We start from the raw sequence: 57671 nt of genomic DNA on the forward strand, positions 1-57671 counted from the left end.
ATTATAGAAACAATGTTTTGCATAGGTTTTCCAACGGTTTAGGGAGAGAATGTTATTTTCCGCGAAAATCTTTTTGGGAGACAAAATAAAAAAATGCGTGTACCATGATGCTAATCTGAAATACATCTTGATATAGGAGGGAAACAAATGTTCCAAACTACTACTTACTCTGGCGACCTGGCCGCCGGCTATGACTTACTTAACAAACAACTCGCTGCCCTGCTCGAAGGAGAGACGAACCAAGTCGCTAACCTTTCGAACGCGAGCGCTCTGCTCAACCAGTTCCTTGACCGTATCAACTGGGTCGGCTTCTATTTGCTTGACGGTGACGACAGCCTCATCCTCGGACCGTTCCAAGGTCTTCCTGCTTGCGTCCATATCGCCTTCGGCAAAGGCGTCTGCGGTACGGCTGCTTCGACACAAGAGACGCAGTTGATCGCCGACGTCCACCAATTCCCGGGCCATATCGCCTGCGACGCGGCCTCGAACTCCGAAATCGTCGTCCCGCTCATCCGTGACGGCAAAACGATCGGCGTCCTCGATATCGACAGCCCCGAGTTCGATCGCTTCTCAGAAGTCGATCGCCAAGGCTTGGAGCAATTTTGCCAGACATTACTTCGCTTCATCTGATTGACAAGCTGCTCGATCCATCGTATACTGATTTTTGTGCATGAAATGACGATAGCAGTCCTAGACAGACGTATCCACCTTTCGGGCCTCGACTGAGTCGGAGGAGCATCTTGTAGCTTCGCTATCAAGTGAAGGTGCTTGAACCTAGAAAGGGGCGTCACCCGTCTTTGACACCGTTGTTCTTTTGTGCAAAATACATGAACAACAAGGAGGAGTCCAATCATGGCTCGTTACACAGGTCCAGCTTGGAAACTCTCGCGTCGCTTAGGCATCTCGCTTAGCGAAACGGGTAAAGAATTAGCAAAACGTCCTTACGCACCAGGCCAACACGGCAATGGTCGTCGTAAAATCTCTGAATACGGTCTTCAGCTTCAAGCGAAGCAAGCACTCCGTCACATGTACGGAATCAACGAGAAGCAATTCCGTCGCATCTTCAACGATGCTGGGAAAATGCAAGGTATCCACGGTGAGAACTTCATGTTCTTGCTCGAGTCACGCCTTGATAACCTCGTTTACCGTATGGGCCTCGCTCGCACACGTCGTGGAGCACGCCAACTCGTCAACCACGGTCACATCCAAGTTGACGGTTCACGTGTAGACATCGCGTCTTACCGTGTAAAACCAGGTCAAGTCATCTCGGTTCGCGAAAAATCGAAAACTTTCAAAGCGATTGCTGAAGCTCTTGAAGTAGCACCAGCTACAAAAGAATTCATCACGTTCGACGCTGAGAAACTCGAAGGTACGTACGTACGTATCCCTGAGCGCGCTGAATTGAACGACCAAATCAAAGAGCAACTCATCGTTGAGTACTACTCACGTTAATGCTTTTATCCCCTTCTCTCGAGAAGGGGATTTTTTTATATCAAGATCTGTTCGCGAATCCGGCCCATCTGCGTATCGAGCGCGTCCGCCATTCGGGCCGCCTCGATAAGCTCTTGCCGTGACGTCTCGGGGATTTGATGCTGATATTTATATTGAAGCTTATGTTCGGTCGCCGCCCAAAAGTCCATCGCGAGCGTCCGAATTTGAATCTCGGCCGGCACCCAGATGACACGTTCCGCCAAGTACACTTTCGTCCGCACGATCAGATGGAGACTGCGGTAACCGCTCGGCTTTGGATGTTCGATATAGTCTTTGATGACGTCGATCTGTAAGTCGTCCCGCTTTTTCAAGTGATCGAGAATCGCGTAGATGTCATCGCGGAAACTCGTGACGATCCGCACGCCGGCGACGTCATAAATATTGTCCCATAACGCTTCCACTTCGAGTGGGAGCTGTTTTTGATTCATCTTCCGAATGATCGACGGCAACGTCTTCATCCGCGTCTTCACGTGCTCGATCGGCGAATAGCCGAGTCGGGTCTGCCAATCGAGGTCGATGATGCCAAGGTCGCTCTCAAGCTCCGTGATCGCCATCTCGTAATAGCGGAACCGTTCCCGCCACTGATGAAACTGTTCGCCAAAAAACTCTTCGATATCCATTAGACGTCCTCCTCGTTCTCTATATTTGAAATGGTATCAGACCACACCTGATTTGACACAACAAAAAAAGTCCATGTCCGAAAAATTTGCGGACATGGACGGATCAGTTAGACGTGACGGATCACGAAGTATTTCTTTTTGCCTCGGCGGATGATTGTGAAGTCCCCGAGCGTGTCTTCACGCGTGACGAGCTTGTCGAGCGCTTGCTCGCGTTCGCCGTTCAAGTAAATCGCCCCGTTTTGAACGTCTTCGCGCGCTTGGCGTTTCGATGGAGCGATTTTCGCCTCGACGAGAAGATCGACGAGATTGCGTTCGCCGTCGAGTTCGAACTGCGGCATCCCTTTGAACGCGGCATCCATATCCTCGGGCTTGAGTGTCTTCAAATCGCCGCTGAAGAACGCTTTCGTGATGCGTTCCGCTTGGTCAAGACCCGCCTCACCGTGGACGAGCTTCGTCATCTCCTCGGCAAGACGGCGCTGTGCCGCACGTTTTTCAGGTGCTGCCGTCATTTCCGCTTCGAGCGCGTCGATCTCTTCATGCGTCATGAACGTGAAGTACTTGATGAACTTGATGACATCGGCATCGTCGACGTTGATCCAAAACTGGTAAAACTCGTACGGCGTCGTCTTGTCAGCGTCGAGCCATACCGCACCACCGGCCGTCTTCCCAAACTTCTGTCCGTCCGACTTCGTGACGAGCGGCACAGTCAGACCGAACGCCTTCTCCGAATGGCCGAAGCGACGGATCAATTCAAGCCCGGCCGTAATGTTGCCCCACTGATCGCTGCCTCCGACTTGGAGACGGCAATTCTCTGTCTCGTACAACTTCAAGAAATCAAACGATTGGAGCAACATGTATGAGAACTCCGTGTATGAAATCCCGGTTTCCATGCGCGAATCGACCGAGTCTTTCGCGAGCATGTAGCTGATCGGGAAGTGTTTGCCGATGTCACGTAAGAAATCGATGATCGACAGCTCTTCTGTCCATTCATAGTTGTTGCGGATCGTGATCGGGTTCTCCCCTTCGAGCGGGAGGAAGCGGCTCAACTGATCTTTGATCCGGTCCGAAAATTCTTTGACCGTATCGAGCGTGTTGAGCGATCGTTCGTCCGAACGTCCTGACGGGTCGCCAATCATCCCGGTCGCGCCACCGACAAGCGCGATGACATGGTGTCCCGCCTCTTGGAAACGCTTCAACGTCAAGATCGGTAGCAAGTGTCCGATATGGAGCGAGTCCGCCGTCGGGTCGAACCCGGTGTATAGTGTCGTCGGTTTGCTCAGTTGCTCTTTCAATCCTGCCTCATCCGTCATTTGGTTGACGAGCCCTCGAAATTCTAAATCTTTTAATAGTTCCATGTTTTCCACTCCTTCAATTGACATAAAAAAACGCCCCTTCTCAAATGAGAAGGGACGGAGATTCCGCGGTACCACCCTAATTGCCACAGCCGTGGCCACTTAAAACGAGAGATAACGGTCCCAACCCGGCCGAATGGCACGCTCCAAAAGTGTAATTCATCGTTGACATTGGCTAGTTCACAGCACCCACTAGCTTTCTGGACAAGCGGTCAACCGACTACTTCGTTTTTTTCATCGCGTCTATTATTATTGACTATGCTATTCATTTTATAAGTTACGTTTCCTCGTTGTCAACTGGAAGATTGAAACTTGCATTAGTCTGCTCATTCACGATAAGGTGGGCAAGGACTTGTGCTATAATCGTATATAATACTGTCTAAAATAGTTTTACACCATATTAAGGAGGCTGTCATGCTGCAGAAGATTCGAGACATATGGAACACACCAAAGTCGTTGAAAGCCCGCCGTTATGCCAATGTATTTTATGATGTGTCGTGGAACGTTTTGCTCCTCACCATCATCTCTGTCGTCCTCATCGGTTTCTTAGGTGCCGGGATCGGGGCCGGATATTTCGCATCACTCGTTAAAGATATGCCGACTCCAGCCTATAAAACGATGACGTCACAAATCAATACGTACTCATCGACGTCCGAGATTTACTTCGGAAGCGGTGAACGGATTGGGAACTATACGACCGATGAAGTTCGGGTACCGATCACGGTCGATAAAGTTTCACCTTTCGTCGTCGATGCCTTACTCGCCACCGAAGACGTCGAGTTTTACGAACACGACGGTGTCGTCCCGAAAGCGACGCTTCGGGCCATCCTGCAAGAAGCGACCGGTTCGGAAGAGCGGACAGGTGGTTCGACACTAACCCAACAGCTCATTAAAAACCAAATGCTGACGAACGAGGTCTCATTCGAACGGAAGGCAAAAGAAATCCTGCTTGCCCTCCGTTTAGAGAAAGCGATGGACAAAGATGAGATTTTAAACGCCTACTTGAACGTCGTCTCGTTCGGACGTAACTCGATGGGACGCAACATCTCAGGCATCGAGGCCGCCTCTCGCGGCGTCTTCAACACGTCGGCCGAGAAGCTGACATTGCCGCAAGCCGCATTCTTGTCCGGCATCCCGAAAAACCCGTTCCTTTATACACCTTACTATCAAGGCGGGGTCATTAAAGAAGACGTATCACCGGCGATCAACCGGATGAAGACGGTATTGAATCGGATGTACGTCGCAGGCAAGATTTCTAAAGAAGAATATGATGCCGCATATAATTACGACATCACGCAAGACTTCATGAAGACACAGTCGAAGCCGCGGGACCGTTATCCGTATGTTGTGGATGAAGCCGAGCTTCAAGCACGTGAACTCGTCACAAATTACTTGCTCGAACAAGATGGCATCGTATTATCAGATTTAAAGACCGAAGAACAAGATACGATTCGAACGACATATGCTAAACGAGCGCACAACATGTTACGTCAAGGTGGTTTCAAAATTCATTTGACGCTTGATAAAGAAATTCACGAAGCGATGCAACAACCGGCTAAAAATGCAAATAACTTCGCCCCTAATCAATATATCGCAGAAGAAGACCGCAATTTGCCAGAACAGACGGCAGCTGTCATGCTCGAAAACAAAACTGGACGAGTTCTTGGATTTGTCGGAGGCCGATACATTAACGGTAAAACTGACGAGGTGAACCGCGCCTTGCGTATGGAGCGTCAAATCGGATCGACAGCGAAACCAGTTCTTGTTTATGCAAATGCTATTGAAGCTGGAATGATTACACCTGAGACAACCATTCTGGATGAACAATACTTCTATAAATTCACCGGTCCAGGACAGCCGAAAAAAGAAGTAATGAACGAAAGTAGAACACATAACGGTGCAGTGACAGCGCGTGAAGCGTTGAAACGCTCCCTGAACGTACCAGCTGTTAAAATTTATGAAGAGCGCAACCAAAAACCAGCCGATACGCAAAAACTCGTTGATATGGGTATTCCGGTGTCTGAAGCAAACCGTACAGCTTCGGCAATGGCGCTAGGAACTGGTGAAGTTACTCCGGTCGACTTGGCATCGGCTTACGCGATGCTAGCTAACTACGGTGAACATGTTGAACCGTACTTCATCGAACGCATCGAGTACAATGGTGAAGTCATTTTTGAGAAACAAGCGAAGAAGACGCGTATCTATACAGATCGTACTTCGTACCTTGTTATTGATATGCTACGTGACGTTTACTCGTCGGGTACAGCGACATACGCTAACTCGCTCTTGAACGTCCCTGGCGACTGGATGGGTAAAACCGGTACAACCAATAATCGACGCGATTCGTACTTGGTCGGTTCAACGCCAAACGTCACGCTTGCTGTTTGGTCTGGATTCGACTCTCAGTTTGGTGAATTGGTCAACAGTGGTGAAGTAGGTCAGTATTACCAACGTACGCAACGGATCTGGTCACAGACTGCTAACCTCGTGTACGCTGATAAGCCTGAAATTTTCAACACAAACGCACGATTCAGCCAACCAGCTAGCGTCAAACCTAGCGACTTCAAAGACTCTGGAACGTTCTCTGAGAAGAAGAAACTCGAAGAGAAGAAGAAAGAAGAGGAAGCGAAGAAGCAAGCTGAAGAAGCAAAACAGCAAGCCGAAGAAGCAAAACAGCAAGCCGAAGAAGCCAAAGAAAAGGCTGAACAGGCACAGCAAGATGCCGAGGCACAACGCGACGCTGATGCAAAAGCTGAAGCGAAGAAACAAGCAGAGGCCGCACAGAAAGCCGAAGCTGAAGCCGAACAGAAAGCCGAAGCTGAAGCTGAAGCCGAGGCTAAGAAAAAAGCAGAAGACGAAGCAAAAGCAAAAGAAGACGCCGAGAACGAGGCGGACGCATCATAACGCAAAGAAAGGTCGACACATCGCGTGTCGACCTTTTCTTATGCTTAATCTTCCATCGTCGAGAGGTCACCGGCCTCGAGATTCAACTCCCACGCTTTGAGGACGCGACGCATGATCTTCCCGCTCCGCGTTTTCGGAAGCTTGTCTTTGAACTCGATCTCACGCGGTGCCGCATGGGCTGCCAAACCTTCTTTGACGAATTTTTGAATTTCCGCCTTCAATTCGTCCGATGGCTCATAGCCTTTTCGGAGCGCGATGAACGCCTTGATGATCTCACCGCGGACCGGATCCGGTTTCCCGATGACTCCGGCTTCGGCGACAGCCGGATGCTCGACGAGGCGGCTCTCGACTTCGAACGGTCCGACCCGCTCTCCTGCTGTCATGATGACGTCGTCCACTCTGCCTTGGAACCAGAAATAGCCGTCCTCGTCCATATAGGCCGAATCACCAGAAACGTACCAGTCACCCCAGAAGTAGCTCTCGTACTTCGCATCATTTTTCCAAATTTTACGCATCATCGACGGCCAAGGCGTCTTCAATGCCAAGTTGCCCATCCGATGCGGCGGCAGCGGTTGGCCACGGTCGTCTAAGATCGCCGCCTCACAGCCAGGAATCGCTTTCCCCATCGATCCCGGTTTAATGTCCATCGCCGGATAGTTACAGATCATCATCGCTCCTGTCTCCGTCATCCACCACGTGTCGTGAATGCGTAGCCCAAACGATTCGTTGCCCCAGCGAATGACTTCCGGGTTGAGCGGTTCACCGACCGATAGAATGTGGCGCAGTGACGACAAGTCGTATTTCTCGAACGCTTCTTCCCCCGCGCCCATCAACATCCGAAACGCTGTCGGCGCGCTATACCAGACAGTGACACCGAACCGCTCGATGACCGAGTACCAAAACTCAGGGTTGAACCGTCCACCGACAATCACGTTCGTCGCCCCGTTCAAGAAGGGCGCAAAAATCCCGTAACTCGTACCCGTCACCCAGCCTGGGTCGGCGGTGCACCAGTAAATATCGTCCGGTTGCAAATCGAGCACCCACTTCCCGGTCATCAAGTGCTGGATCATGGCGTTATGAACGTGCAAGACGCCTTTCGGTTTCCCGGTCGAGCCCGACGTATAATGCAAGATCATGCCGTCTTCCCTGTCGACCCACGTAATATCGAGATCGGTCGATGCATCGTTCGCTAGTTTCCGGTAATCGATGATTTTTCCTGATTCGTCGACGCCGTCGCCAACAAGCAAAATCGTCTCAAGATGTGGCAATTGATCGACGGGTATACGCGGCAACAGCGCCTCTGTCGTCACGATGACTTTCGCTTCCGCGTCGAGCAAACGGTCGTGTACCGCCTGTTCCATGAACGCCTCAAATAGCGGCCCGACAATCGCACCGAGCTTGAGCGTACCAAGTAAAATAAAATAAAGTTCTGGACTCCGCGGCATGAAGACAAAGACTCGATCGCCCTTCTCCACCCCAACCGATTTCAGAACATTTCCAGCGCGATTGCTTTCCTGTTTCATCTGCGCGTAAGTATACCGCTCTTCCCGATCCCCATCGAAATAGAGCAGTGCCAGTTTGTCCGCCAGCTCCCCTTCAGCGTGACGATCAATCGCCTCATACGCCATGTTGACATTTCCAGTCAAGTTCCAAGACAATAATGCCTCTGCTTGTGTCCACTCGAACGACTGACAAGCCTCTTCATACGACGTTAATTGATGCTCCCCTGATAACGCTTTCAATTTTTCCATCGTCAAAGATTCGCCTCCCCCTATAATGAATGGTGTATCCACTTTCAGTATAGTGTTAATATTATGACAAATCAATGAATTTCCAAAAACTCCAAAACAGTGTGAACGTTGTGCAATGAAAGCGCTATAATAGAACGTGAAGAAGGTGGTGACTCCATGGAAAAACAATATCATTCAAAAGTGTGGGAAACCTCACTCGGAGCCGTAATCATCGATGGACCAATCGAGAGCGACGTGCTCGCAACGTATCGGCTCGATGAAGGCTTGACCGCGTTTCGAGAGCCAGAAGACCAACATAAGGCGCTCGTTGAAATTGCCGGGTTGAAAGAAGGACGGATCATCGTGGCGCGCGTTGACGACCTCGTCATCGGTTACGTCACGTATTTATATCCGGACCCGTATGAACGTTGGAGTGAGGGCAATGATCCATATATTCTCGAGCTCGGCGCTATTGAGGTGAGTCCACGCTTTCGGGGACAACGGATCGGTAAACAGCTACTCGAAGTGTCGATGTTGGATCCACATATGGATGATTTCTTAATCTTGACGACGGAGTACTATTGGCACTGGGATCTAAAAGGAAGCGGTCTGTCGATTTGGGACTACCGCAAAGTGATGGAGAAAATGATGAACCACGGCGGTCTTGTCTTCTATCCGACGGACGACCCGGAAATCGCGTCCCACCCGGCCAACTGTCTGATGGCCCGCATCGGAAAAAACGTGCGGCAAGAATCGATTGATCACTTCGATTCACTCCGGCTTCGACGCCGGTTCATGTATGACTGAGGAGGGTTACGATGCTGATTGAGCAAATGATGAATCGCCACGTCGTGACGATTCAACCGACCAATACGATTGCGCATGCGGCAAAACTCATGCGCGACCATAAAGTACGCCACTTGATCGTCACCAATCCAGCTCGGCAAGTCGTCGGGATTGTCGGTCAGTTCGAGATGAGCGGTGCCACAAGTGTATTTCATCCAGAGAGTGAGCGCGCCGACTTCAAAAACCCGGTCTCGAGCATTATGCGTCAGGACGTGACGACAGCCCACCCGTACGATTTTTTTGAAGACGCGGCCGCCCTGTTCTATGAATATCGTTTGACGTGCCTGCCGATCGTCGAACAAGGAAAACTTGTCGGTGTGTTGACCGAAACCGATTTACTTCGTTATTTCGTCCAATTGACGGGCGCACTCGAACCGAGCTCGCAAATCGAGATCCTTGTCGAGAATACGACCGGGGCACTTGAAAAAGTGACGCGGCTCTTAGCAAAAACGAACGTGAATATTATCAACGTCTTCGTCCATCCGACACCCGATCCATATAAGCGAATCATCTCATTCCGTGTTCAAACGATGAACCCGCTACGCATCATCGATCGATTAAAGCGAGAAGGTTTTGACGTACTGGGTCCGGAGATGTTCCAATGAGACCCGCCTACATATTCGGGGAGAATGAGAACTCGTACCGCTTCCACGCGGATCATCCGTTCAATCCGATCCGTTTGGAGCTGACGACATCTCTTCTGGTCGATTCCGGAAAACTGTCAGCCTCTGAGTGGATCGCCTCACCGATCGCTTCAGTCGAGTCGCTCGCGCTTGTCCATGACGTCGACTACATCGAGGCCGTCCAAGCAGCTGCCGCGGGTAAACTGTCAGGGCTAAAAGCAAATAAATTCGGACTCGGGACGGAAGATACGCCCATCTTCCCAGCTATTCACGAAGGAGCTGCCCGGCTCGTCGGCGGAACGATGCATGCGCTTGAACTCGTCGCGAGCGGACAAGTCGAACGCGCTTTTCACATCGGTGGCGGGCTCCATCACGGGATGAGACGAAAAGCGTCCGGCTTTTGCGTCTATAACGACGCGGCCGTCGCCATCGCTCACGTCCGCAAGCAATACGGGACGCGGGTCCTCTACGTCGATACAGACGCTCATCACGGAGACGGTGTCCAATGGCTGTTCTATGATGACGCTGATGTGATGACGCTATCGATCCACGAGACAGGCCGCTACCTCTTCCCAGGCACAGGGGCGGTCACAGAGCGCGGCAACGGGAACGGCTACGGCTATAGTTGGAACGTCCCGATTGATGCTTTCACACAAGACGAATCGTTCCTACGCTGTTACGAGACCGTGTTCCGGGAAGCGTGTGAGTGGTTCAAACCAGATATCATCTTGACGCAGAACGGGGCTGATGCGCACGCGTTCGACCCGTTGACGCATCTCGCCTCGACAATTCATACGTTCGAACAAATCCCTCAAATCGCCTCTCGCCTCGCCGACGAATATACGGAAGGACGACTTGTCGCCCTAGGCGGCGGCGGGTACGACTGGTTTCGAACGGTCCCGCGCGCCTGGTCGCAAGTGTGGGCCGGATTGACACGCGAAGCTCCGTACGCAGGCGACATTCCGTCCGCCTGGATTGAACGGTGGCGAAACAAATCAGACCAGCCGTTGCCGACGAGATGGGATGACAATTCGTATACGTTCGACCATATTCCGCGACGGCAACAAATCGAAGAGAAGAACTGGGAAGTGACGAAACGCGCATTTTGGCCGTTCATCTCAAACGACCGCAAGTCACTTTACTTATGAAAAAACCGATGTGAATTGGCAATTGCCAACTCACATCGGTTTTTTTTGATTCAGTCTTTTCGTAACGAGTCACGACGCTCGATCCGGTGCGGCAAGACGACGTTCTTCTCTTCGATTTCTTCAGCATTCAAGATTTTCGTCAATAATCGCATAGCGACAGCTCCGATGTCATACATCGGTTGAACGACCGTCGTCAACTTCGGACGAATCATCGTAGCGAGACGCGTGTTATCGTGACCGACGACTTCAAAGTCGTTCGGCACAGAATACCCAGCGTCTTGAATCGCATGGATGACGCCGAGTGCCATTTCGTCCGTACCGGCGAAGATTGCTTTCGGGCAGTCATCGCGTCCGAGCATCTTTTGCATCGCTTCGAGGCCAGACGCATACGTATAGTTCCCAAGGATGACATCGTTCTCACGGAACGGAAGTCCTGCATCCTCAAGAGCACGGCGGTAGCCAGAGAACTTCTTCTCGCCATTGATTTGTTGCTCGAGCGGACCTGTGATGAAGCCGACTTGTTTATGGCCGTGGCCAATCAACATTTTGGTTGCGTCATAGGCAGCCTGTTCATAGTCGATATTGACCGCTGGGAGGTCGTACCCTTGGTTCAACGTCGCTGCAAGAACGATCGGGACCGGTGATTTTTTGAACTCATCGACGAGGTCTTCGTGAAGACGGCCGCCCATGAAGATGATCCCATCGACTTGTTTACCGAGCAACGTGTTCAACAAATGAATTTCCTTGTCGCGGTTCGAGTCCGAGTTGCCGAGGATGATGTTGTATTTATACATCGTCGCCACGTCCTCGATTCCACGTGCTAAATCAGCAAAGAAGATGTTTGAGATGTCTGGCACGATGACGCCGACTGTCGTCGTCTTTTTACTTGCGAGACCACGTGCGACGGCGTTCGGACGATAGCCGAGTCGATCGATTGCTTCCTGTACTTTTTTACGGGTTGTCGGTTTCACGTTCGGGTTTCCGTTGACGACACGTGAGACGGTCGCCATCGACACCCCGGCTTCGCGTGCGACGTCATAGATTGTGATATTGTTACTGTTCATTAAAACTCCTCCTACAAGCAATGATTTTCAAACGATTTTCAAAAAACGTATCAAAAAAGGAAGACAGGTATCTGTCATCATTTTACCCTGTCTTCACGCTATATAAAACGTTTCCAATTGGAAAGCTTATTTTTTCACCAAATCAAGTTGAGGGAACTGAGCTGTGAGCCCATCGATGAACTGATCGAATTGATCGAAATCAAGCTGCTGCTGGGCATCAGACAAGGCGATTGCCGGATTCGGATGCACTTCGACCATGACGCCGTCAGCCCCGACCGCGAGCGCTGCTTTCGCTGCCGGAAGCAACAAATCGCGTCGTCCCGTTGAATGGGTGACATCGACCATGACCGGTAAATGTGTCTCTTGTTTTAAAATCGGCACGGCCGTGATGTCGAGCGTGTTGCGTGTCGCCCGTTCATACGTCCGGATGCCACGTTCACACAAAATGACTTGGCTATTGCCGCTCGCCATAATGTATTCCGCAGCATAAATGAATTCTTCGATCGTCGCAGACAGACCCCGCTTCAACAGAACCGGTTTTGACGTCTTGCCGACTTCTTTCAACAAATCGAAGTTTTGCATGTTGCGCGCCCCAACTTGAATGATATCGACGTAAGGCAGCGCTGACTCGACCGCACCCGGTGTCATGATCTCTGAGATGACACGCAAGTCGTGGCAATCGGCCGCTTGTTTCAACAGTTTGAGGCCTTCAAATCCGAGACCTTGGAAGTCGTACGGTGAAGTCCGCGGCTTATAGGCGCCGCCGCGCATGATTTTCACGCCTGACAACGCTAACTTCTCAGCCACTGCATTCACTTGCTCGAACGATTCGACCGCACATGGACCGGCAATCAATTGCGGCCGGCCGTTACCGATGACTACATCTTGCAGTGTGACGATCGTATCTTCGGCTTGACGCTTGCGCGACACGAGCAACGTTTTATCTCGATCTTCTCCTTGCAACTCGGCAGACGCTTTAAACATTTCTTTGAACAAATGCTGAAGGCGTGACGTCTCGAAAGGACCTGGATTCGATGCGGCGATGAAATCTAACATTTCTCGTTCTCGAACCGGGTCATACCGCTCCACACCTTGAAGACGTTTCACTTTTCCAATTTCGACCGCGAGCGTTCCACGACGACTAATCAAGTCGAGCATCTCACGGTTCAACTCATCCATTTCACGACGTAATCGATTCAATTGATCTTGTGGACTCATAATTTCCCTCTCATTCCTAAGCCGTTCTTTCCAGAAACTTAATTATAGCGAACTTTATTCGCTTTGTCATAGAGAAATGGGCTGTGACACAAAATCCACAAAAAAAGTGTCCGGATCGTCCGGACACTTGACGCGTTATTTATTGCCGTTCTTCAAGTCGTTCTTCAATTCTTTCAACTCTTGTTTTGATTCATCGTCAAGCAAGTCTTTGACCGGTGCTTCGAAATCCGACTCATAGTTCGTCGACTCGTCGCGACTATTTTTCGGCTCTTGCTTGTTCGCATTTGACTTGTTCGCATTTGACTTGTTCGCATTCGAATTGTTCGATTTCGAGATTGATTGGGCCGATTCTGGCTTAGCGTCCGTGTCAGCTTGTTCTGTTGCTTCGCTTGACGTCTCTTCTGCTGCTTGATCGAGCTGTTCTTTCACTTCGGCTTCCGCTTCCGCGACGAGCTGATCCGCTTTTTCCATCGCTTCTTCGATTGAGAGTTCATCTTCGTCGACTTGCTGTTTCAGTTCAGCAGCCTCGCGTGCCTTATCTTTGACGAGATTGAGGACCGGAGCAGCCTTGTCGCTCGCTACTTTGATCCATTCCCCGACGACTGGCTCAGCTTTTTCACGTACTTCTTTTGATTTGACGGTCAAGCGTTCACGTGAAGTCGATGTTTTCTCATCAAGATAAGTACGTACTTCGCGTCCACTTTTTGGCGAGGTGAGCAAGGCAACGGCTGCACCGATGATACCGCCGAGGACGACGCCGGCTAGGAATCCGCCGCTTGATTGCTGATCTTGATTTGTTTGGTCTTTTTTAACGTATGTCATAATATATCCTCCTTGGGCTTGTTATGATTTGATTGTATCGTCTGTCGCGATTAATCCTGGTGAGACCGACGGCGTGTCTTGCTTACGCTCCCGGCGGCCACGACGGCGTGACGGGCGCTCTTCTGAAGAAGTTTCTGTTTTGTTTTTCTTGAATAATTCTACCGCGACCGAGCCCCAACGTACGGCTTGGGCAATCTGGTCTTTATTTTCGTCTGCTGCCACGTGAACCGATGAAGAAACTGTTCGTACCGACTCAGTCACTTCATTTAGCGAAGTACCGAGTTCGTCGAGGGCATGTGCCACCGGTGCGAGCAACTCTGTCTTCTCTTCCACGTTATCTACGAGACGGTTCGTCTTATGTAAGAGCGCCGTCACTTCCATTGTGATACCATCTAATTGACGTTCTAAATTTTCTGTCGTATTAGCGACGCTGCCGAGTGTGCGATTGACGTTCGACAAGACGCGAGCCAAGAAAAATACGAGTACGACAAATGCAAGTGCTGCGATGAGCCCTGCAATGCCTCCTAAGGTGATTTCCATTCGTCCATTCCTCCTGTTCGATTATGTGGTGATTTCATTATAGCACCATTATGACTGAAAAGATTTGTCACTACCGTTTTCGCCATCCGGTCTGATTATTCCTTTACCCGTTTTTATGTTTTCGATTACACTAAAATAGAAATAAATTTAAAAAATTTTAAGGGGTGTTTGTATGAGAGATCCAAGAATCACACAATTGGCAGACGGATTGATCAATTATTCAACCGAATTAAAGCCGGGCGAACGTGTTCTCATCGAGAATTTCGGCGTCGAGGAATCGCTCGTCGAGGCACTTGTCGAAAAAGCGTACGAAGCCGGGGGGCATCCGTTCGTCTTGTTGAAAGAAAGCCGTATCTTGCGGAAGTTATACACGCAAGCAAGCAAGGAACAACTCGAGTTGATGGCCGACATCGAACGCAAGCAAATGCAAGCGATGGACGCCTATATCGGTCTCCGTGCGGGTGATAACATTAACGAGCTGTCGGACGTTCCCGCCGAGCAACAAAAGCTTGTCGGCGCCACAATCGGTAAAATGCATACGGAAGATCGCGTCAAAGGGACGAAATGGGTCGTCTTACGTTACCCGTCACCGTCAATGGCCCAGCTCGCCGGAAAATCGACGGAAGCGTTCGAAGACTTCTATTTCAACGTCTGCACACTCGATTACGGCAAGATGGACCGGGCTATGGACGCACTCGTCACGCTCATGGACCAGACCGATCGTGTCACGATTAAAGGACCAGGCACGGAGCTCACGTTCTCGATCAAAGACATCCCAGCCATCAAGTGCTCAGGTCAAATGAACATCCCGGACGGAGAAGTGTTCACCGCGCCGGTCAAAGATTCAATCAACGGCGTCATCACGTACAACACCCCATCGCCGTACCACGGTTTTACGTTCGAGAACGTGACGCTGACATTTAAAGACGGAAAAATCGTCGAAGCGACGGCGAACGATACCGAGCGCATCAATGAAGTGTTCGATACGGACGAAGGAGCTCGTTACGTCGGCGAATTTGCGATCGGCGTGAACCCTTACATCCAACACCCGATGAAAGATATTTTATTCGATGAGAAAATCGATGGCAGTTTCCATTTTACCCCGGGACAAGCGTATGACGATGCCTATAACGGCAACAACTCTTCCATCCATTGGGACCTCGTCAATATCCAACGTCCTGACTATGGCGGCGGTGAGATTTGGTTTGACGACGTTTTGATCCGGAAAGACGGCCGTTTCGTCGTCGACACGTTACAACCGTTGAATCCAGAAAACTTAAAATGAACAAAAAAAGGTGCGCCTCCAAATTGGCGCACCTTTTCATTATAGTTTCGTCTTTCTACCGAGAGCAGCAGACATCATCCAAATTTCTTTTTCGAGACGCTCGATGTGGGAAACGAACGTATCTTCGATCGCTTCGTCCCCGTCTTCAAAGTTTTCCATCGCATCTTGCATCTCTTGACGGATTTGTTTGAAATCATTGATCACGTCTTTGATCATCTGTTCTGTATCGGCGTGACGATCACCCTCTTGTAGTGTCGAGTGCTCTAAATACTCTTTCATCGTCGCATACGGTTCCCCGTCATTCATGAGTAAACGCTCGGCGACATCGTCATACAGCTCAGCGACCAAGTTGTAAAGCTCCTCTAATTTTTCATGGTATGTGAAGAAGTGAGGTCCGCTAATATACCAGTGGTAGTTATGAAGTTTGACGAATAATAGGCCGTAGTTGGCCACCTCTTTGTTCAACGTATTCAATGAGCCTTGGCTTGCCATCCTTAACATCTCCTTTTTTGTGTTCAGTCGATAATACTATTTCCTTCTTTATTCGAGTTTAAACACAAAAAAAAGCGAATGGCCCGGGCCATCCGCTCACAACTTACGCTTCGAGTTTGACGAAATTCTCATACTCGCGTTGATACGTCTGAATATCTCCTGCTCCCATAAACAACAAGACCGCATCACGATGTTGACGGAGAACGCCGACATCAGGACGTTTCAGAACGTTGGCACCGTCGATCCGCGATTGAAGGTCTTCGATCGTGACCGTCCCTTCTTGTTCTCGGGCCGAGCCAAAGATGTCGCACAAATAAACGGCGTCCGCTTCGGCGAGTGATGACGCGAAGTCATCCATAAACGACTTGAGACGCGTGTACGTATGCGGTTGGAAAATCGCGACGACTTCCCGTCCGGCGTACTTTTTACGTGCCGCTTCGACGGTGGCACTGATTTCGCGCGGGTGATGTGCATAATCATCGATCAGGACTTGCCCATCGAGCGTCGATTCACTGAAACGGCGTTTAACGCCGTTGAACGTCTCGAGGCGCTCTTTCACAAGATCTTTCGATAAGTTCTCGTAGTCGCACGTCGCGATGACGGCAAGGGCGTTCAAGACGCTGTGGTTACCATATCCCGGAATGCGGAACGTCCCATAGAAATCGTCACGCAAATAGACGTCAAACGTCGTCCCGTTATCCGTCGAGTTCACGTTTTCGGCACGGAAATCGTTATGGGCACCAAACCCGTAATAGACGATCGGGACGTTCGCTTGAATCTGTTGAAGATTCTCATCGTCACCACAAGCGATAATACCTTTTTCTACTTGTTTCGCCATTTCTTGGAACGCATCAATGACATCGTCAAGCCCTGAGAAATAATCTGAATGGTCAAAATCGACATTCGTCATAATCGCATAGTCTGGGCGGTAGTATAGGAAGTGACGTTTATACTCGCACGCCTCAAACACGAAGTTTTTCGAGTCTTCCACGCCTTCGCCCGTACCGTCTCCGATCAAGAACGATGTCGGTTCAATCCCACGCATGACATGAGCGAGCAGACCCGTAGTAGACGTCTTTCCATGCGATCCTGTGATGGCGACACTTGTATAATGATCCGCTAGTTCACCGAGGAACTCGTAATATTTATAAATCGTCAAACCGAGCTCACGCGCACGTAAGATTTCAGGATGATCGTCAGTGAACGCATTTCCTTGAACGACGATTTGACCTTCAGTAATATTTTCAGGATCAAACGGAAGAATTTCGATACCTTTCCGTTTCAATGCTTCTTCTGTAAAAAATGTTTTGTCAACGTCCGAACCTCGGACTTCATTGTTCATATCATTTAAAATTTGAGCTAAAGGACTCATGCCCGTTCCTTTAATTCCGACGAAGTGATAACGGTTCATCTGTAAATAGCCCCCCTAATTCATTGCGGTTTGCAGAAAAAGCGACAAACCTTTGTCATTATAGCAAAACTCATTGAGTCGTGCTATTACAGATTATTGTTTTTTTGAGCAAGCCGTCGGCTGCGGTACATCGCCATCCGGTCTTGCGGAGTCATCATGACGTTTAATGGAGGGCTATCCGCTTTGTACGACACGTTGACAGCAGGTGTCAACTCGGCTTCGTCAAGAGCGTGAAAGGGCTCGTCGGTATCGGTCTGTAATGTTTTTGCAACATCCTCGACGACAGGAGCTACTTCTTCGACCGATGTCACTTCGATTGAAACGTCCGCTGAAGCTGCCTCTTCTTTTTCTTCACGGACGGCGATCTTTGACGTTTTCAAATGGGTCGAACCCATGAACACCGAGGCAAATCCGTCTTCTAAAATAGATACGTCTCCGAGTAACGGTTTCAGATCACTCGACGAGTCGGATACGTTATCGGCCTCCTGTACAAAGGACTCATCATCGCTCACGTCAGACGTTTCCGGGGAAATAATCGTCTCTTCTGGCTCAGAAGGTTCGGCCACAGTCTGATGTTCTGCCGAGACCGTTTCCTCTGCCACGAATGGAGGTTCGACCGACTCGTTCACTTCCACGACAACCTCGTCTGGAACGAAAGGTTCTGTAACTTGTACAGGTTCGTCGACGACTATTTCCTCGGTAACAGGCACTACAGTCGATGGTTCTGGATCAATATCAGGCTCGCTTTGATTGATGGACAGATCGTCCCTCGTCTCAGGCGAATGCTCGGTCGGTAAGTTGATCTTTGGTTTCGGTCGCGCATATCCATAAATCGGAGATGGGACGTCAGACGGAATGAACTCGCCCGTGGGTTCAGGTTTTGGTGCAGGCGCACTTTTCTTCCCTTCTTGGGATAGTTCGCGCCGAATTCGCTCTGCTTGCTGTTTTAATGAACGTTCATATGCATCCATAGTCGATTCCTCGCTTTTTCACTCAATCCTCATTTAGCAAAAAATCGGTCGAGTTTAGCGACCGATTTCAAATGCTTTCCCTACTTCATATTCGTCATCTAACACTAAAATTCCTTTTTCTTGCGGTGCATCAGGAAGGTTCAACTCACGTGCTGAACAAATCATCCCATGCGAGCTCTCCCCACGGAGTTTAGACGATCGGATAATGAGGCCCGACGGCATGACCGCTCCTGGTTTTGCGACGACGACCTTTTGTCCGGCCGCAACGTTCGGCGCTCCACAAACGATTTGAACCGTACCTTGATCGATCTCGACTTGGCAGATCGATAATTTATCCGCATCGGGATGTTTCTCAGCCGATTCGACATAACCGACAACGAACGTCGGTGTGAAGTCAACGCCCGATAAATCCGCTTCGATATTCTGCTTGCGTAAAATGACACCGAGCGTCTCGATCAATTCTGCCGTCAAGCCGACCGGACCGTGCCAGTCACTGACATTGAAATAGTTACTCGCATTAAACACGTTGTAGCCGTTCACTGATCCGTCCGCCGCTTTAACGATGGCGATATCGTCTTTTCGTTCGACGACTTGATGATGGCGATCGCCTTCTTTTAACAACACCATGAGAACATCGCCAATTCCTTCACGGTTATAAAAAGCATTAATTTGCATACGTAAATACGCCCCTTCTTTCAAACTAGACACAAATAGTTTAGCAGATTATGCGTCCGTTGGTGGGTTCTTTTTTCCAACAATAAAAATTGGTTCGAGAACGCCGTCCTCATAATGAAACGCGAGAGCTGTCACCGGGACGCGTCCGTTCGTAAAAAAGTCGAACATGAGCTGTTGCATCGCGTCGTATCCTTGATCGTTCCGGATATCGGCGATGATCATCACATCTTGATGCGGCACCCCGACTAACATGTCTCCTTCGATTCGTCGATCCATGACCCGTAAAAATTCGTCATTGAGGATACGAGACGCCTCGTAGCCGTCACGGGCAGACAGGAAATAGAATTTGTTGCCGGCGACATCGTCTTCTTTTAAGTCGGTCGGTAACTTTTTCACGTTATCCCGCGCCACTTGATCGACTCGCTCTTTCGTCATCATCGCATTCAAATGCCGCTCTTCAATCAAACGATACCCGTTGCCAAGGTCGAGGGCATAGTAGATGGCCGTCTCCGCCGTATGCGGTGTCACGACGAGCGCTTGTCCGGTTTTTGTTTCTGTCGAGAACGAAGCGGCCCGAATGACCGGGAAAATTTGGGCTTCGTTGCCGACTAATTCAATCTCTTGGTCTGCTGTAAGGGCCGTCTTTATATAGTCGACGATTTCTTCAACCGCAATATTGCCGCGCACTTTTGCTTTGGCAACAAGTGGGGCCAGTCGAATGTTGACGCCGAACCGGTCAGCTGCCCGTTCGATTCGCAACACTTCATTTTCTCTGTCATAAGACGTCCGATACCCGTCAGTGAATTGACGTTCGATCGCTCGCCGCAGTTCATTCCGTTCCATCTAAATCACCCTAACTCGCTAAGAAATGCTTCGACTTGCTCCGGCGTTTTACGTTCGCGTCCGACGTAGCGGTCCACTTCTTGCCCACCGTTAAAGGCGACAAAACTCGGAATCCCGAAAATATCGAGTTCTTGTGCGAGTTCCATCCATTCGTCACGGTCGACGTAGTAGAACGTCCACTCGTTGAACTTTGACTCCAGTTCGGGCATGAACGGATCGAGGAAGCGGCAATCGCCACACCATGTCGCTGAAAACATGAACACACTTTTCCCTTGCTTTGCTTCTGTATATTCAACCATCGTTGTCAATCGTTTCATCTTCATCACTCCTGTTCTTTTTTCCACGTTAATGATAGCATAAGTCCGTTCTCACAATCCGCTCTCGTGTTTTGCTATAATCAAGAGCGAAGACTATTTGAAAAAGGTGACAACATGACAAAATGGACGCGTGAACAATTAAATCCGGACATGAAACACCCACTCGAACAGCTCGTCGGCGCCGTCGGAATGCTCTCCATTCTCCGCTACGGGTACTTGTTCATCGATACAGATAAGACACGAAGTCAGATTCTCGTTTGGCTCATCGTTGGATTCGCCATCATTTACATCGTAGAACGTGGATTGAAACGCCTTGTCCGCTACTTGCCGATTGTCAGGAAACGTTTTTTACTTCCCATCTACGCATTGATACTCACGCTGTTCTTCGTCAGCTTTAGAATCCCGCGCGAAACCGTCGAGACCGTCCGTAACTTCTTCGGCTGGTGATCAGCTCGGCGTCATATGAATAAGCGTCTCGCAACTTGGCGAGACGCTTATTTTTGTGTGTCGGTTCAATATTCGATTTTCATATCATTCGGCTGAATCCGGTTCACCCGGGTCAATACTTGATATACCGCATAGCTGAGTATGGCGGGACCGACGATCAAGAAACCGAAGACGACGATCAACGTATGCCAACTGAAGCCCATCGTTTCGAGCATGACGATCGGACCGACGAGGCCGCTCGTCCCCATCCCGGCCCCGGCCGCGACACTCTCTAATTCAAACAGCAAGATGGCGATCGGGGCGAGCACCGCACCGGCAACCGTCGGGGGCAGTAGGATCCATGGATTTTTGACGATATTCCCGACTTGAAGCATCGACGTGCCAATCCCTTGAGCAACCGCTCCGCCGATGCCGTTGTCACGGTAACTTGTGACCGCGAACCCAACCATTTGGGCCGCACACCCGACCGTCGCCGCACCGGCGGCGATCCCGCTAAGCCCGAGCATGAGCGCGATGGCCGCGCTTGAAATCGGGGCCGTCAACGCGAGACCCATGAGCGTCGCGACGATGACGCCCATAACGAGCGGTTGTTGTTCAGTCCCCCACTCAATCCACGTGCCGAGTTGGGTCATGAACAGACCGACATATTTCCCGATATACGTCGCACTCAAGTAGCCGATCGCGATCGTCGTGAATGGCGTCACTAAAATATCAAGCTTCGTCGACTTCGAAACGAGTTTGGCCAGTTCGACCGAAAGAAGCGTCGCGACGTAACTACCCGCCGGCCCGAACTCATAGCCGAACGTCCCGACGACGAGCGCTGAAAACAAGATGAGTGGCGGAGCCTGGAGCGCATAGGCGATCGCAATCCCGATGGCTGGTCCCGTCAAACTGATGGCGACGTCTCCGATTTGTTGGAGTGTATCGCCGAGACCGCTAACGCTCGTGCCGAGCAATTGCCCCCCAATTGTCTTCATGATCAACCCGATAATGAGTGTACTGAATAATCCGAGTGCCATATAGCTGAGCGCCGTCACAAAGTAGAGTGACGGGCTGAGCGTGATCCCTTTCTTCTTGAGCATGGGATTCACCCCTCTTTCTATTGTCTTGTCAGTCGTAAAGTTTCTGTCTTCACACTTTTATCAGTATAATCTTTTCCCTGTAAATATCAACAGAAAAAAACGCCACTCGGTTAAAGTGGCGTCGTTCATTAACGGGATGCGCGGAGCGTTTCCATCGTCGAACGGTCTAACCGTTTGACGAGCGCTTTTAGAAGCGCTTTGGCCGCATCGTAGTCATCCGTATGCAAAATCGAGGCGTGCGTATGAATGTAACGAGCTGCGACGCCGATGACGGCGGTCGGCACACCTTGCCCACTCATATGGATACGACCTGCGTCTGTCCCACCTGCTGGTGACACGAAGTATTGTGTCTTGATGTTTTCATCTGACGCTGTATCGAGCAAGAAGTCACGCATCTCAGGGGACATGACCATGACGCGGTCAAGAATCCGGATGAGCGCGCCTTCGCCGAGCTGACCGAATTCCGTCTTATTGCCGGAAGCATCATTGGCTGGCGACGCATCGAGCACGAGCGCGACGTCCGGCTGAATCATCTCGGCAGCCGTCTGGGCCCCGCGCAGGCCGACTTCTTCTTGGACAGTCGCACCCGAGAACAAAATGTTCGGGTGATCTGCTTTAGTCGTCTCTTCGAGCAACTCGATGGCGAGACCGACACCGTAGCGGTTGTCCCATGCTTTGGCCATAATTTTTTTCGGATGGTGGAGCGGAGTGAATTCACTCGTCGGCACGGCAGGAACTCCTGGCCGGACGCCCCATGACTCCGCCTCTTCTTTTGAGTCGGCCCCAATATCGATGAACATCTGCTTGATTTCCATCGGTTTGTTCTGTGCCTCAGGCCCGAGTAAATGCGGAGGCGTCGAGGCGACGACACCCGGGATTTTCCCGTTCGATGTTATGATGTCGAACCGTTGTGCCATCAGCACTTGGCTCCACCAGCCGCCGAGCGGTTGTATGTACAACATGCCGTTCTCTGTGATCCGTGTGACCATGAACGCGACTTCATCCATATGACCGGCGATCATGATGCGTGGTCCCGACTCGTCCCCGACTCGTTTCCCGAAGATTGAACCGATTCCGTCCGTCATCACGTCATCGACGTGCGGAGTGATCCGGTCGCGGACAAATTGCCGAACTTCTGATTCGAAACCAGGCGCTCCTGGCAATTCTGTCAACGTCTTAAATAATTCTCTCGTTTTTTGTTCCATTTTATTTCATCCTTTCACTCGTTCTGGTCTCATTATATACAGAATATTTCGATGGAAGCGAATGCTTTTCATTCCAATGGGGTACAGGTTTTGGTACGATGTATGTGATAGCCATAGTTCAAGGGGAGGTAGTCATATGAAGAAAAGGTATTGGTTAGTTGGAATCGGGGTTGCCGTCGTAGCCGCACTTATGACGAAAAAAGTGTTAGATGAACGAAGCTTATCGGCTGAAGATGCGCTCGAGTACACGAAACGGGCGTTCTCAGCGAAAGGTCACGTCCAAGGCGCATGGATCTCGGCATCACCGGAGATTTATACTTATGACGGTCGTGAGTACGATGTTTACAAAGGCGGGATCTCGGTCCTCGAGAGCGACGAAGAAAAAACGTACCAATTCACGGTCGATTCAGAGACTGGCGCTTTACTTGAATATGCATGAAACAAAGTCGGCGAAACAATTCGCCGACTTTTTTGTTTAAACCGTTCGAAAGAGTGGAAAATTGAGAATGGTAGTTTTCAAACTTAAAAAGGAGTGATCCCACGTGAAAAAACTGATTGGTGAAGCAAGTGAACTTGTGTCGCAAATGGTCGAAGGGATGGTCCACGCCCATCCTGAACTGTACGGTCGCGTCGAAGGGGTGAACGTCATCTGCAGAGCGGATGGCGCCAAGTCCGGAAAAGTCGGACTCGTCTCAGGTGGCGGAAGCGGGCATGAACCTGCACACGCCGGTTATGTTGGCGATGGGATGCTCGACGCCGCTGTCTGTGGTGAAGTGTTCACGTCCCCGACCCCAGACATGGTACTTGAGGGCATCAAGGCTGCGGACGGTGGCAACGGTGTGTTGCTCGTTGTCAAAAACTATGCTGGTGATGTCATGAACTTTGAACTAGCCGGCGAACTCGCTGACGCCGAAGGGATTAAAGTCGATCACGTCGTCGTCGCTGATGACGTCGCGATTGCGAATAAAGAAGACCGCCGTGGCGTAGCGGGCACGGTGTTCGTGCATAAGATTGCCGGAGCCGCAGCAGCGAGCGGGAAGTCATTGGAAGAAGTGAAAGCGCTTGCCGAGAAAGTCGCATCTCACGTCCGCTCGATGGGAATGGCGGTCGAGCCGTGCTACATGCCAGTGAGCGGTAAACCTGGCTTTGACCTGAACGAGGAAGAGATGGAAATCGGAATCGGGATTCACGGCGAGCGCGGTGTCGAACGGAAACCGACGACCGACGTCGATTCGATTGTCGACGACCTACTCGAACATTTGACAAAAGAAGTCGAGCCTGGAGAAGTCGCCGTCATGGTCAACGGTATGGGTGGGACACCGCTGTCTGAGCTTTACGTGACGTATCACTTCGTTGCCAAAAAATTAGAAGCAGCTGGTTACACGTTAAAACGTAAATACGTCGGTAACTATATGACATCTCTCGAGATGCATGGTTTCTCCATCACCCTGTTACCGCTCGACGATGAATTGACAAGTTATCTTGACGCGCCATCAGCGGCGCTCGGTTTCAAAATCTAACAAACGAGGTGTTTAATCGATGTTGACGATTGAAGGGTTCAAACAAGCGCTGCGCCATGCCCAATCTGAGATTGAAGCGAATAAAGATACACTGACAGACCTAGACCGGGCGATCGGGGACGGTGACCACGGCATCAATATGTCACGCGGCTTTGATGCAGTCGTTGCAATCCTCGACGATGAGTACGCTTCTCTCGGTGAGTTGAGTAAGAAAGTCGGGATGACGCTCATGTCAAAAGTCGGTGGTGCGGCCGGTCCACTCTACGGTTCGGCATTCGTCAAAGCAGCACCGAAATTTGGTGACGCGACCGAGGCCGACTTTGCGCTCGTGAAAGAAGCGCTAGAGGAAGGGACGGCTGCGATCAAAGCTCGTGGCAAGTCCACCGCCGGGCAAAAGACAATGGTCGACGTCTGGGAGCCATTTTTAGACGGTTTGAGTGAATCAGATGATTTCACCTCAAAGTTGGATCATCTCGTCAATGAGACGGAGGGGATGCTGGCGACGAAAGGCCGCGCCTCATACTTCGGAGAGAACTCTCGCGGTACAATCGACCCTGGCGCGTTGTCCAGTTCAATCGTCTTGAAAGCGATCATGAAGGAGGTCGATTGACATCGTAGAGCTCATCATCGTTTCGCATAGCGCTAAAATTGGTGAAGGGATTCAAGATTTGATGAAAGAGATGGCTCCAGCCGTTCCGATTCATCTTGCGAGCGGACTAGAAGACGGCAGTATCGGAACCGATGTGACCCGTATCCTCGAGGCCATCGAAACCGTCGGCAAAGAGGCACTCATCCTGTCCGATATCGGATCGGCGACGATGAACGCTGAGCTTGCCATCGATATGTATGAAGGCGATAAGAAAATCAAGTTCTATGACGGTCCGATCGTCGAGAGCGCGTTCGTCGCAGCCGTCTCTTCAGGAAACGGCATGGGTCTTGATCAAATTATGGAACAGTTGAAAATGACGTAAAAAAAGAGCCAATTCGCGAAAAGCGAATTGGTTCATCTTTTTTTATGTTCGATGACCTTGAGGCGCTCTGCCCGGCACAAGATTGAAAAAATGGTATGTATACAGTCTCTCCAGGCCAGTGAACTGGCCAACTTCTTCATATTTTATGCGGTGGCTGCCATAAGGTTGGCGCGATGGACGATGGAGAAGTCGACATGGCGGTCAATCTTACGGACGAGGTGGTTTTTCGGGACCAACTGGTCTAACGAGGCGTCGGTGCGGATCGGTTCATGATGATTCCCTTCCTGTTCGGAGGCGGTGACGGTCCATACATACCGTTTTCCGTTTTCATCGGTTCTAAGAACATATCCATGGCTTTTTCTTCGGCCATCGAGACCTCAGAAAAAGACAAACGGCCGCCAGATGGCGACCGTTTGCGTTGCTCGTCCGACGGCGCCCCGACTCCTGCAGGAAAGCGTGGGCGCCGGAAGGACGAGCGATTCTATTGATGTTAGTCAACAAGCTGAAGAGCCTCTCGGCTCTTTTTTAACGTGGATTATCGTTTTTCTCATAAATCGGATTCATGTAATCCGTTGTCGAATAGAAGCGTGGTACGACGAAGAAAAGAATGAGCGCCGGAACCGCGATTAAGAGCAACATGATCAAGACCGGCAACCAGTAGATGATCTGTTGACCGAGCATGTCGATGTTCGCGTCCGAAAACTCGGTCGCACCTTCGACTTCGACAAGGTCAGCCGTTGCAAGAATCTTGTTGTCCGTCGCATCGTAATAATGGAACTCCGTCTTACGTGTGATGAAGATGCCGTCACGTACCGTATCGAGTTCGACGACCGCTGCGATGACTTCGTTGCCGTTCGAGTGCGTGAGCGTCTCTTCTTTGACGATTTTAGCCGTTCCTTCTTTATAGTCGTAATGCGTCGCTTTCAAATCCTCTTCGAGTGCGTCTAAGAACGCCTCGTTTGCCGAGGTATTGAGTGGTGCGATTGTTAGAATGAAGATTACTGCAAGCAGGCTTGCCCATGCTTTTTTCAACATCCCCATATTCCCCCTTCTCTAATTCCAATTTAGCGTCATTCCTATTGTACCAAGAAGAAAGAAAAAAGTGTGAAGAAAATGCTACCAAAATAAGAAAAAAGCGTGTCAAATTTTCGGTCGGAACGCTGCTTCCATCCGGTAGATCGGCTGACCCATGGCGCTGAAGCGCTCTTCGTACTCGGTACGTACGTTGTCAACAGGTTCGTTTGCGTGCAAATCGAGTGAAATATCCGTGAAGTACATGCCGTATTGGCTCATACTCTCGAGCGAATATTCGAACAGACTTCGGTTGTCCGTCTTAAAGTGGATTTCGCCCCCGCGAGGCAGAATCGCTTCGTATGTGGCTAAAAACGTCTTATACGTCAAGCGGCGCTTCGCATGTCTCGTCTTCGGCCAAGGGTCCGAGAAGTTCAAGTAAACGCGGTCGACTTCTCCTGCTTCGAAATAATCGACGAGTTGCTTCGCATCGACGGTCAAGACGCGTACGTTTGGCATCGGCGTTTCGACGAGTTTTTGGACGATCGAAACGGCAACGCTCTCGAATAGCTCGATGGCGATAAAGTTGGCGTCCGGGAACTGTTGGGCCATCCCGAGAACGAATTGCCCTTTCCCAGAACCGACCTCGATAAAGAGTGGATTGTCGTTACCGAATTCAGTTTTCCAACTCCCTTTCAACTGTTCGGGATTCGTGATAAATACATGTTCTTGGGCTTGCATATAGTCTTTAGCCCAAGGTTTATGGCGTAAGCGCATTGAAATCCTACCTTTCGTTCATGAAATGTTCAAGTTTCTGCTGACTGAGCCGCTTTACGCGAGCAGTCCCCTTGCGATTATACACGAAATCATTGTTTAATGGACATGAATCATCCCTCACAAGGAGGTTAAATCAATGAGCACGTTAGATCAATTCTTAATCTTTTATGCGGCCCCGCTCACGTTTTTCGGCGCCGTCATCGCTACGTTCGTCTGGGCGTACTTTATGAAACCTGAAGATGTCTGATGTATATCGAAAGGGATGACTCACATTCGTGAGCCATCCCTTTTTTCATTGCGTCCGTTCATCCGCTTCGTCGAGTAGCTCACGAAGCACGGTCAGACCTTCAGCTCTTGCCATAGCGCTCTGTTCACCATAGATGGTCAACACGGTCTGGGCAATCGCGTACCAGTGCATCCGATAATGCAGATCGGCGGTCAGCGTGATCCCGTAATGGCTGAACCACTCTTCCCAATCGACTTCATCGACGTAGCTATAGACGACCATCGCCAAATCAAACGCGCGATCCGCGATAATGGCGTCGTCCCAATCGGTCAAATAAAGAAGTCCCGACTCATCCTCAATCCAATTATTGTGATTGAGATCAGAGTGACAAACGACCAGTTCGCGCTCGTCATCGGGCAGCCGATGGTCTGATAACCAACGGACCGCCTCATCGATCGTCTCATCTGCCTCATCTTGCTCATAGGCGGCACATTGCCGGTACAACAGTTCTGAAGTGACCGGTGTATGGTTTAACTGCTGTAACATGAATAATAGCTCTTTCGAATGATGGATCTTTCCGAGTTGCGCCGCCACTTCGGAACGCTCCATGTCGGCAGGCGATAACTCGCGACCTTCGATGAACTGTTGGGCACTGAGAACGTCTCCGTTGAACATCCGCTTCGTCCACAATAGTTTCGGGACGATGCCTTCGGCGGATAGAATCGCTAAAAATGGAGACGAATTCCGTTTAACAAAGATTTTTTGTTGGTGCGTCGTCGCTACGTACGCTTCACCCGTAATCCCGCCTGCGGAAGCCACTGTCCACTCTTCACCGAGGGCACCGATTATATCTGAATACATGTTCATCACGCTCAAATCTCATTGGAAGTTAAAAAGATACAATCACAATATTAACACGCGATAATCGTCATTGACAACGACTCGACTTGAATCTGACTCGGGTTTCGAACAATCGGCGTCAAACTTGCCTTATCCCCTTGCACGTATACGTTCCAGTCGCCTTCGGCTTGGAACGTCACTTGCTCGAACGTCCCGTTCAAATACACACGCACTCGCTGCCAAGCATCGTAAGAATGGCTTGCTGTCAGTTCGTAAGCGATCACACCAGGCGGCGACGGGAGAAACTTGAACTGCTCGACTACTTTTTGCCGGGTATCATATCGGAAACACGTGTGGCGCCGGCGTAACTTGAGCAGCGTTTTCACATACTCCACTTCTGTCGCCCGACTGTCACGAAGGTCCCAATCAAAATGATTGATCCGATCAGGGGCGTTGTAGCTGTTCTCTACGCCTTGTTTCGTCCGACCGAACTCTTGTCCGGCGTGAAGGAACGGAACGCCTTGTGACGTAATGACGATCGCCGTAGCCAGCCGTTGCATCCGTAACCTCGTCGTCTCATCCGTATCCTCACAAGCGAGCAGCAATTTATCAAACGTCGTATAGTTATCGTGCGCTTCCACATAATTGATCGTATATTGCGGACTCGGGAACCGACCGACGGTGACGTTCGGAATCTGAACGGCACCGGTGATGCATTCACGAAGTTCCCACTCCCGCCATTCGTTCCCGGATACGAAGCCGCGCTCGCGCTCGTTGAACGAGGAACCTTTCAGCGCATCTCGCATCATATCGTTAAAATGACCAATTCGTGGCATATGCGCCGCATTGTGGGAAGACGCCTTCAAGGACGGGCCGAGCGGTGTCGCCAAATCCCAACCTTCTCCATAGATCAAGATAGACCTGTCGACTTTATCAAGCGACGTCCGAACTTGGTTCATCGTTTCCACATCATGGATCCCCATCAAATCGAATCGAAAACCGTCAACTTGATACGTCGTCGCAAAATAAGTGATGCAATCGACAATCATGCGACGCATCATATACCGTTCAGACGCTGTATCATTCCCGACACCGGTACCGTTTGCGACCGTCCCGTCGTGCTCATACCGGAAATAATAATATGGCACGAGCGCTTCGAGCGACGACTGTTCACGAATGAACACATGGTTCATGACGACATCGACGACGACGCGCATCCCGGTTTTGTGTAACTCGTTCACCATTCGGGCATACTCGAGCACTCTTGTTGTCGGGGCGCTTGGGTCTGAGGCGTAGCTCCCTTCTAAAGCAAACCAATGAATCGGGTCGTACCCCCAGTTATAAGGCATGCGTGTCAACTCGTCGACGCTGCCGAAGTCATGAACCGGGAGCAATTGTAAATGTGTGACGCCTAACTCTTTCAAGTAATCGAAACCGGCACTCTTATCACCGGTCGTCCGAATCCCGGTTTCGACGATGCTGCCGTATAATCCGTTTAGACGGCTCGTCGAAGCGGGGTGGCTCGTGAAGTCGCGGATATGAAGTTCGTAGATGACGGCGTCAGTCGCTTTTCGGAGCGGCGGCCGTAACACCGGTTCAACGTGTTTCGCAATCTCGGCTTCGACATCGACCAATACGCCAAATTCGCCATTCAAGCTGACGGCTTTCGCGTAAGGGTCGACGATATCGTTCGTTTCGACCGGTGTTTTGACGTGAAGACGGTACAGTAAACCTTCGTAACCTTTTGGCACCTCGGCATGCCAGACGCCGCGGCTACCGCGCATCATCCGAAATCGCTCGATTTCCCGATGCGTGTCTTCATCATGCACCGTCACCCAAATCGAGAAAGCGACAGGTGACCAGACGAATACGTCAATCACATTTATGCCAAAGAGGAGTCCGAGCGGTCCATCGTAGGCGTATCTGCGTTCAAACTCATTCGTCTGGACAATTTCTCTCGGGACGACCACGATTGTTTTATGTCCAGGATGAAATACGGTATAAACCGATTCCAGCGTTACCGGGCGCGCGAGACGGATGTCCCGTTCAATCGTCCCGGCCTCAGTTGATCGTTCTTCGAGCACCACGTAAGTAACAGGGCGCCCATTTTGCTCGATTTGTACTGGAATGGACTCATATTCGGCGATGACTTCGAGTCGAACCGTCTCAAATGAGAGGAGCGTTGCCCGCTCGATTGTCACATGCGTTGTCGCCTGTTGATCAGGTGTGTGATACATACTCGTTCCATCCTCTCCTACTGATCCAAAAATTGTCGAAACGGCATCTGTGCTGTCGTATCTAGAAGTTTCGCCACATCTCGAATTTGTTGGGCTTTCACGATGGATGCCCTCGCATTGACTTGTTTCATCCATTGGTCGTAATCCGACCGTGAAACAAACTGGGTCGCGCGTGTCTCCGGCACATGATCGAAATAGCCGTTCGGAGCCAACGCCACTTTTTGGATGACCCCATCATAGGACGGAAGAAACTGCCTTACGATTTCTTCGGTGCGTGTCAATGCGATGAGCGGATTGACTACACGTTTATTTTCCCCTTTGAGTGGTTGATGAATCCAAGTCTTCTGTTTCGATACGTGATAGATGCTGCGGTCACCTTCAAGCCATTCAACGAGATAAATATGCGACGGCCCAACGATGATATGGCTTAGTTCAACCATGGCCCCGTTCCACTCGACGACAGGACGATACATGAAAAAGTGATGCTCGTTCCATTCTGTAAGCATATGCCGATAACTATAGTCCCGCAAAAAAGCTAATAGTGGCATATCCGCTTCTGTTGCCCCTTCGCACGCAAATTGAAGCTTTTGGATGCGGCGCCGGTTTGTGAGCAGCGTTTGAAATTGTTTTTCCGTCAACGGGTTCGCTTCGAGTTCGATGCGCTCCGTACGACGCCAAAATTTCCACCACGGGTTTTCAAACTCCATGATTTCCGGCGGAGTTAGCCGATTTGAGTCGTAGAGTCTGCGCATTCGCGCCGTATCGGATTCGATATACTCTTGAAAACGATTGAATTGATCGAGCATGTTCCGTTCATATTTAGAAATTACGTCAAAAATTTTAATCGGGATCGCCATGTGTCCTCCTCTGAATGCGCTAGCGGAAATACTTCAACTGCTTCATAGGCAGGAGTCTTTGTCGGATTGATTCGATAGAGCACTACTTCTGTGATTGCTTCTTCCACGTCAAACGCAGGTGCGATATAAGGGATCCGCTCGCCGGTATCCAATTTTTTTGCAAGGGTGACGTGTGCTTCGAACGGTTTCCGATCGATGGCTGAAATCTCTTCTGCCAATTTGCGCCGAAGTGTACTGACGAATGTCAAAAGCGCTTCAGACGGATTCGGGATGATTGTCAGCACGCGCGGACGATCCGGTCTCCCAAAATGATCAATCTGCTGAAAACGTAACGTGAACGGCGCCGTTTCGTGCGCCACGTCTCGAGTGATCTCTTTGACTGCCTCTACTTGGTCATCGTCTAATGCCCCTAAAAATTGAAGCGTCAAATGAAATTCCTCTGGTCGATAAACGCGGCGATAGGAATAAAACGGTAAGATGTCCCGTTGGATTTGTTCAAACTGTCGCGCTTCGATCGGGAGCGCTATAAAATAATGTGTCGACATCGCTCGTCATCCTTTCTCACGGAACCGTCTCAGTCCCAAGAATAAAATCGCGCCGATGACACTGACTGCTGTGTACATCCAAAATACACCGATAATGCTGTCTACTTCAATGATAATACCGCTCAACTGATTGAATGCGGCTGTCGCCAAGCCCGATGTGACAGCCATATAGACGCCAATCGCTGTCGAAGTGACGTTTAAGCTGACAAGACTTCGGACAAACTGAAGTGCAACCGGAATGAGCAATCCGACGACGAGTCCTTGGACGATGGCAAGCAACCAAACGACCCACAACGACGGTTCGAGTGCGAGCCAACCGTTCCGAAGCGCTGAAATCAAAGCTGCCCCAGCGAGTACGTTGACGGTACCGAGACGTGCGACAATTTGATGCGCCACTTTCATAAACGGGATCTCACAGAGCACCGCCACTAAAAACAACGTCCCGACGAGCGTCGTCGAGCCGCCGATGCTCGTCACATAAATTCCAAAATAGTAGTTGTTTGCGTAAATCGGACCAAAGACGAGCATGCCGCCGACTAAAAACGCCACGAACGGTGCATTCCAAATGGCTGACCAAGCGAACGGGGCTGCTGTCGTCGTATGGGTTACACCCGTATCCGTAATTTGCTTCAAGGCGACGGTTCCGACGACGAGCACGATCGCACTAAGCAGAAACGTACTCGATAACCCCCATGACGTATCCGCAATCCGGCCGATCATGAAGACCGCGATAGCAAACCCAGCCGAGCCGAACAAACGGATGGCTCCGTAATCGATTTTAGCGCGGGACGTGTAGTCGAGCGTCATCATATCGACGAGCGGAATGTGGGCACATTGGAATATCGACCAGGCCACCATCAACAGAATGATCCAGACGTACGATGTCGCAAATAAAAATGTGAGCGAGATTGCCGCAGCCGCAATCATTGCTAACATTAACCAGGCGCGGGTTCGGCCCGTGCGGTCGGCCAGCATGCCCCAGAGTGGTTGTACACCAATCGATAAAATCGGCAAAATGGCGACGATCGTCCCGACCTCACTCGGTGACAAATCAAAACGCGCTTGTGAGAAGAACAAGGCCATGTATGGGATGAGGGCGCCTTGTGCGAAAAAGATGGCGACATAAATCGATTGAAACGATTTTTTTTGCTGGTTCACGTTCAACTTCCTTCCTAACAGACAGAGAGCCGACCGATGCAGTCAGCTCTCAAAGGTTATTATTTGGCGAGCTCGTAAATTGCTTCCGCATAGATTGCGGCCGCACGTAATAAATCTTCAACTTCCATATACTCGTCGACCTGATGGGCGACATCTTTCGCTCCCGGGAACAATGCGCCGAACGCGACGCCGGCTTCGAGCGAGCGTGCATACGTACCGCCTCCGATTGCCATCAGGTGCGCTGATTCACCAGTTTGGCGCTCATAGACGCCTGCTAATGTTGTCACGAGCGGATGATCTTCCGAAACGTGGTGTGGCGGCATATGGTGTTTTGTCGTCAATTCGAAACCGAATGACAACGCGATTTCTTTCAAGTTTTGCAGACGTTCCGTGAACTTTGCCGTATACGGGTAACGGATGTTGACCGTCGCCATCCGCTCCGTGTCGTTGTAGCGGAAGACGCCACCGTTGATCGTCAGATCCCCGGTCTCGTCACTCGCTTCAATACCGAGCGAGATGCCGCGTGAGTCCGCAAAGACGTGACGGACGAACTCGATGTAGCGCTCACCTTGAATATCGAGCGCGAGCGTGAGCAGGAAGCCTGCGAGCACGTAGGCCGCGTTCACCCCGTTGTCTGGTTCCATCGCGTGGGCCGCGACGCCTTTTATTGTGAACGTGTACATCCCTTCTTCAAAAACACACGTCCCGTCCGCTTCATACTTCTCGAGATACGCCTCGAATTGGTCTTCGAGCACTTCATTCGTTTTCAACACCGCTGTCGCAACGTCTGGCACCATGTTCGGGCGTTCCCCGCTGATGAACGAGACGAGGTGATGTTTCGTTCCCGTGCCGTGCTGGATCGGAAGTTGCTTGAGCACGCCATCGTATAGACCTTTCTCGGCGTTGATAATCGGGAAATCGGCGTCAGGCGCAAACCCATACGTCGGCATTTCTTCTTGTTTAAAGTACTCACGGACGCAACGCCACTCGCTCTCTTCGTCACAGCCCGCAATGAGACGGACCCGTTTCGATAGTGGCAAACCGAGCTCTTTGACGATCCGCAGTCCGTAATAGGCAGCCATCGTCGGTCCTTTATCATCATTGCTGCCGCGTGCAAAAATTTTGCCGTCGGTGATTGTCGGGTTGAACGCCCCATACGTCCACCCGCCCCCGGCTGGTACGACATCGAGATGGCACAAGATGCCGACGAGTTCTTCACCTTCGCCGTATTCTAAATGTCCCGCATATCCGTCGACATCCTTTGTGATAAAGCCATCACGTTGACCTAGATCGAGCATATAGTCGAGCGCTTGACGGACTTCTGGGCCGAACGGCTCGTTCGGTCCTGTTTTCGATTCGTTTAACACGCTCGGAATTGTAAGTAATCCTTTAAGATCGTTTAAAAACGCATCTTTTCGTAAGTCGACTTCTTGTCTCCAGTTCATGTCAATCTCCCCTTTGCGAATGTTCTCTCCCTTATTAGTATATCCAAATGTCAGAAAGACGAACATTTATTTCGAAAATAATTTTTCGTTCGTCTTTAAGCTCCATAACCGATGATTTACAGTTCGTTCATTCGATATTTACGTTCATAACATGTTCTTTACATTGAAATCGTTCGTTCTTTTCTCTTGCTTTTCTGTTTAGGAGCGTTATACTTAAGATGTAATTTTAGAAAATAACAATTTCATATTTCATTCGTCGTCCGTCGGTTTCGTCTTTCACCATTCTACGCATTGGGAGGTCATCCAATGAAAGGTTCAACAGATCGTATGCTAACCCGTATTAAGTCGATTTATTTATTTATCAACGAAAGGGATTGCGTTACCACTTCAGAACTAGTAGAAGAGTTCGGCATCACATCACGCACTGTCCAGCGTGATTTGAACGTACTTGAATACAACAATCTTGTAGAAAGTCCGAGTCGCGGCACGTGGACGTCATCGAAACGTTCACTGAAGACGGCAAATTGAATATAATTACAAGGGGTTCCGCGAGCGGGGCCTCTTTTTTTACATAAAAAATGAGACCGGATGCCTTTCTGACATCCGGTCTCACTTTTCACTCCTGATTCATGACAAAAACTGTTCGACTTCTGCTTCAGTCAGTTCACGGTATTCACCAGGCTGTAACGATTCATCGAGTTCGAGCGGTCCAATTTGGACACGTTCGAGCTGTTCGACGTGCTTACCGACCGCAGCGATCATCCGCTTGACCTGATGATACTTCCCTTCCGACAACGTCAGGCGAACGACCGATTTTTGGCCCGTCTGACTGAGCACTTCAAGACGCGCCGGTTTCGTCGTGTATCCGTCCTCGAGAGCGACTCCTTCCGCGAACGTGCGGATGTCCTCGACCGTCATCTCACCGTCGACTTCGGCGATATACACCTTGTCGACGTGTTTACGCGGTGACATGAGAGCGTGGTTGAACGCCCCATCGTTCGTGATGAGCAGCAGGCCCGTCGTATCTTTGTCGAGACGACCGACAGGAAACAGCTCGTAATGGGCGTAAGCCGGGTCGATCAATTCGATGACCGTCGACTCAACTTTGTCCTCGGTCGCACTGATGACACCAGCCGGCTTATTCATCATCAAGTAGACGAACGGACGGTACTCGACCGGCTCACCGAGCACGGTGACCGTCTCACTGTCCGTGTCGACGTGACGTTTCGCATCTTTCACAGGTTGGTCGTCGATTCGAACCGCTCCCTGTTTTAATAACAGTTTCACGTCTTTACGTGAACCATAGCCCATATTGGCTAACAACTTATCAATTCGCATTATTTTTCCTCCGATATTGGAATCGTTTTCCTAACAGTTTCCCGGCCAAGTGGCTTCTCCATCCGAGATAGCCATACACGACGAGCCCGATCCCGAAGCCGACGACGGTCGCAACGATGTCATTGCTCCAACTTGGTTGGTCATTCAGTGTGACGAACAACGACCCATACACCGCAACGAACATCGCCGCACCCATCGCAAACATAAGGATCGTGCGACGTAACAGTTGTTTGTATGGAAACTGAAGTGCCCGCTGAATCTTCCACACCATGAGGATGATCGCCACGATGTATCCGGCAATCGTCGCATACCCGGCACCGATGCCGCCGAGCGCGTATACGAATGGGACGTTCAAGACGACTTTCGTCAAGAGCCCCATCGCTGTCGCGAAAATCGTGAAGTATTGTTTATTGATTCCTTGCAAAATTGCCGCAGCGACCGAGTAATAGGCGAGGAAGAATGCACTCGGTGCGTAGTGGAGCAAGTAGACCCACCCTTCCCGATCACCCGGGAAGAGCGTCCCAAACAACGGCTCTGAGAGCGCGACGAGTCCGATGACGGCTGGAATCGTCACGAAGAACGATACTTGGAAAATATGATTGACTTGATTGCGGACTTTATCCATGTCCCCGTGTGTGAACGATCGGGTGACGAGTGGAATCGTCGCCATCGACACACTGGCCGCGATCGATACCGGGATCAAAACGATCTTGTGGGCGTTACCGGTCAAAAAACCGAACGCCGACGTCGCCTCAGCCACCGATTTCCCGGCGTTGAGCAACGTGTTGACCATCGTCAACTGATCGACGAACTGGTAGAGCGGTGTCGACAAGCCGACCATGACGATCGGAATCGAGTAGCTGAGCAATTCAAGCAAGAGCGACTTCATCGAACGGACCGGCGTCCCTTCAGGGTTGTCGGTTTGACGATGAATGTCTTTCCGTTTGCGCCAGTACATCGCGAGGACGACGATACTTCCGATCGCCCCAATGAACGCACTGAACGTCGCGATCGTCACGGCGAGCACTTTCAATCCATTCAGTTCCGTCGTCTCGACCGCCGCCGTCCCGCCGAGCGTGTCAGCGAGCGGACGGACGAACTCCGAGTCTGAGAAGACGAACAAGACGAGCATCGTTCCGCTGAGCAAGAACATGATGCGTACGATCTGTTCGATGACTTGTGAGATGGCCGTCGGGGCCATATCTTGATGTCCCTGGAAATAACCACGGACCATACTCATCGCCGGGATGAGTAAGAGCGCAAAACTGACGCTTCTTGTGACGAGCGTGAGCGAGTCGATATACTGTTGATTATTTTCCGAATTGCGGACCATGAGCTCCGACAACCACGGAGCGGCAAAAAAGAGTAAGAAAAAGGCGACGACACCGGTCAAGAGCATCAGCTTCATCCCTTGCCGGAACAGCCGTTGACTCGTCCCATACTCGCCGAGCGCGTTATACTTGGCGATGAATTTCGAGACGGCAACCGGGATCCCTGCCGTCGAGATGGCGATCATTAGCGCATAATACGTATATGCCGCTTGGTATAACGTAACACCGGCAATCCCGACCATCGCTTGGAACGGGAACGTGTACAGCAGTCCGAGCGCACGGGAAATCAAGTTCCCGGCTGATAAGAGCAGCGTTCCTTTGACGAAGGATTCTCGTCCTGAATCTTGTTTGACGCTTGATGACATGAGATACCTCCATCTATTCATACAACGTTTGAAATGTCCTAGTTTTACAAAACGACCGTTTCTCATTATACTCTTACTGTTGCGGATAATAAAGTTACGATAATTTTACGTGTCGATTTGAAACAGAAACGAGGGATACTATGATGAAAGATGTCATCGTCATCGGAGGAGGCCCAAGCGGCCTGATGGCGACCTATGCAGCCGCAAAAGCCGGAGCGAACACGCTCCTGATTGATAAAGGTTCTAAACTCGGACGCAAACTCGCCATTTCCGGCGGAGGACGTTGCAACGTTACGAACCGTAAACCGGTCGATGAGTTGATTCAATTCATTCCTGGGAACGGACGCTTTTTATACAGCGCCCTCGCCCAGTTCGATAATCAGTCCATCATCGATTTGTTCACGGGCTTCGGCATCCCGTTGAAAGAAGAAGACAATGGCCGGATGTTCCCGGTGACGGACAAGGCCCAGGACGTCGTCAACACGCTCCTTCGCGCCATCGATTCGCTCGGGGTCGAGATTCGGAAGAACGCGAAAGTGAAGACGCTCCATTTTAATGAAGCAAACGAGTTCGAAGCGGTCGAATTAGAAGACGGGGAACGGATCGAGGCCAAGGCATGCGTCATCGCCGTCGGCGGACAATCCGTCCCCCACACCGGCTCGACCGGCGACGGCTATCCGTGGGCCGAGAAAGCGGGGCACACGATCACAGAACTATTCCCGACCGAGGTACCCATCCTATTGAACGATTCGTTCATCGGGACGAAACAGTTGCAAGGACTGTCGCTTCGTGATGTCGCACTCACCGTGCACGGTAAAAAAGGGAAGCCGATCAAGACGCACCGCGGTGACATGATCTTCACCCACTTTGGCATTTCGGGTCCGATTGCACTCAGATGCAGCCAATATACGATCAAAGAACGCAAGCGCAGCAAAGAACGGGTCGTCGCCCTATCCCTTGACTTGTTCCCGGACATGGCGCGCGATGAGCTCGTTCAAGAGTTGTGGAACCAAGTCCAAGCTCAGCCGAAACGTGCTGTCAAAAACGTCTGGAAAGGGTTCATCCCGGAGCGGATACTCGACCTCCTCTTGGCTGAACTCGCTTTCGGCGAAGAGGACGCGAGCCAGTTGAAACGACAATCGGTTATCGATTTCGCGACGCGTCTCAAGACGTTCGAACTGCACGCGACAGGTACGCTCGACTTCGATAAGGCGTTCGTCACTGGCGGTGGTGTCTCGGTCAAAGAGATCGCCCCACAGACGATGATGTCAAAAAAAGCAGACGGTTTGTTCTTCGCCGGCGAGGTGCTCGATATTCATGGATACACGGGCGGCTATAACATTACGGCCGCTTTCACGACCGGCCACTGCGCCGGGTCACATGCGGCGGAATTCTCCACACTCGAGCCTGCAACGTAAAGAGAGCGTGGACTAACAGGAGTGATATCGCTCATCCTATCGGCGCCCACGCTTTCGCAGGCAATCCCGGAGCCGCATCGCGACTAACGTCGCTGCTGGGTCTCCGTCGGATTGCTTTCCTGCAGGAGTCGGGGCGCCGTCTGACGAGCAACTTAAACGGTCGACATCGGGCTACTGCGGACTCGACTTCAATTTTATGTTAGGCAGAGCGTCTCAAGGCCCTTGAACATAAAAAAAGATGAACCAGATCGCTGTTTACGATTTGGTTCATCAACAACCTGAGAGCGTGGTCCTAGTGACCACGCTCTCTTATTTTTCTGCCATTTGGCGACGGACCTCAGCCTCGAGTTCAGGCTCGGGTGGCATCCACCCTTCAGGCTTCATGACTTTATTGTCTGACGCGCGCAGGATCGGCAATCCGTCCGGGCCGAGTTTCGCCATGTTGGCACGCTGGACGATTTCAAACAGCGGCACCGGGTCGAGCCCGAGCTCGACGAAACTCCCCATCACGAAATAGAGTGCGTCCGTGAGCGCGTCCCCTTGACCGACGAGCCGGTCGACGTCGTTCGTCGGCGGCGCTTCTTGAAGCGATTTGTGCACGGCTTTCTCAAACCCTTGCTGGAACGTCGCGACGGCTTGCAAAAACTCGTCTTCCGTCTGGGCCGACTGGTGCAAAAATTCGACGACCGCTTCTTCTGCCGTCCAGACCGACCGTTTCACGGCCCGATCAAGTTCGAGCGGGCTCGGCACGCTTGCTTCCGGGTGTCCGAAAGTTTCGTGAAACTGGCGTACTTCTTCATAAAAATAGCGTTTACTCATTTAATCCGCTCCTATCAGTCGACCGAGACGAATGCGTCAAGATCGAACACGTCTGGTCGTACGATTGCAAAAATTTCATTGTCTTGCAGGAACATGCCGGTCGAACCGTAGACGCGGGGCGTCACCATTTGACCGTTCATCGTCCCTTCCCCTGGGTTGATCGTATATAACACGAGTTCTTCCGAATCGAGGACATAAATCCGTCCTTGCCGTTCGACGAGACCGACCCCACGGAACTTCTCAAACTTCTGTTGAATCGAGGCGCTCATCCCTTCCGTCGTGAGCGGCTTGCGTGATTCAATCGTCCACTCCGTCAACGGTTCGACGTCTTCTGTTTCTTCCGTTCCTTCTGATTGAAGTGCCTCATCTTCCGGAGAGACAGCATCCGTCTCGATCGTTTCTTCAGCCGATTGGGCCGGTTCATCCGTTGCTGGTTCGGCTTCCTCATCCGGTGTCGCTTCGGGTTCCTCCGGCGTTTTCGCCTTCATAATCCGTTCTTGTACATAGATGAGTTCGACATCCTGTGTCGCTGCCGTGCGGTTCATGATGATGAGCCGTTCCGTCTCTTGGTCGTACCCGAGCCCGAACAGCCGATCGGTCGAAACAAGCCCGCCGATTGCTTTTCGTTCGCGCTCCATCCAACGTCCTTCTTCTCGCTCGATCGTCACGATGACACCGGTCGATGTGACGGCATAAATTTTATCTTCTGCAATCATACGCATCCCGATAAAGTCACCGAGCGGGAACGATTGATTCTCGGTCTCGAGCTTGAGCGAAGCGTTCACTCGATTCGCGTTTCCGCTCACTTCAAAGAAGTCGTTGTCTTTCGTCAAGACCAAATAAGCCCCGATCGTGTCGCTATAGTAAACCTCGTCAATATTCTGTATTTGTTCGAGCGCATCGGTCGTATCGATGTCTTCTTCGTCTGGCGAGGCCTCGACCGGAGGCATCGACGTCGCTTGATGACTCGTTTGAATCTCAATCTTTTCAAATGTCGCAGCGATTTGGCTTTGAATGTCTTCGTCTGAAAAAACGAACACGTAACAAAGAATCACGCCGACCACGACCGCAAACAACGTCGTGTACAGTACGTAAGATCGTTTCATGGACGCTTAGTCCCCTTTATATTCAGTGTCGCCCTTTAGTGTAACAAAACCGCCTCAAAAAGAAAACGGCATCCCCAAAAAGAAAGGAACGTGTGACAATGTCACACATTCCTTAACTTATCCTACGACGATGTTGACGAGTTTACCTGGGACGACGATCACTTTACGGACCGTTTTTCCTTCAGTGAACTCTTGTACACGCTCGTTCGCGAGTGCCTCCGCCTCAAGTGCTTCTTTTGAAGCGTCGCGCGTCACGTGCATCTTCGCCCGGAGCTTGCCGTTCACTTGGATGACGACCTCGATCGTATCGCTGACGAGTTTCGACTCGTCGAACGTCGGCCACGCCGCATACGTCAACTCTTCTGCCATCCCGAGACGCTCCCACAACTCTTCAGCCAAGTGTGGTGCGACCGGAGCGAGCATCTTGATGAAGTTGACCATCTCTTGCTTCGGTAACGTGTCTTGCTTGTACGCTTCGTTGATGAAGACCATGAGTTGCGAGATCGCTGTATTGAAGCGAAGTGCCTCATAATCTTCCGTCACTTTTTTCACAGTCTGATGGTACGTGCGCTCAAAGCCGGCCGTCGCAGCGACGTCTTCGAGTTTCGCTTGTTCGAACAAACGCCAGACACGGTCGAGGAAGCGACGTGCCCCGTCAAGGCCGTTCGTCGACCACGCGATGGCCGCATCAAGCGGTCCCATGAACATCTCATAGAGACGAAGCGTGTCGGCACCGTGCGACTTGACGATATCGTCCGGATTGACGACGTTGCCTTTTGATTTCGACATCTTCTCGTTGTTCTCACCGAGAATCATGCCTTGGTTGTAGAGCTTTTGGAATGGTTCGTTCGTTGGGACGATCCCGATGTCATAGAGTACTTTGTGCCAGAAACGCGCGTAGAGCAAGTGCAGGACCGCGTGCTCCGTACCACCGACGTACAAGTCGACCGGGAGCCAGCGCTTCAACTTCTCAGGATCGGCGATCATGTCTTCGTTATGCGGATCGATGTAGCGGATGTAGTACCAGCAACTGCCGGCCCATTGCGGCATCGTGTTCGTCTCACGACGACCCTTCTCACCCGTCACCGGGTCTGTGTACGTCAACCACTCGTCTGCGTTCGCGAGTGGTGACTCGCCTGTGCCTGACGGCTTGATCTCATCGATGATCGGAAGTTCGAGCGGAAGCTCTTCGATCGATACCGTCTTGAGCGTCCCGTCTTCCATATGAACGATCGGGATCGGCTCGCCCCAATAGCGTTGACGGCTGAACAACCAGTCACGGAGACGATACGTCGTCTTCGCCCGGCCTGTGCCGGCAAGTTCGAGTTCTTCGATGATTTTGGCGATGGCATCGACTTTATTGAGACCGTCGAGCGCTCCTGAGTTCACATGTTCGCCGTCTTCCGTGTAAGCCGCTTCATCCAAGTTACCGCCTTTGACGACTTCACGGATCGGGAGGTCAAACGTCTTCGCGAACTCATAGTCTCGCTCATCGTGGCCCGGTACGGCCATGACCGCACCCGTGCCGTACGTCGACAAGACGTAGTCAGCGATCCAGATTGGAAGTTGTTCCCCGTTGACCGGGTTGACCGCGTAAGCGCCCGTGAAGACACCCGTCTTCTCTTTGGCGAGATCGGTCCGTTCGAGGTCGGTCTTCTTCGAGACTTCTTCCGCGTACGCTTCGACTGCGACGAGTTGTTCCGGCGTCGCGATTGCTTTGACGAACGGGTGCTCAGGCGCGAGTGTGACGTACGTCGCTCCGTAAAGAGTATCAGGCCGCGTCGTGAACACGGTAACGACTTTATCGTGCCCGTCGACTTTAAAGTCGACTTCGGCGCCGACCGATTTTCCAATCCAGTTGCGTTGCATCTCTTTGACGCTCTCTGGCCAGTCGAGTGTTTCTAAATCATCAAGCAACCGCTCGGCGTAATGCGTGATGCGGAGCACCCACTGTTTCATCGGGACGCGGTAGACCGGATGGTTCCCACGCTCAGACAATCCGTCGATGACTTCCTCGTTAGCGAGTACCGTACCGAGGGCCGGACACCAGTTGACCGCCACTTCGTCGACGTAGGCAAGGCCACGCTCATAGAGCTGCGTGAAGATCCATTGCGTCCACTTGTAGTATTTCGGGTCGGTCGTGCTGATCTCACGGTCCCAGTCGTACGAGAAGCCGAGGTCTTTCAACTGACGGCGGAACGTCCCGATGTTACGCTCCGTGAACTCGCGCGGGTCGTTCCCTGTGTCGAGGGCGTACTGTTCGGCCGGAAGACCGAACGCGTCCCAACCGATCGGGTGAAGGACGTTATAGCCTTGCATCCGTTTCATACGGGCGATGATATCTGTCGCCGTGTAACCTTCCGGGTGACCGACGTGAAGTCCGGCTCCTGACGGGTAAGGGAACATGTCGAGGACGTAGAAACATTCCTTGTCCGGATCTTCCGTCGTCCGGAATGAATCTTTCTCTTCCCAACGCTTTTGCCATTTCGGCTCGATGTCTTGATGTTTAAAATAGCTCAAAATTATTCCTCCTCTGCATAATAAAAAGCCCTCCGCCCCGGTAAATGGGACGAAAGGCTTGAAAGCTCTCCGCGGTACCACCCATGTTGCATGTCTGCCACTTGAGACGCCGGTAACGAGGCGTAACTTCGGTTCACCCTACTTTTCGTTCAGGCGAACAGCTCCAAGGCGAGTTCTCGGGGTCCATATACCGGTTCACACCAACCACCGGCTCTCTACAATATCGACCTTACGATACTATTCCTTATCAACGCAATTTTTATCTCACCTCTTCATTCTAGCGCAAGATAAAAATCCACGTCAATGTGAACTTACAATCACGTTTTAATTTGTTTGAGCGTCGAGATCGTTTTCACTGCGAAGAAAGCGATCAATCCGAATCCGACCTTGTTGACCAAGTCGGCGACGTTGTAGATGAGCTCACGCACTAACTGAACCTCTACCCCGGTCGCGAACAGCGTGACCGCGTAACCGATCGGGTAAATCGCCCAACCGATCAAGATGAACAGGCGCATGTTGAGCAGCGCTTTCCGAATCGGGGCCGGCGACGATTCCGCCGCTTTCGTGACGTTCGTGAACAGCAAGTAGATGATATAGATCCAGGCCAAACAACCGACTAGATAGCCCCACAATCCAAGTTGCGTGAAGCCGCCGTTCAAGTTGATCGACGATTCACCGAGATATCCCGAAACGATCATAATAATGTCGGCGACGATCAATTTCGTCAGCAGTCCCGACTTCATCTTCCCTTTCAAACTGAGGAGCAACGGGAACTTCACGAGCAAGAGCGGTGTCGTCACGAGCCAATCGATATAACGAATCTCGGTCGGGAAACCTGTGATTTCAGACAACAGTCCCGTATCCCCGACGGCGTCCTTCATGAAATAGTAATGGATGGCAGCGACAAACGTGACCAAGGCAGCGACCGTGGCGACGGAACGATATTCCGGGTCGAGGCTGTTTCGTTCCACTAGAAAATAGAGCGTCGCGGCGGCCATTCCGACAAATCCGACCCAAAACATGTATTGGGTCGCGAGCACGAGTAAATTGACTTCTTCGTTCATGGTGTACATCCCCTCATCGGCTAGAAACAGGAAACGACGGAACGATTATGTGAAAGGATCCTTTACCTAGATTTTAAATGAGATTGCAACATCGCATGCGAATTGAATACGCGGTCGATGTGCAATTCGAATCAAGTTTGACGATTCAACGAACTGATTTTCATAAAGAAGAACAGCGCTGTGACAATGAGTAGAAGCAGCAATCCAAACACAGCGTTCATCCCGAGCAAATCGAACGTGAGTCCTGAGAGCGTCGGTCCAATCATCCGTCCGACCGACGCGGCGATGTTGACGAGTCCTTGGAACTGTCCGGCTTTACCTGGAGGTGCAAGTTTTGCGGCGATCGTCGGAACGGCCGGCCAGATGAACATCTCACCGATCGTCATGACGATCATCGCGACCATGAACATCGTAAATCCTCCCGCGAACGGGACGATGATGAAAGCAGCGAGGAAAATGACAGCACCGACGACGAGTTGGCGCTTCAAATCGTCTTCAAAGTAGCGCAGCGCCCGGTTAAGGAGCGGTTGGGCGAACACGATCAACGCCCCGTTGACCGTCCACAGCAATGAATATTGGCTGATCGTCACACCGAGGTCTTTCGAATGGACGGCAATCGTTCCTTGCCACTGGACGTAGACGAACCAGAGTGCGGCATAACCGATGGCGACAAACCACATCGATTTCATCGTCGCACCAGAGAGCGTCGTCGCCGCGGCCTCGAGCTGAGACTGGACGATTGGACGACCCGGGTTTTTTAAGTAGCGCAGGCCGAACAACAGCACAACGACGAAAAGGACCGACAAGAAGAAGTTCGCATAGAAGATCCACTCGATGTTGATACGCGCGATCTGACCGCTCATCGCCGTCCCGAGGGCGACACCGACGTTTTGGGCGACGTAGATCGCGTTGAACGAGCGTCGACCGCCTTCAGGCCAGATCAAACCGGCAAACGCGTATACGGTCGGAAAGACGAGACCTCCCGAGAACCCGATCAAACCGAGCCAAGCCAAATACCCGAAGAACGTGGCATGGAACAATAAGAAGCCGAGCGAGCTCGCGAGCAACAGCCCGACCGAGATGACGAGCGTCCGCTTCCCGCCGATGCGGTCGAACAACGTCCCGCCGATATAGTTACCAGCGATCGCGAGCGCCGAGTTGACGAGCAGCGCAATACCTGCGAGCGTCATCGACTCGCCTAAATATCCATTAATATAGAGTGTGTTAAATGGCCATAAAAAAGACGCCGCCGTTGTGTTGAGCGCCATCGCAATGACTAGAATCCATACCGAAATCGGCATTTTATTGTTCATACCCGTTACTCCTTTCATTCCTTTAAACGATAAAAAATCCGGCACGACGGCCGAATCTGTGATGAGTCCTTCTCCAAGCTAACGGAACGCTACATAACTGTCAAGAAAAATTACTTATTATGAAGTAAAGCAAGCTCCACCTTGTGATAGCATGAGCAAGGAAGGAGAGGATAGCATTGAATAATCCGTTTAGCCAAGCTAGATTCCACAAATTAAATGAAGCGTATCGTCGCGAATTCGGCGAGAAAGTGTTCAAAGTCCCGCTCGATGGCGGCTTCACGTGTCCGAACCGCGACGGCCTCGTCTCAAAAGGCGGCTGCACGTTCTGTTCGGATGACGGCAGCGGCGATTTTGCCGGCAACGCCTGTGATCCGATCCCGGTCCAGTTCGCCGAGGGCACGGCCCGTCTGCATCGGAAATGGAAGCAGGCGTTGTATATCGCCTACTTCCAAGCGTTCAGCAACACGTACGCACCCGTAGAGCGCTTGCGTGAGCTGTTCGAACCGGCACTCGCAGAAGAAGGCGTCGTCGGACTCGCGATCGCGACACGACCCGACTGTCTGCCAGACGACGTCGTCGACTATCTCGCTGAGTTGAACGAGCGGACGTCGCTCACGGTCGAACTCGGCCTGCAGACGATCCATGACTCAACCGCGAAAAAGATCAACCGGGGCCACGACTATAAGACGTTCCTCGATGGTCTCGCGAAACTGCGGAGCCGGAACATTTCCGTCTGTGTCCATATCATCAACGGGCTTCCCGGTGAAACGCCAGACATGATGCTCGACACGGCCCGAGAAGTTGCTAAAATGGATATACAAGGAATCAAGATCCATTTGCTCCACGTCTTAAAACAGACGCCGCTCGCCAGACAATACGAGTTAGGGCTGCTCGAACTCATGGACGAGACGACATACGTCTCGCTCGTCTGCGATCAGCTCGAGTACTTACCGCCTGAGATCGTGATTCATCGATTGACGGGCGACGGTCCACCCGACTTATTGATCGGACCGACGTGGAGCCGGCACAAAATGGCCGTCTTGAACGCCATCAACGCCGAGTTGGAACGTCGTGATTCCTTCCAAGGAAAAAAGAAGGATGAGATCTATGGGATTAATGAGAGTTTTACCGTTCGCGAAGCATCTATTAAGTGAACACGTTACAGACGGTGCCGTCGCCATCGATATGACGGCCGGCAACGGACACGATACATTGTTTCTAGCAGAACGAGTCGGCAGCGGCCACGTCTACGCGTTTGACGTCCAAGAGGCGGCAGTCAAGGCGACGACAGACCGCATCACCGCCGCCGATCTGCTTGATCGTGTCTCGGTCGTCCACGACAGCCACGACACGGTCAAGGCGGTCGTCGCGGATGAAACCCGCCCGATCACGGCGGCCGTCTTCAATCTCGGCTACTTGCCCGGGAGCGACAAGTCGATCACAACGACCGGCAACACGACGATCGACGCCCTCGAGCAATTGCTCGACGTGATGGCCGTCGGCGGTGTCATCGTCGTCGTCATCTACCACGGCCATGAGAGCGGGAAAGTCGAGCGGGACGAAGTGCTCACGTTCGTCGAGTCACTCGACCAAAAACGAGCCGGCGTCCTCCGTTACGGTTTCGTCAACCAAATCAATCATCCGCCATTCATCGTGGCAATCGAAAAACGGGCATAAAAACAGGCGACTCACGCGAGTCGCCTGTTATTTATTCCCGAATCAATTCATAAAACGTTAACAGCGTCTCCGCGAACTTCGTGTTCAACCGTTCATAGCCAAAGTGCGGGAACCCTTCGAGCCGACGGATGTAGACTTGGTCGCCGCCGATTTTGCGGCAGACGTTCAACGTCAGCTTCACATCGGCGAAACGATCGTCCGGCGCGTAGAAGCAAGCGAGCGGTAAGCGAGGTAAATGTTTCTTCTCCTCTTGATGCTCGACGATCTCTTCTTCGATTTCGCGGTACTGCGCGTACGTGATCTCGCCGAAACGAGATGACTCTTCCCCGCCGCCAGTGAACGTCATCATACTGAGCGGCAAATCGGGGCGGAACCGGTCGACCGCACTGGCGACGACTTGCTTGAGCCCGCCGATTTGGCGGGATGAATGCCAATCAAAGAGCGGGGAGATGTATGTCAAACTCCCGAGCGGTACGTCGTACTCTTGCAGAAGGCGGTTCGTCAAGAGCGCCCCGAGACTGAAGGCGATGACGTGAATCGGTAGTTTGGACTGACTCGCTTCCCGTAGCGTGTTCTTGATCAGTTGTTTATGGTCTTCTGCCGTTAGTCCGACCGTCTGTCCGGTCACGACGAGCACCTCATAGTCGACACTGAGTCGCTGCAAAAATGCTTCGCTGAGCCGGGACGTGAACTGCAGCGGGTAAACGATCACGATGACCCCTTTTCGTGATTCTTCTTCATATGTCATGCTGTCACCTCATTATTAGTATGTCTCATCAATTCTAACAAAAAACATCAGCCGCTGACTGATGTTTGAAAGAAAATCCGTCTGGAGTCTTAGCGTGGGTCGTAACGCAAATGGATGAGCTCCATCGGTTGATCGTACACTTCTTCTTGAATTCGGTTCAGTTCGGTGAACGCTTGGTGGCTTAAGAACGCGATCGCCTGCTCGTTCGAACTCTCGACGTATAGCTCGATCGGCTGCGCCTTCCGCTCTTGGAGATGCGTCAGCAGTTCCGCCCCAAGTCCTTGGCGATGGTGAGCCGGATGAAGATAGAGACGAAGCACTTCCCACGTATCACCGCGGTCGATCGCATGGTAAAACCCGATGACGTCTCCTTCGGCCTCACCGACGATGAACAACTGTTCTTTCGCTTCTTCACTCGAACCGATGGCCCGGACGATCTCTTCTTGTTGATAGGCGCGCTCCATCACCTTAGACCGAACGTCATCTGTCACACTGATGGTCGCAAGTGCGATATCTCGAATCGTGGCGGCATCTTCTGGTACGGCTTCCCGCATCTTCATAACAGCTTCCCCCTTTTGGCCAATCTAGTACTATCATTCCCCATCACGTAAAAAATATCCTGCCCTTCTATTACTTTTTCGTGTCGAAATAAAGCAGAACGTTATTTTCTATTTTAACTAGGGTATATGAGTACCAATGCCAACTTACAAAGGAGTGTTTAGATATGGAACCAACATTACAAAACGATCCACATGCAGCTAACGCTAACAACCCGAATCGCCAATTCGACCAAACCAACTCGGGTGGTCCTAAAATCAATGTCGTGACCGGGATGCTTCTCGGTGCGCTCGTCGGTGGTCTGATCGCCCTACTTAGCTCGTCGAACCGTGAGACGACGAAACAGTCGCTCACGAATGCGAAGTCGTCTGTCGGCGGTCTCGTCGACACGATCAAAGAAGATCCGGCCGGTAAAGCGTCTCAAGTCATCGAGCAAGTGAAGTCGGCGTCAGGTATGATTCAAGAAGTGTCGACCGATGTGCAAAACGTCTATGAAAAAGTTGTCGGTGAAGTCGACACGGTCAAAGAAGACGTGAACAAAGTCGTCGAGACGGCCCAGGAAGCAAAATCAGATTTACAAGATATTGGTGAGAAAGTCGTCGAGGCGAAAGATACGGCACTCGGCAACGAGAACACTACGAACGAAAATAAACCACAAGCATAATAAAAAACGACCTTTCTCGCGAAAGGTCGTCAGCTTGTTGACTAACATCAATAGAATCGCTCGTCCTTCCGGCGCCCACGCTTTCCGCAGGCAATCCCGGAGCCGCATCGCGACTTATGTCGCTGCTGGGTCTCCGTTGGATTGCTTTCCTGCAGGAGTCGGGGCGCCGTCGGACGAGCAACGCAAACGGTCGCCATCTGGCGGCCGTTTGTCTTTTTCTGAGGCCTCGATGGCCGAAGAAAAAGCCTCGGACATGTTCTTCGAACCGGTAAAAACGGGAAAAGGCAGATAAACGCCGAACCCGTCCGCTGACTAGGGAGGAACCCCATATGTACCGTGCCCACCCGGAGAAGAGACATGAACCGATTCAGACGAAGACCACCCTGGACCAAATGGTCCCGCAAGACCACCTCGTCCGAAAGATCGACCGCCACATCGATTTCTCGATCGTGCACCGCCTTTGCGCGCCGCTGTACTCGAACACCGGACAGCCCGGCATCGACCCCGAGATTATCATCAAGATCATCCTCCTCGGCCCGCTGTTCAACATCCGTTCCGTCCGCCAGACGGTTAAAGAGGTCCAGACGAACCTCGCCTACCGCTGGTTCCTCGGGCTCGGGATTGATGAGAAGGTACCCGACCATTCGACGATCAGCCAGGCCTATCGGCGCCGCTTCAAAGGGAAGGACGTCTTCCAACAGATCTTCGAGGACATCTTGGGTCAGGCCGAAGCCCACGGCTTCGTGTCGGGGCGAATCCTGATCACCGACTCGACCCACATCCGTGCCAACGCGAACAAGAAGAAGTTCGACAAGGTCGAGGTCGAGCGCGTTGTGAACGCGATTGAGGGCGAGCTCCTAGACCGGGTGAACGAAGAACGGTCGGACCGTGGAAAAAAGCGCTGAAGCCCGCCTCACCGAAAAGGGAGAGCCGGTTCATCAAGGTGAGCCGGACCGACCCGGATGCGGGCTATATGTATCGTGACCAGAAGCCGGAAGGCTTTTTCTGGCTGGCGCACCGGACGGTCGACGCCAAACACAACTTCATCGTCGATGTGCACGTCACGCCCGGGAACGTGTCAGACAGCACCGTCTACCTCGCCCGTCTCGAGCATATCCTCGGCCGATTCGGCTATCCGCTAGAGGCAGTCGCCCTCGATGCGGGGTACTTCACGACAGAGATTGCGAAGGCGCTCATCGAGCGCGGCGTCTTCGGCGTCATCGCCTGGCGCCGCTTCGGCGGGAAGAAGGGGATGTTTCGGAGGACGAGCTTCAAATATGTATCAGAAGAAGACGTCTATGTCTGCCCGGCGAAACAGCGTCTCACCTATCGAACGACAGACCGACACGGGTATCACCACTACGCCTCCGACCCCGCCGTCTGTAAGAACTGCCCGCTTCTCGAGAAGTGTACGTCCAATCGTGCCCACCGGCGCGTCATCACCCGTCATCTTGATGAAACCTATCGCGAATTGGTGAACCGGAACCGTCTGTCCGAATCCGGACGATACCTCTATCGTCTCCGGCCGCAGACCGTGGAGCGCTCGTTCGCCGATGCGAAAGAGCTTCACGGGCTCCGCTTCACGTTCTACCGGGGGACCGAGAAGGTCCAGTGCGCCAACCTGGTGGCAGCCACCGCACAAAACATGAAGAAATTGGCCAACCTGTTGGCCGAAAAAGACCGTCTACATAGCATTTCTTCAATTTTATGCCGGGCAGAGCGCCTCGAGCTCGATGAACACAAAAAGAGACGAACCAAATCGCGATGGGCGATTTGGTTCGTCAACAGCCTGACGACCTTTCTCGCGAAAGGTCGTTTTTTTATTGCTTATGCGAAACGTTTTGCGCCTTCTTCAAGAACTGCCGCTTTGTCCGTCTGCTCCCATGGGAGTTCAACGTCTGTGCGGCCAAAGTGTCCGTAAGCTGCTGTCTGTCTGTAGATCGGGCGACGAAGGTCGAGCATCTTGATGATGCCGGCCGGACGAAGGTCGAAGTTCTCACGGATGAGTTCAACGAGTTCAGTCTCGCTCAATTTACCAGTGCCGAACGTGTCCACCGCGATTGAAACCGGGTGTGCGACACCGATCGCGTATGCAAGTTGAACTTCCGCTTTGTCAGCAAGTCCAGCTGCCACGAGGTTTTTCGCCACGTAGCGGGCCGCGTATGCTGCCGAACGGTCAACTTTGGTAGGATCTTTACCTGAGAACGCACCACCGCCGTGGCGAGCGTATCCACCGTATGTGTCGACGATGATTTTACGTCCTGTGAGACCTGCATCACCTTGTGGTCCACCGATGACGAAACGGCCAGTCGGGTTGATGAAGTATTTTGTCTCGGCGTCGATGAGTTCAGCCGGGATGACTGCTTCGATCACGTGTTCTTTAAGGTCCGCTTGGATTTGCTCGAGCGTGATGTCTTCTGCATGTTGTGTCGAGATGACGATCGTATCGATACGGACCGGGTTGTTGTCTTGGTCGTATTCGACAGTTACTTGTGTCTTACCGTCTGGACGAAGGTAAGCGAGCGTTCCGTTTTTGCGAACTTCTGCCAAGCGACGTGACAATTTGTGAGCAAGTGAGATCGGGAGCGGCATGAGTTCAGGTGTCTCGTTCGTTGCATAACCGAACATGAGGCCTTGGTCACCGGCACCGATCGCATCGATCTCTTCGTCAGTCATTTGACCTTCACGAGCTTCGAGCGCTTGGTCGACACCGAGGGCGATGTCTGCCGACTGCTCGTCGATTGCTGTGAGTACAGCACAAGTCTCAGCGTCAAAACCATATTTGGCACGCGTGTAGCCGATCTCACGAACAGTTTCACGTACAACTTTCGGGATATCCACGTAAGTCGATGTCGTGATTTCACCAGCTACGAGCACGAGACCTGTCGTGACAGACGTCTCAGCCGCAACGCGGGCGTTTGGATCTTCAGCCAAAATTGCATCCAAAATCGCATCTGAGATTTGGTCACAAATTTTATCCGGATGTCCTTCAGTGACGGACTCCGAAGTGAAAAGTCGACGGTTCAAGTTTGACATTTCGAAAAACCTCCTATTAATAAGGGTGATGTGTGGACGGTACTCGTTCCCCTTACGCGTTGCTTTGGGACGGTAATGAAAAAAACCTTTCGCCACGTTCAATGGGAAAGGTTGAATCGTTCTTCCTTACCCTCTTATCGTTCGAAGCTGTCGCTTCGCTTCAGGATAGCACCTTTTCCGAAAAAGACTACAGGATCGGACGGTTGCTGGGCTTCGTAGGGCCTTGTTCCCTCCACCGCTCAGAATAAGAGTATCCGTTACGAACACCATCATATAAATGCCATACCGTTCTGTCAAGCGTATCTGCTTAATTTGTAAATTTCTTCGTAATCACGGAAATCATTTATGTTTGTGAAATATCAAACATTTTTTTGACGGTTTCCGTTTTTTCACTCCCCGCTTATACAGAATATGTTAGAATGTCCTTGTAAGAAAGCGCTTACTTTAAAGGGTAAAGAAATGCTTGTTTTTGATTAGTGTGTCACATATAATAAAAATGTCATACTAATTAAACGCGGAAGTATGCGGATTTCATCCACATCTATTTAGGGGAAAGGTGGGATTCAGGATGGCGACTACGCTCCTGAAAATCGAAGAATTAATTAAGGGTGCCGATGTATTACGGAACTTAACCGTTCCAGAATTGGTGGAAGAAGCCATTCGTAACGGTGAAGGCGTACTGACGAAAGACGGGGCTTTATCGGTCAGTACAGGGAAATTCACAGGGCGGTCACCGAAAGACAAATTCGTCGTCCAAGATGAAGTCAGCAACTCGTTAGTAGATTGGGGTCCGGTCAATCAGCCGATCGCAGAAGAAAAATTTACCGCTCTTCTCGACAAAGTCCTCACCCATCTCGAGACGAAACAGAAGCTGTATTATCTCGAAGCTTCGGCTGGAGCAGATGAGCACTACACGTTACCGGTACGCGCCATCACCGAGTACGCATGGCACAGCTTGTTCGCGAAGCAGTTGTTCTTGCGTGAGTGGCCGACAGCCGGTGCGTTTGACCCGTTCACGGTCATTTATGCGCCGAGCTACAAAGCCGACCCAACAGTTGACGGGACGAACTCAGAGACGTTTATCCTCGTTTCGTTCGCCAAGCGTACCATTCTGATCGGGGGAACAGAATACGGCGGCGAAATCAAAAAATCAATCTTCTCGGTCATGAACTTCCTATTACCTGAACAGCACGTCTTGTCGATGCATTGCTCGGCTAACGTCTCGGACGCCGGGGAGACGGCGCTCTTTTTCGGACTATCGGGAACGGGCAAGACAACGCTTTCGGCCGATACGGAACGTCATCTCATCGGTGACGATGAACACGGTTGGTCACCAGACGGCATCTTCAACATCGAAGGCGGTTGCTACGCCAAGACAATCAACTTATCGCGTGAGAACGAGCCGCAAATTTATGACGCCATCCGTTTCGGCTCGTTGATTGAAAACGTCGTCTTGAACGAAGACCGCTCAGCAGACTACAAAAACATCTCGCTCACCGAGAACACGCGAGCAGCTTACCCGATTCAATTTATCGATAACGCGATGCTCCCTTCACGGGCCGGCCACCCGAACACGATCGTCTTCTTGACGGCCGATGCTTACGGGGTGCTCCCGCCGATCAGCAAGTTGACGAAAGAGCAAGCGATGTATCACTTCCTATCAGGCTACACGTCAAAACTAGCCGGGACGGAGCGCGGCGTGACCGAGCCACAAGCAACGTTCTCGACTTGCTTCGGCTCACCGTTCTTGCCGCTCGCCCCGGAACGATACGCCGACATGCTCGGCAAGTTGATCGAACAGCATAACGTCGACGTCTATCTCGTCAACACGGGTTGGACCGGCGGAGCTTACGGTGAAGGTTCGCGTATGAAGCTCAGCTACACACGGGCCATGGTGAACGCCGCGATCAACGGTCAATTGCGTGACGTCGACACTGTGAAGCACGACATCTTCAACGTCGACATCCCGGTCCATATCGACGGCGTCCCACAAGACGTGCTCAACCCACGTGACACTTGGAAAGATGCCGCTCATTACGATGTCGAAGCGCGAGCGCTCGCCTTGAAGTTCCAACAAAACTTTAAACGATTCACGAAAGCGAGTGAGAAAGTCATCGCGGCCGGGCCAATCGTCTTTTAACTCAAAATGACTAGTACCCCGCTCGGGTACTAGTCATTTTTTTGTCGCAAGCGCCAACATCCAATCCATCGCTCGGTCCGTCGTCTTCCACTTTTCCCAGAACGGGAGCTGATGGGCGAACGGCAAGATCCAAAGCTCTGCTTGCGAACCGATCTTGTCAGCGAGGGCGGTCGCATGACGAAGCCGGACTTGCTCGTCGTCCGTCCCATGGATGAGTAGCGTCGGCGCCTGCCAGTCTTTGAAGAGCGGAGACCGTTCGACATACGCCTCATGGACCGTCTCCGGGTCCCCCCCGGTCATCCGGCGCAACATCTTCCGCATCGAACGCTGTTCTTCATACGTCCACTCCAAATTCGTCACACCCGCCCACGATGTAACCGACGTGACGGGACGTTTTGATGCGAGCGACAACGCCATCATGCCGCCACGGGAAAAGCCGAGGGCGTGGATCGTCTGGTGCGTCCGGCTAACGCGGTCATACAGAGACACGACGTCCTCTAAATCGGCGCCTCCGAAATCCTCTTTCCCGGTCCCTCCGTGGTTCCCGCGATAGACCGGCGCCACGACATGGAACCCTTTCGCCGCGAACTGCATCAGCCGAGGCAACCGGACGTCACCGATCCTCCCAGTGCCGCCTCGTAAATAAAACAGCACCTGGCCGTTCGGACGTTTTGGCGTGATCGTGTAGGCGACGACTTCTTCCCCGTCACTCGTCTCGTACCAACCTCGATGCACGGGATATCCCGCATAAGGAGGCAGGACGTCGACGCGATCAAACCAACTTTTTGTCATGGAGTACTTTCATCGTCTCGGGCAACACTTTATCTTTCATCATGAAACTGTAGCGGCCGTTACGGAGCAGGTTCGTCGGTAACGTGTCCAACAAGACGGCCCCGTCGGTCTCATCGACGGCCGGATGATCCTCGAACCGCTCGATCTCCGCAAAATAAATATTTTTGATGACGGTGTCGCCACGCCCGAGCACCCGGTACTGCCCTAAATAATGGAGTGTCTTGACGACGCCTCCCGTCTCCTCGTACACTTCCCGAATCGCCGCGTCGTCCTCGTGTTCGCCGGGTTCGACTTTCCCTCCCGGAAATTCGAGTCCGCGCTGCTTGTGCTTCGTGAGCACCCATTTGTCCGCATAGCGGGCGACGACCCAGACGTGCAGCGGCGTATCCGAAAACGGATAGTGCTCGAAGCTCAACTCGACTTTATTGTGATAGTAGTCCGTGAATGTCAACATAGTCCATCCCTTTCTTTCCCGTGTCTACTCTCACTTTACCTTGTCTCACGCTAGTTTCAAACAAAAAAATAGGCCCGCCGAGGCGGACCTACAACAAATCATTGGTTTAAGCGCTTTTCAAGCTCAGCTTTTTGTTCTTCATAACCTGGTTTTCCAAGCAACGCGAACATGTTCGCTTTATATGCTTCAACACCTGGCTGGTTGAACGGGTTGACTCCGAGAATGTAGCCGCTCATCGCGCACGCCTTCTCGAAGAAGTAGAACAAGTATCCGAGATGATATGGCGTCATCTCTGGCAATTCGACGACGAGGTTCGGCACGTTTCCGTCCGTGTGGGCGAGGAGCGTTCCTTCTGCCGCCTTGTCGTTGACGAATTGAATCGTCTCACCGGCAAGGAAGTTCAAGCCGTCGAGGTCTTGTGCGTCTTCCGGGACGTTCAACGCGTGACGGACGTTCGTGACACGGATGACCGTCTCGAACAAGTCGCGGCGACCTTCTTGGATGTATTGTCCCATCGAGTGGAGGTCAGTCGAGAAGTCAACAGCCGCCGGGAAGATCCCTTTGTTGTCTTTGCCTTCCGACTCGCCGTAAAGCTGTTTCCACCACTCTGATACGTAGTGGAGTGCCGGCTCGTAGTTGACGAGAAGTTCGATTGATTTACCTTTCGCATACATGGCGTTACGGACGACCGCGTACTGATACGCCTCGTTCTCTGAAAGTTCAGGTGAACTGTAGGCATTTTCCGCGTCTCGCGCACCTTCCATGAGGGCATCGATATCGATGCCTGCCGCCGCGATTGGAAGCAAACCGACTGGTGTGAGGACAGAGAACCGTCCACCGACATCGTCCGGAATGACGAACGTCTCGTAACCTTCTGCATCAGCGAGCGTCTTCAAAGCGCCACGGGCACGGTCTGTCGTCGCATAAATGCGCTCGCGTGCGCCATCTTGGCCGTACTTCTCTTCCATGAACTGCTTGAGGACACGGAAAGCAATTGCCGGCTCTGTCGTCGTTCCCGATTTTGAGATGACGTTGACTGAGACTTCTTTGCCTTCGAGTACTTGAAGCAACTCCGTCATGTACGTTGACGAGATGTTGTGGCCCGCGAAGAAGACTTGCGGGGCGTTACGCTCCTCTTTTGACAATACGTTGAAGAATGAATGTTGCAGCATCTCGATGGCTGCACGAGCGCCGAGATACGACCCACCGATTCCGACGACGACGAGGACGTCCGAGTTGTCGCGGATTCGTTCAGCGGCCGCTTTGATGCGTGCGAACTCATCCGTATCAAAATTCGTTGGAAGGTCGACCCAGCCTAGAAAATCGCTGCCGGCACCGCTCCGGTCGTGGATGACCGAATGGAGTGCTTTCACCGTTTCTTGCATTTGATCGACTTCGTGTTCCCCGACGAAAGACAGGGCGTTAGAATAATCGAAACGTACTGTTGACATGGCATTTCCTCCTTTAAATCGCTCATCTAAGAGCCATACATGACTCATCATAAACGGAAACGACGGATTCGTTCAATCATTATTGCAAAATAGGCATCAAATCGCCTTATTTGCTCAATTCAAGAATCGCAGCCACGTCTTCGCGTTCGAGTGTACGGAAACGTCCGAACGCTCCACGTTTCATCGCTGAATCAAGGATCGCCT

The 57671-nt window shown here is 51.6% G+C and carries 56 protein-coding genes, 1 pseudogene, 1 riboswitch and 2 other annotated features (1 of these 60 running past the window's edge); of the genes and pseudogenes, 20 read left to right on the plus strand and 37 right to left on the minus strand.

Annotation, left to right across the window (positions count from 1 at the left end):
* The first annotated feature begins 147 nt into the window (after window positions 1-147).
* Together A6395_RS03180 and rpsD are read left to right on the plus strand one after the other, a co-directional pair.
* Window positions 148-630: a GAF domain-containing protein gene (locus tag A6395_RS03180; RefSeq protein ID WP_071397836.1), complete on the plus strand. Its 483-nt coding sequence runs from the start codon at window positions 148-150 to the stop codon at window positions 628-630.
* A gap of 222 nt (window positions 631-852) precedes the next feature.
* A complete protein-coding gene (gene rpsD / locus A6395_RS03185; RefSeq protein ID WP_016508465.1) occupies window positions 853-1452 on the plus strand; it encodes a 30S ribosomal protein S4 in 600 nt (199 codons plus the stop codon).
* Between the two features lie 35 nt (window positions 1453-1487).
* Here the strand turns inward: rpsD and A6395_RS03190 are convergent, their stop codons facing one another.
* Both A6395_RS03190 and tyrS read right to left on the minus strand, forming a co-directional pair.
* The gene (locus A6395_RS03190) at window positions 1488-2111 is read right to left on the minus strand and encodes a GTP pyrophosphokinase (RefSeq protein WP_070329485.1); all 624 of its coding nucleotides are present in this window, start codon (window positions 2109-2111) and stop codon (window positions 1488-1490) included.
* A gap of 107 nt (window positions 2112-2218) precedes the next feature.
* A complete protein-coding gene (tyrS, locus tag A6395_RS03195) occupies window positions 2219-3466 on the minus strand; it encodes a tyrosine--tRNA ligase (RefSeq protein WP_071397837.1) in 1248 nt (415 codons plus the stop codon).
* Between the two features lie 47 nt (window positions 3467-3513).
* Window positions 3514-3710: a binding site (T-box leader), on the minus strand.
* Window positions 3711-3877: 167 nt separating this feature from the next.
* Between tyrS and A6395_RS03200 the strand changes: the two genes are divergently transcribed.
* Window positions 3878-6367 carry a transglycosylase domain-containing protein gene (locus A6395_RS03200; protein WP_071397838.1) on the plus strand — a complete coding sequence of 830 codons (2490 nt, stop codon included), beginning with the start codon at window positions 3878-3880 and terminating at the stop codon, window positions 6365-6367.
* Window positions 6368-6411: 44 nt separating this feature from the next.
* Here A6395_RS03200 and acsA read toward each other — a convergent pair whose 3' ends face one another.
* Window positions 6412-8124 (minus strand): acetate--CoA ligase, encoded by a 1713-nt coding sequence (gene acsA / locus A6395_RS03205; RefSeq protein ID WP_173647371.1) that lies wholly within the window; start codon window positions 8122-8124, stop codon window positions 6412-6414.
* A gap of 150 nt (window positions 8125-8274) precedes the next feature.
* Here acsA and A6395_RS03210 point away from each other — a divergent pair, with 150 nt between their 5' ends.
* The 3 genes from A6395_RS03210 to A6395_RS03220 are packed head-to-tail and all read left to right on the plus strand — an operon-like array spanning window position 8275 to window position 10714.
* On the plus strand, window positions 8275-8904 hold the full coding sequence (locus A6395_RS03210; protein WP_071397839.1) for a GNAT family N-acetyltransferase: 630 nt from the start codon (window positions 8275-8277) through the stop codon (window positions 8902-8904).
* An 11-nt stretch (window positions 8905-8915) separates the two neighbouring features.
* Window positions 8916-9548, plus strand: coding sequence for an acetoin utilization AcuB family protein (locus A6395_RS03215; RefSeq protein ID WP_070329481.1), 633 nt, complete (start codon window positions 8916-8918; stop codon window positions 9546-9548).
* Window positions 9545-10714 carry an acetoin utilization protein AcuC gene (locus A6395_RS03220; RefSeq protein ID WP_071397840.1) on the plus strand — a complete coding sequence of 390 codons (1170 nt, stop codon included), beginning with the start codon at window positions 9545-9547 and terminating at the stop codon, window positions 10712-10714. The genes A6395_RS03215 and A6395_RS03220 overlap by 4 nt, the downstream gene beginning before the upstream one ends.
* A 50-nt stretch (window positions 10715-10764) precedes the next feature.
* On the opposite strand, the gene ccpA is transcribed toward A6395_RS03220, so the two are convergent.
* The 4 genes from ccpA to A6395_RS03240 form a co-directional block, all read right to left on the minus strand.
* Window positions 10765-11778: a catabolite control protein A gene (gene ccpA / locus A6395_RS03225; protein ID WP_070329438.1), complete on the minus strand. Its 1014-nt coding sequence runs from the start codon at window positions 11776-11778 to the stop codon at window positions 10765-10767.
* A gap of 126 nt (window positions 11779-11904) precedes the next feature.
* Window positions 11905-12996 carry a bifunctional 3-deoxy-7-phosphoheptulonate synthase/chorismate mutase gene (locus A6395_RS03230; RefSeq protein WP_071397841.1) on the minus strand — a complete coding sequence of 364 codons (1092 nt, stop codon included), beginning with the start codon at window positions 12994-12996 and terminating at the stop codon, window positions 11905-11907.
* A 135-nt stretch (window positions 12997-13131) separates the two neighbouring features.
* A complete protein-coding gene (locus A6395_RS03235; protein ID WP_071397842.1) occupies window positions 13132-13818 on the minus strand; it encodes a YtxH domain-containing protein in 687 nt (228 codons plus the stop codon).
* 21 nt (window positions 13819-13839) lie between these two features.
* Complete coding sequence (locus A6395_RS03240; protein ID WP_070329435.1) at window positions 13840-14358, minus strand: DUF948 domain-containing protein; 519 nt, start codon at window positions 14356-14358, stop codon at window positions 13840-13842.
* A 172-nt stretch (window positions 14359-14530) separates the two neighbouring features.
* Here A6395_RS03240 and A6395_RS03245 point away from each other — a divergent pair, with 172 nt between their 5' ends.
* Window positions 14531-15643 (plus strand): aminopeptidase, encoded by a 1113-nt coding sequence (locus A6395_RS03245; RefSeq protein ID WP_071397843.1) that lies wholly within the window; start codon window positions 14531-14533, stop codon window positions 15641-15643.
* A 39-nt stretch (window positions 15644-15682) separates the two neighbouring features.
* Here A6395_RS03245 and A6395_RS03250 read toward each other — a convergent pair whose 3' ends face one another.
* The 6 genes from A6395_RS03250 to A6395_RS03275 all read right to left on the minus strand — a co-directional run bounded on the left by A6395_RS03250 (window position 15683) and on the right by A6395_RS03275 (window position 20352).
* Window positions 15683-16135 (minus strand): Dps family protein, encoded by a 453-nt coding sequence (locus tag A6395_RS03250; protein ID WP_016508447.1) that lies wholly within the window; start codon window positions 16133-16135, stop codon window positions 15683-15685.
* Between the two features lie 103 nt (window positions 16136-16238).
* Entirely contained in the window at window positions 16239-17546 is a 1308-nt protein-coding gene (murC, locus tag A6395_RS03255) for a UDP-N-acetylmuramate--L-alanine ligase (protein ID WP_070329432.1), read from the minus strand.
* 86 nt (window positions 17547-17632) lie between these two features.
* Window positions 17633-18517, minus strand: coding sequence for a hypothetical protein (locus A6395_RS03260; protein ID WP_071397844.1), 885 nt, complete (start codon window positions 18515-18517; stop codon window positions 17633-17635).
* Window positions 18518-18571: 54 nt separating this feature from the next.
* Entirely contained in the window at window positions 18572-19192 is a 621-nt protein-coding gene (gene ytpR, locus A6395_RS03265; RefSeq protein WP_071397845.1) for a YtpR family tRNA-binding protein, read from the minus strand.
* Between the two features lie 48 nt (window positions 19193-19240).
* On the minus strand, window positions 19241-20035 hold the full coding sequence (locus A6395_RS03270) for a DUF1444 family protein (RefSeq protein WP_071397846.1): 795 nt from the start codon (window positions 20033-20035) through the stop codon (window positions 19241-19243).
* Between the two features lie 5 nt (window positions 20036-20040).
* Window positions 20041-20352 carry a thioredoxin family protein gene (locus A6395_RS03275; protein WP_071397847.1) on the minus strand — a complete coding sequence of 104 codons (312 nt, stop codon included), beginning with the start codon at window positions 20350-20352 and terminating at the stop codon, window positions 20041-20043.
* 114 nt (window positions 20353-20466) lie between these two features.
* Between A6395_RS03275 and A6395_RS03280 the strand changes: the two genes are divergently transcribed.
* The gene (locus tag A6395_RS03280; RefSeq protein ID WP_016508496.1) at window positions 20467-20799 is read left to right on the plus strand and encodes an MLKL N-termimal domain-containing protein; all 333 of its coding nucleotides are present in this window, start codon (window positions 20467-20469) and stop codon (window positions 20797-20799) included.
* Window positions 20800-20864: 65 nt separating this feature from the next.
* Here A6395_RS03280 and A6395_RS03285 read toward each other — a convergent pair whose 3' ends face one another.
* Together A6395_RS03285 and A6395_RS03290 are read right to left on the minus strand one after the other, a co-directional pair.
* A complete protein-coding gene (locus A6395_RS03285) occupies window positions 20865-21881 on the minus strand; it encodes a PTS sugar transporter subunit IIC (protein WP_071397848.1) in 1017 nt (338 codons plus the stop codon).
* 128 nt (window positions 21882-22009) lie between these two features.
* Window positions 22010-23086, minus strand: a complete 1077-nt coding sequence (locus A6395_RS03290; protein ID WP_071397849.1) for a M42 family metallopeptidase — start codon at window positions 23084-23086, stop codon at window positions 22010-22012.
* Between the two features lie 136 nt (window positions 23087-23222).
* Here A6395_RS03290 and A6395_RS03295 point away from each other — a divergent pair, with 136 nt between their 5' ends.
* The 4 genes from A6395_RS03295 to dhaM all read left to right on the plus strand — a co-directional run bounded on the left by A6395_RS03295 (window position 23223) and on the right by dhaM (window position 25577).
* Window positions 23223-23525 carry a PepSY domain-containing protein gene (locus tag A6395_RS03295; RefSeq protein WP_016508468.1) on the plus strand — a complete coding sequence of 101 codons (303 nt, stop codon included), beginning with the start codon at window positions 23223-23225 and terminating at the stop codon, window positions 23523-23525.
* A 103-nt stretch (window positions 23526-23628) separates the two neighbouring features.
* On the plus strand, window positions 23629-24606 hold the full coding sequence (gene dhaK, locus A6395_RS03300; RefSeq protein WP_071397850.1) for a dihydroxyacetone kinase subunit DhaK: 978 nt from the start codon (window positions 23629-23631) through the stop codon (window positions 24604-24606).
* A gap of 19 nt (window positions 24607-24625) precedes the next feature.
* Window positions 24626-25216, plus strand: a complete 591-nt coding sequence (dhaL, locus tag A6395_RS03305) for a dihydroxyacetone kinase subunit DhaL (RefSeq protein WP_071397851.1) — start codon at window positions 24626-24628, stop codon at window positions 25214-25216.
* A gap of 16 nt (window positions 25217-25232) precedes the next feature.
* Entirely contained in the window at window positions 25233-25577 is a 345-nt protein-coding gene (gene dhaM / locus A6395_RS03310; protein ID WP_255569939.1) for a dihydroxyacetone kinase phosphoryl donor subunit DhaM, read from the plus strand.
* A gap of 525 nt (window positions 25578-26102) precedes the next feature.
* Here the strand turns inward: dhaM and A6395_RS03315 are convergent.
* Entirely contained in the window at window positions 26103-26612 is a 510-nt protein-coding gene (locus tag A6395_RS03315; RefSeq protein ID WP_233589570.1) for a hypothetical protein, read from the minus strand.
* A 105-nt stretch (window positions 26613-26717) separates the two neighbouring features.
* Complete coding sequence (trmB, locus tag A6395_RS03320; RefSeq protein WP_071397854.1) at window positions 26718-27365, minus strand: tRNA (guanosine(46)-N7)-methyltransferase TrmB; 648 nt, start codon at window positions 27363-27365, stop codon at window positions 26718-26720.
* Window positions 27366-27501: 136 nt separating this feature from the next.
* On the opposite strand from trmB, the gene cydS reads away from it, so the two are divergent.
* A complete protein-coding gene (gene cydS / locus A6395_RS16295) occupies window positions 27502-27612 on the plus strand; it encodes a cytochrome bd oxidase small subunit CydS family protein (RefSeq protein ID WP_438802343.1) in 111 nt (36 codons plus the stop codon).
* 45 nt (window positions 27613-27657) lie between these two features.
* Here the strand turns inward: cydS and A6395_RS03325 are convergent, their stop codons facing one another.
* Genes A6395_RS03325 through pepV form a run of 6 tightly spaced genes read right to left on the minus strand, consistent with a single transcriptional unit; the run spans window position 27658 to window position 34673 of the window.
* A complete protein-coding gene (locus A6395_RS03325; protein ID WP_070329440.1) occupies window positions 27658-28452 on the minus strand; it encodes a phosphotransferase family protein in 795 nt (264 codons plus the stop codon).
* Between the two features lie 50 nt (window positions 28453-28502).
* Complete coding sequence (gene pulA, locus A6395_RS03330) at window positions 28503-30668, minus strand: type I pullulanase (RefSeq protein WP_071397855.1); 2166 nt, start codon at window positions 30666-30668, stop codon at window positions 28503-28505.
* A gap of 17 nt (window positions 30669-30685) precedes the next feature.
* The gene (locus tag A6395_RS03335) at window positions 30686-31525 is read right to left on the minus strand and encodes an NERD domain-containing protein (RefSeq protein WP_071397856.1); all 840 of its coding nucleotides are present in this window, start codon (window positions 31523-31525) and stop codon (window positions 30686-30688) included.
* On the minus strand, window positions 31495-32070 hold the full coding sequence (gene thpR / locus A6395_RS03340; RefSeq protein ID WP_071397857.1) for an RNA 2',3'-cyclic phosphodiesterase: 576 nt from the start codon (window positions 32068-32070) through the stop codon (window positions 31495-31497). Before thpR ends, A6395_RS03335 begins: the two co-directional genes overlap by 31 nt.
* A 6-nt stretch (window positions 32071-32076) precedes the next feature.
* Entirely contained in the window at window positions 32077-33228 is a 1152-nt protein-coding gene (locus A6395_RS03345; protein ID WP_233589571.1) for an MFS transporter, read from the minus strand.
* A gap of 59 nt (window positions 33229-33287) precedes the next feature.
* Window positions 33288-34673 carry a dipeptidase PepV gene (gene pepV, locus A6395_RS03350; RefSeq protein WP_071397859.1) on the minus strand — a complete coding sequence of 462 codons (1386 nt, stop codon included), beginning with the start codon at window positions 34671-34673 and terminating at the stop codon, window positions 33288-33290.
* A 306-nt stretch (window positions 34674-34979) separates the two neighbouring features.
* Between pepV and A6395_RS15655 the strand changes: the two genes are divergently transcribed.
* Window positions 34980-35201, plus strand: a complete 222-nt coding sequence (locus tag A6395_RS15655) for a DeoR family transcriptional regulator (protein ID WP_083274163.1) — start codon at window positions 34980-34982, stop codon at window positions 35199-35201.
* A 99-nt stretch (window positions 35202-35300) separates the two neighbouring features.
* Here the strand turns inward: A6395_RS15655 and A6395_RS03355 are convergent, their stop codons facing one another.
* Both A6395_RS03355 and A6395_RS03360 read right to left on the minus strand, forming a co-directional pair.
* Window positions 35301-36011 (minus strand): pseudouridine synthase, encoded by a 711-nt coding sequence (locus A6395_RS03355; RefSeq protein ID WP_071397860.1) that lies wholly within the window; start codon window positions 36009-36011, stop codon window positions 35301-35303.
* Window positions 36001-37707: a putative polysaccharide biosynthesis protein gene (locus A6395_RS03360; protein WP_071397861.1), complete on the minus strand. Its 1707-nt coding sequence runs from the start codon at window positions 37705-37707 to the stop codon at window positions 36001-36003. The genes A6395_RS03355 and A6395_RS03360 overlap by 11 nt, the downstream gene beginning before the upstream one ends.
* A gap of 140 nt (window positions 37708-37847) precedes the next feature.
* Between A6395_RS03360 and A6395_RS03365 the strand changes: the two genes are divergently transcribed.
* Entirely contained in the window at window positions 37848-39125 is a 1278-nt protein-coding gene (locus A6395_RS03365) for a BaiN/RdsA family NAD(P)/FAD-dependent oxidoreductase (RefSeq protein ID WP_071397862.1), read from the plus strand.
* Between the two features lie 309 nt (window positions 39126-39434).
* Here the strand turns inward: A6395_RS03365 and A6395_RS03370 are convergent, their stop codons facing one another.
* The 5 genes from A6395_RS03370 to A6395_RS03390 form a co-directional block, all read right to left on the minus strand.
* On the minus strand, window positions 39435-39944 hold the full coding sequence (locus A6395_RS03370; RefSeq protein WP_071397863.1) for a pyrophosphohydrolase domain-containing protein: 510 nt from the start codon (window positions 39942-39944) through the stop codon (window positions 39435-39437).
* Window positions 39945-39958: 14 nt separating this feature from the next.
* Complete coding sequence (locus A6395_RS03375; protein WP_071397864.1) at window positions 39959-41050, minus strand: hypothetical protein; 1092 nt, start codon at window positions 41048-41050, stop codon at window positions 39959-39961.
* A gap of 117 nt (window positions 41051-41167) precedes the next feature.
* Complete coding sequence (gene leuS / locus A6395_RS03380; RefSeq protein ID WP_071397865.1) at window positions 41168-43570, minus strand: leucine--tRNA ligase; 2403 nt, start codon at window positions 43568-43570, stop codon at window positions 41168-41170.
* A 42-nt stretch (window positions 43571-43612) separates the two neighbouring features.
* Window positions 43613-43830: a binding site (T-box leader), on the minus strand.
* 57 nt (window positions 43831-43887) lie between these two features.
* Entirely contained in the window at window positions 43888-44634 is a 747-nt protein-coding gene (locus tag A6395_RS03385; RefSeq protein WP_071397866.1) for a bacteriorhodopsin-like, read from the minus strand.
* Between the two features lie 131 nt (window positions 44635-44765).
* A complete protein-coding gene (locus A6395_RS03390) occupies window positions 44766-45947 on the minus strand; it encodes an MDR family MFS transporter (protein ID WP_084812919.1) in 1182 nt (393 codons plus the stop codon).
* 170 nt (window positions 45948-46117) lie between these two features.
* Here A6395_RS03390 and mnmL point away from each other — a divergent pair, with 170 nt between their 5' ends.
* Window positions 46118-47101 carry a tRNA modification radical SAM protein MnmL/YtqA gene (mnmL, locus tag A6395_RS03395; RefSeq protein WP_071397867.1) on the plus strand — a complete coding sequence of 328 codons (984 nt, stop codon included), beginning with the start codon at window positions 46118-46120 and terminating at the stop codon, window positions 47099-47101.
* A complete protein-coding gene (gene mnmM, locus A6395_RS03400; RefSeq protein WP_071397868.1) occupies window positions 47055-47624 on the plus strand; it encodes a tRNA 5-(aminomethyl)-2-thiouridylate-methyltransferase MnmM in 570 nt (189 codons plus the stop codon). Before mnmL ends, mnmM begins: the two co-directional genes overlap by 47 nt.
* A gap of 31 nt (window positions 47625-47655) precedes the next feature.
* On the opposite strand, the gene A6395_RS03405 is transcribed toward mnmM, so the two are convergent.
* Window positions 47656-48372, minus strand: a complete 717-nt coding sequence (locus A6395_RS03405; protein ID WP_070329405.1) for an alpha/beta fold hydrolase — start codon at window positions 48370-48372, stop codon at window positions 47656-47658.
* An 89-nt stretch (window positions 48373-48461) separates the two neighbouring features.
* Complete coding sequence (locus tag A6395_RS03410) at window positions 48462-48932, minus strand: GNAT family N-acetyltransferase (protein ID WP_071397869.1); 471 nt, start codon at window positions 48930-48932, stop codon at window positions 48462-48464.
* A 164-nt stretch (window positions 48933-49096) separates the two neighbouring features.
* On the opposite strand from A6395_RS03410, the gene A6395_RS03415 reads away from it, so the two are divergent.
* Both A6395_RS03415 and A6395_RS15660 read left to right on the plus strand, forming a co-directional pair.
* Window positions 49097-49594, plus strand: a complete 498-nt coding sequence (locus A6395_RS03415; protein WP_071397870.1) for a YtxH domain-containing protein — start codon at window positions 49097-49099, stop codon at window positions 49592-49594.
* A gap of 329 nt (window positions 49595-49923) precedes the next feature.
* Window positions 49924-51263, plus strand: a pseudogene (locus tag A6395_RS15660) (IS1182 family transposase); the annotation flags it as partial.
* Between the two features lie 158 nt (window positions 51264-51421).
* Here A6395_RS15660 and metK read toward each other — a convergent pair.
* Window positions 51422-52630, minus strand: coding sequence for a methionine adenosyltransferase (gene metK / locus A6395_RS03430; protein WP_071397872.1), 1209 nt, complete (start codon window positions 52628-52630; stop codon window positions 51422-51424).
* Window positions 52631-52761: 131 nt separating this feature from the next.
* Window positions 52762-52881: riboswitch (SAM riboswitch) on the minus strand.
* Window positions 52882-53198: 317 nt separating this feature from the next.
* Between metK and pckA the strand changes: the two genes are divergently transcribed.
* A complete protein-coding gene (gene pckA, locus A6395_RS03435; RefSeq protein ID WP_071397873.1) occupies window positions 53199-54770 on the plus strand; it encodes a phosphoenolpyruvate carboxykinase (ATP) in 1572 nt (523 codons plus the stop codon).
* Window positions 54771-54803: 33 nt separating this feature from the next.
* Here pckA and A6395_RS03440 read toward each other — a convergent pair whose 3' ends face one another.
* The 4 genes from A6395_RS03440 to A6395_RS03455 all read right to left on the minus strand — a co-directional run.
* Complete coding sequence (locus tag A6395_RS03440) at window positions 54804-55562, minus strand: alpha/beta hydrolase family protein (RefSeq protein ID WP_071397874.1); 759 nt, start codon at window positions 55560-55562, stop codon at window positions 54804-54806.
* The gene (ytkD, locus tag A6395_RS03445; protein ID WP_070328784.1) at window positions 55543-56016 is read right to left on the minus strand and encodes an RNA deprotection pyrophosphohydrolase; all 474 of its coding nucleotides are present in this window, start codon (window positions 56014-56016) and stop codon (window positions 55543-55545) included. The genes A6395_RS03440 and ytkD overlap by 20 nt, the downstream gene beginning before the upstream one ends.
* A 98-nt stretch (window positions 56017-56114) precedes the next feature.
* Window positions 56115-57467: a glucose-6-phosphate isomerase gene (locus tag A6395_RS03450; RefSeq protein WP_071397875.1), complete on the minus strand. Its 1353-nt coding sequence runs from the start codon at window positions 57465-57467 to the stop codon at window positions 56115-56117.
* Window positions 57468-57573: 106 nt separating this feature from the next.
* Window positions 57574-57671, minus strand: partial view of an iron-containing alcohol dehydrogenase gene (locus A6395_RS03455; protein WP_071397876.1) — the 3' end only. It continues 1066 nt past the right edge of the window; only the last 98 of its 1164 coding nucleotides appear in the window; its start codon lies off the right edge, out of view; its stop codon occupies window positions 57574-57576.

Origin of the sequence: Exiguobacterium sp. SH31, assembly GCF_001816105.1 — a bacterium.
GTDB lineage: Bacteria > Bacillota > Bacilli > Exiguobacteriales > Exiguobacteriaceae > Exiguobacterium > Exiguobacterium aurantiacum_A.

Bases quoted from the DNA above. Each gene is read 5' to 3' on its own strand.
- thpR (WP_071397857.1), bottom strand. From the start codon at position 32,070: ATGTCGACACATTATTTTATAGCGCTCCCGATCGAAGCGCGACAGTTT.
- murC (WP_070329432.1), bottom strand. From the start codon at position 17,546: ATGAACCGTTATCACTTCGTCGGAATTAAAGGAACGGGCATGAGTCCT.
- A6395_RS03285 (WP_071397848.1), bottom strand. From the start codon at position 21,881: ATGCTCAAGAAGAAAGGGATCACGCTCAGCCCGTCACTCTACTTTGTG.
- trmB (WP_071397854.1), bottom strand. From the start codon at position 27,365: ATGCGCTTACGCCATAAACCTTGGGCTAAAGACTATATGCAAGCCCAA.
- mnmM (WP_071397868.1), top strand. From the start codon at position 47,055: ATGGGATTAATGAGAGTTTTACCGTTCGCGAAGCATCTATTAAGTGAA.
- A6395_RS03210 (WP_071397839.1), top strand. From the start codon at position 8,275: ATGGAAAAACAATATCATTCAAAAGTGTGGGAAACCTCACTCGGAGCC.
- rpsD (WP_016508465.1), top strand. From the start codon at position 853: ATGGCTCGTTACACAGGTCCAGCTTGGAAACTCTCGCGTCGCTTAGGC.
- A6395_RS03240 (WP_070329435.1), bottom strand. From the start codon at position 14,358: ATGGAAATCACCTTAGGAGGCATTGCAGGGCTCATCGCAGCACTTGCA.
- dhaL (WP_071397851.1), top strand. From the start codon at position 24,626: ATGTTGACGATTGAAGGGTTCAAACAAGCGCTGCGCCATGCCCAATCT.
- A6395_RS03220 (WP_071397840.1), top strand. From the start codon at position 9,545: ATGAGACCCGCCTACATATTCGGGGAGAATGAGAACTCGTACCGCTTC.
- A6395_RS03370 (WP_071397863.1), bottom strand. From the start codon at position 39,944: ATGAGTAAACGCTATTTTTATGAAGAAGTACGCCAGTTTCACGAAACT.
- A6395_RS03180 (WP_071397836.1), top strand. From the start codon at position 148: ATGTTCCAAACTACTACTTACTCTGGCGACCTGGCCGCCGGCTATGAC.
- A6395_RS03245 (WP_071397843.1), top strand. From the start codon at position 14,531: ATGAGAGATCCAAGAATCACACAATTGGCAGACGGATTGATCAATTAT.
- pepV (WP_071397859.1), bottom strand. From the start codon at position 34,673: ATGAACTGGAGACAAGAAGTCGACTTACGAAAAGATGCGTTTTTAAAC.
- A6395_RS03440 (WP_071397874.1), bottom strand. From the start codon at position 55,562: ATGACAAAAAGTTGGTTTGATCGCGTCGACGTCCTGCCTCCTTATGCG.
- pckA (WP_071397873.1), top strand. From the start codon at position 53,199: ATGGCGACTACGCTCCTGAAAATCGAAGAATTAATTAAGGGTGCCGAT.
- A6395_RS15655 (WP_083274163.1), top strand. From the start codon at position 34,980: ATGAAAGGTTCAACAGATCGTATGCTAACCCGTATTAAGTCGATTTAT.
- tyrS (WP_071397837.1), bottom strand. From the start codon at position 3,466: ATGGAACTATTAAAAGATTTAGAATTTCGAGGGCTCGTCAACCAAATG.
- A6395_RS03410 (WP_071397869.1), bottom strand. From the start codon at position 48,932: ATGAAGATGCGGGAAGCCGTACCAGAAGATGCCGCCACGATTCGAGAT.
- A6395_RS03450 (WP_071397875.1), bottom strand. From the start codon at position 57,467: ATGTCAACAGTACGTTTCGATTATTCTAACGCCCTGTCTTTCGTCGGG.
- A6395_RS03375 (WP_071397864.1), bottom strand. From the start codon at position 41,050: ATGAAACGATCTTACGTACTGTACACGACGTTGTTTGCGGTCGTGGTC.
- A6395_RS03200 (WP_071397838.1), top strand. From the start codon at position 3,878: ATGCTGCAGAAGATTCGAGACATATGGAACACACCAAAGTCGTTGAAA.
- A6395_RS03405 (WP_070329405.1), bottom strand. From the start codon at position 48,372: ATGACATATGAAGAAGAATCACGAAAAGGGGTCATCGTGATCGTTTAC.
- A6395_RS03280 (WP_016508496.1), top strand. From the start codon at position 20,467: ATGACAAAATGGACGCGTGAACAATTAAATCCGGACATGAAACACCCA.
- metK (WP_071397872.1), bottom strand. From the start codon at position 52,630: ATGTCAAACTTGAACCGTCGACTTTTCACTTCGGAGTCCGTCACTGAA.
- A6395_RS03270 (WP_071397846.1), bottom strand. From the start codon at position 20,035: ATGGAACGGAATGAACTGCGGCGAGCGATCGAACGTCAATTCACTGAC.
- ytkD (WP_070328784.1), bottom strand. From the start codon at position 56,016: ATGTTGACATTCACGGACTACTATCACAATAAAGTCGAGTTGAGCTTC.
- A6395_RS03390 (WP_084812919.1), bottom strand. From the start codon at position 45,947: ATGAACAATAAAATGCCGATTTCGGTATGGATTCTAGTCATTGCGATG.
- pulA (WP_071397855.1), bottom strand. From the start codon at position 30,668: ATGTATCACACACCTGATCAACAGGCGACAACGCATGTGACAATCGAG.
- ccpA (WP_070329438.1), bottom strand. From the start codon at position 11,778: ATGAACAGTAACAATATCACAATCTATGACGTCGCACGCGAAGCCGGG.
- A6395_RS03295 (WP_016508468.1), top strand. From the start codon at position 23,223: ATGAAGAAAAGGTATTGGTTAGTTGGAATCGGGGTTGCCGTCGTAGCC.
- A6395_RS03315 (WP_233589570.1), bottom strand. From the start codon at position 26,612: ATGTTGAAAAAAGCATGGGCAAGCCTGCTTGCAGTAATCTTCATTCTA.
- A6395_RS03365 (WP_071397862.1), top strand. From the start codon at position 37,848: ATGATGAAAGATGTCATCGTCATCGGAGGAGGCCCAAGCGGCCTGATG.
- A6395_RS03335 (WP_071397856.1), bottom strand. From the start codon at position 31,525: ATGGCGATCCCGATTAAAATTTTTGACGTAATTTCTAAATATGAACGG.
- A6395_RS03230 (WP_071397841.1), bottom strand. From the start codon at position 12,996: ATGAGTCCACAAGATCAATTGAATCGATTACGTCGTGAAATGGATGAG.
- A6395_RS03415 (WP_071397870.1), top strand. From the start codon at position 49,097: ATGGAACCAACATTACAAAACGATCCACATGCAGCTAACGCTAACAAC.
- A6395_RS03355 (WP_071397860.1), bottom strand. From the start codon at position 36,011: ATGCGAATTGATAAGTTGTTAGCCAATATGGGCTATGGTTCACGTAAA.
- A6395_RS03190 (WP_070329485.1), bottom strand. From the start codon at position 2,111: ATGGATATCGAAGAGTTTTTTGGCGAACAGTTTCATCAGTGGCGGGAA.
- ytpR (WP_071397845.1), bottom strand. From the start codon at position 19,192: ATGCAAATTAATGCTTTTTATAACCGTGAAGGAATTGGCGATGTTCTC.
- A6395_RS03385 (WP_071397866.1), bottom strand. From the start codon at position 44,634: ATGAACGAAGAAGTCAATTTACTCGTGCTCGCGACCCAATACATGTTT.
- A6395_RS03275 (WP_071397847.1), bottom strand. From the start codon at position 20,352: ATGAAACGATTGACAACGATGGTTGAATATACAGAAGCAAAGCAAGGG.
- A6395_RS03325 (WP_070329440.1), bottom strand. From the start codon at position 28,452: ATGTATTCAGATATAATCGGTGCCCTCGGTGAAGAGTGGACAGTGGCT.
- A6395_RS03215 (WP_070329481.1), top strand. From the start codon at position 8,916: ATGCTGATTGAGCAAATGATGAATCGCCACGTCGTGACGATTCAACCG.
- A6395_RS03250 (WP_016508447.1), bottom strand. From the start codon at position 16,135: ATGGCAAGCCAAGGCTCATTGAATACGTTGAACAAAGAGGTGGCCAAC.
- A6395_RS03290 (WP_071397849.1), bottom strand. From the start codon at position 23,086: ATGGAACAAAAAACGAGAGAATTATTTAAGACGTTGACAGAATTGCCA.
- A6395_RS03260 (WP_071397844.1), bottom strand. From the start codon at position 18,517: ATGGATGCATATGAACGTTCATTAAAACAGCAAGCAGAGCGAATTCGG.
- A6395_RS03235 (WP_071397842.1), bottom strand. From the start codon at position 13,818: ATGACATACGTTAAAAAAGACCAAACAAATCAAGATCAGCAATCAAGC.
- cydS (WP_438802343.1), top strand. From the start codon at position 27,502: ATGAGCACGTTAGATCAATTCTTAATCTTTTATGCGGCCCCGCTCACG.
- A6395_RS03360 (WP_071397861.1), bottom strand. From the start codon at position 37,707: ATGTCATCAAGCGTCAAACAAGATTCAGGACGAGAATCCTTCGTCAAA.